Below are 55,695 nucleotides of genomic sequence, written 5' to 3' on the forward strand. Positions count from 1 at the left end.
TCGGCAACCTGGTAAACGGACTTGGCCAAATCAACTGCTATGCGTTTCATCGCACCTCTCCCAGCGAACAGTCACCACGGTGTTATAGAAGAAACGTGGTGCGGGGAGAGTCCATTACAGCCTTCAAGCCGTTCGCTTCGCTCACTCGGGACCGGCTAAAGCCGGCCCCTTAACCAAACGTTAGCCACCAACAAGGAAGTAGTCATGAGTACAGAAACAGGAAAGGAAGAGTCTAAAGAGTTCACCAGAGAAGCAATGATTCGCTGGCAAGGATACGCAAGAGAAAGTAGAACCGCTGTTAACTCACACTTCTTAGCATATTCGGCTGCTATTCTCGCCCTGCAGGTAACTATCCTTCTCGACAACAAAGCAAAGACAATCGATTGGCCGTGTCTATTTTCGGCCGGCGGCTTTCTGGCTATGTCCTCATTACTTCTTGGTAGCATCACAGTGCTGGCGCGCCTTCGTGATGCTCGACTCACCGCACGTATAGCTCGCTACAAATACCAAGAAAGAGCACAACAAGAGATTGATAGCCTGCGCTCAAAGGCGAATTTTTACGGCGCATGGATTCATCGACTATTACCTTTGCAGGTAATATCCTTTACCATTTCTGCCATATCTTTCTGCACTTGGGCTGTGGTCACAAATTGGGAAAGAATCTGAAACCAGTAAACGGCTAGCAATGCGCTCAAATCGTTCGCTTCGCTCACTGGGACCGGCTAAAGCCGGCCCCTTAACTTAATCGTTAGGCAAAACATGAAACCGATCCCGTTACACAACCCGACGACTGATCGTCGCAACAAAGCAATTATGGCTGTATTGCTAACGCTTTCTTCGCTTCTAGTTACGGAGCCCAAAACGACAATCGGGGTAGCAATTACACTAACCACTGTTCCATTTATTCTTATCGGATTACTCAATTTTCGATGGTGGTGGCGTGTGCGTTTTGGTGGCAGCAAATTTCTTTCACTGGTTTTTATTACGATTATTCTGTGTATTGCATTATCCCTATCCTACGCAGCAGCACTACTAAAGCCATATATAGGTGAGCACTTCGCCTAACAAAATAATTCTAATCGCTAGCTGCGCTCGCTGGGACGGGCTAAAGGGGAAAAGGGGACGGAAAAAGAGGGCAGATTTATTTTCCCAACTTCGAAACGGCCAAACCATCAATCGATTGGCCCGCCGCCAGCCGGCGCGTCGCACTCTGCCAGTGACCACTCAACCTCCGTTAGCTGCAGCATACGCCCCCGGTCCAAACCCTCGGCCTTGCCCACCTACGACTGAACTTATCCCCCTGCGACACGATCCTCTTTTAGGCACATTCAGCGCGAGCCTGGCGGCCACGCATCTGCAACGGCATCAGGCCAGACCGCCCAGCGACGAGGAACTGCCGTGACCGCAACTACCCACCGCACCTACCGAAGCCGGCCGGGGCCGCTGCATGCGACCCTGCTTGCCGGGACCGTTCCCCTGTTTCTCGGCGCCTTGCTGAGCGATATCGCCTACTTTCGCAGTTACCAGATCCAGTGGAACAATTTCTCCTCCTGGCTGATTGCCGGAGGCCTGGTTTTCTGTGGCTTGGCGCTGCTGTTCGCCTTGGTCAATCTGATCCGGGCCAAGCAGAAGACGGGGCGCCCCCTGATTTACGTCCTGCTGCTGCTGGCAGCCTGGGTGCTGGGTTTCATCAATGCCCTCGAGCACGCCAAGGATGCCTGGGCCACCATGCCGGCAGGCCTGGTTCTGTCGGTGATCGTCACCGTGCTGGCCTGCGCGGCGACGTGGATCGGTCTCACTTACCGGCGTGCAGGAGGTGCGGCATGAAGCATTCGAGCGCAGTAACCGTCCTGACGATGGCCGTATTTCTCGCGGCCTGCGGTGGCGAGGGGCAGGATATCGCCCAGCAGTACGGCCCCGATCCCAAGCTCGGTGAGCCCGAGCGGGGGCTGCTGCCCAGCATGACGATTGCCGAGCCGACGCCCTGGGGCGACGAGACGCCGACGGTACCGCAGGGCTTCACCGTTACGGCGATCGCGACCGACCTGAAGATCCCGCGCCAGACGCTTGTCCTGCCCAATGGGGACATTCTGGTGGCGGAAGGCCGGGGCGGTAGTGCACCGAATCTCAAGCCGAAGGATGTGATCGCCGGTGTCATCAAGGCGCGGGGCAACACGTCGGTGGAAAGCGGCAATCGCCTGACCTTGCTGCGGGATGCCGATGGCGACGGCACCTACGAGGTGCAAACGGTGTTCGCCGATGACCTCAACGCGCCATATGGGCTGGCGCTGCATGAGGGCAACCTCTACGTGGCCAATCAGGATGCGCTGGTACGCTTCGATTATCAGGAGGGGCAGACCGAGGCCAGCGGCCCGCCGACCAAGGTCACGGACCTTCCCTCGGAGATCAACCATCACTGGACCAAGGCGCTGACCATCAGCCCGGACGGGCGCTTCCTGTACGTCGGCATCGGTTCCAACAGCAATATCACCGAGCGCGGGATGGAGGCCGAGGTGGATCGCGCCCTGGTCTGGCAGATCGACGCCGAGACCGGCTTGTACAAACCCTATGCGACCGGCCTGCGCAATCCCACCGCGTTGACGATTCAGCCGGGAACCGGGCAGTTGTGGGCGGTGGTGAACGAGCGGGACGAGATTGGCGAGGACCTGGTCCCGGACTATCTCACCGCGGTTCGCGAAGGCGGTTTCTACGGCTGGCCCTACGCTTACTGGGGTCAGCACGTCGACCCGCGCGTACGGCCGCAGGATCCGGAAAAGGTCGCGGCCTCGATCACGCCGGACTATGCGCTGGGGTCCCACGTCGCCGCCCTGGGCCTGGACTTCTCCGAGCCGTCCATGGGCGAGCAGTTCGCCGACGGTGTGTTCGTCGGTGAGCACGGCAGCTGGAACCGCAAGGAGCCGGTTGGCTACCGGGTAATCTTCGTGCCGTTCAGCAACGGACGCCCCTCGGGCCAGCCGATCGACTTCGTGACGGGCTTCCGCACGGAGGACGGCAAGACGCGCGGCCGCCCGGTCGGCGTGACGGTCGACCCACGCGGTGCCCTGATCGTTGCCGACGATCTGGCGAACACCGTGTGGCGAGTGACGCGCGACCAGTAGGCGATTCATTCCCCACCGGCAAAGCCGACGACCGCCATGGTCGTCGGTGGACTTCCGCACGACACCCCGGTCCGTACGGCAATGGTGGCGGCCTGGACGAGCGGCAATGCTCCAGGCAGGTGGTGGTGGAAAACGCTTCGCGGTTTTCCACCCTACGTTCGGCGGAAGGCGGGGCCGAGCGGCGGATCTGCCAACGCCCCGCCGACCAACCCGCGATCAGCTGTCGCGGGCGCTCTTGACCCGGTGATCCCAGCGACGCTTGGCGAAGCGGCGCATGTTCGGGATGTCGTCGGTTTCGTCCATGATCGGCTTGCCGATGATGGTCTCCATGATGTCTTCGAGCGTGACCAGCCCTCGCCAGCTACCGAACTCGTCATAGACCAGGCACATGTGCTGGCGCTCATGCAGCAGCTGGGTCATGAGGCTTTCGACGCTGGTCGTCTCCGGTGCGACCTTCAATGGCTTCATGATCGACGACACCGGCGCGCCGTCATCGGCCGCCGCCAGCGCGTCATAGCGGAAGACCACGCCGAGCGGGCTCTCGTCCTCGCCGATCACTGGATAGCGCGAGAACTGGCTGTCGGCGACCTTCTCCTTGAAGGCGCCGATGGTGGCGTCAGGCAAGGTGTAATGGCACACCGTGCGCGGCGTCATGACGTCGCGAACCTTGACCTCGTGCAGGTCCAAAATGTTGCTGATGACGCGTTGCTCATCCTCGTCGAGGCTTTTCGTTTCGCGGCCAAGCACGGTCAGCGCCTTGATCTCCTGGCGAATGTCATGCTCGGGCTCCTTCCCGCCGAACAGGCGCATGATCATGTCGGACAGCAGGATGAAGGGCTTCAACATCCAGATCATGCCGTTCAGAACGGGCGGCAAGTAGGGCGCAAGGGAGCGCCAATAGCGGGCGCCGATGGTCTTGGGAAGGATTTCGGACAACACCAGGATCAGGACGGTCATCACGGCGGACGCGATACCGACGTAGCCGTTGCCAAACACGACGGTGACCTGCGCGCCTACGCCCGTCGCGCCGACCGTGTGGGCAACGGTATTGAGCGTCAGGATGGCGGCAAGCGGTTGATCGACCTTGTCTTTGAGCACCTTTAGCCGCTCGTAAAGCTTGGGCCTGGTGGCTTTCTGGTGCGCGATGAAGCTGGGCGTGAGCGAGAGCAGTGCGGCTTCCAGGATCGAACAGATGAAGGAAACCAGGATGGATAAGACAGCGAACGCTATCAGGAGGGTCATGAGCCAAAAGGATCGTTGCTAAGGGCCGTCCAATCTACAGCAACGCCGCCTCGCGGTAACTGAACGCCGTGATTGGCCTGCAACATTTCATTTCCTCCGGCTTGCTATACCTGACGGACACCTTTTCGACAGTAAAGTTAAAGAAATTCCTTTCCAACAGCCGCTCCATCCGTCGATCTCGCTGCCGCGGGCCGGTTTCGCCAGCGACACGTGGGGAGCCGCCCGACCCGATGAGGCCGAACGGCTCCCGTCGTTGCCACTCAGGCAGGCTGGTAGCTGCCGGGCACCGGCGCAAAGGACACACCGAAGCGATTCCAGGCGTTGATGGCCGCCACCGCCAGGGTGAGGTTGGCCAGCTGCGGCTCGGAGAAGTGCCGGCGCGCCTCGTCGAACAGCGTCTGCTCGACGCCTTGCGGCAGCAGCGTGTTGGCCTCCGCCCAGGCCAACGCGACACGCTCGCGGTCGGTGAAGAACGGTGTCTCGCGCCAGGCGCTCAGGGCATAGATGCGCTGCTCGGTCTCGCCCAGAGCGCGGGCGTCCTTGGTGTGCATGTCGATGCAGAAGGCGCAGTGATTGATCTGCGAGACGCGGATCTTCACCAGCTCCATCAACGGCTTGTCGACGCCTTCTTCGCTGCGGCTCTGGCGGGCCAGGTAGGTTTCCAGTCCCATCATCGCCTTGATCGCCTCGGGTGCGGCAGCCTGGTAGTTCATACGCATGGTGGACTCTCCTCTTGGTTTGGATGTGGAGCCCAGCCTACGCAGCCACTGGCGTGCGCTATTGTAGAATTTCGACATCTTCCAACGCGGGGGGCAGCATGTCCGCACTGCATGAGCGTCTACCGCGTATTCCGGGCGTCCTCGCCCGCCCACCGAGCCCAGCGCTGGCCGCCTACGTGCAACGCTTCTGGTGGATCGAGGGCGATGCGAGCTACGCCTACGACATGCAGATGCTGCATCCCGATGGCGGCAGCGGCGTCATCTTCAACTTCGCCGATCCCCTGAGCCTGGACGGCATCCTCCACCGGCCCTCGGCGCTGGTCGCCGGCCCGCAGCTGTCCAGCGCACGGCTGCAGCTCGCCGGCCGGGTGAAGCTGATGGGCGTGCGTTTTCGCCCCGGCATGGGCGCCCCCTTCTTCGGCATGGGCCTGGACGAACTCTCGGGATTTCACTGGGATGGAAGACATGGGGACGGCGGGCCCGGCCTGCGGCTGACGAGCCTGATCGATGCGCTGGCCGAACTGGACCGGGGCATGCAGCAGCGGCTGGTCGAGCAGGAACTGCTGGCACGCCTGACGGCTGCACGCGAGCAGCGCTCGCCGGTGCAGCAACTGCTGAACCAGATCGCCGCGAGTGGCGGCAACGCACGCCTGGCAGACCTGATGCAAACAGTACCGCTCGGCCAGCGACAGCTCGAGCGTCTGTTCCGCCACCAGGTAGGGCTGTCGCCCAAGCAGTTCAGCCGCATTCAGCGCGTGGCCCTGAGCCGCCGCGAACTGCAGATGGGCACGCCGCTGCTGGATACCGCCCTGGCCTGCGGCTACAGCGACCAGGCGCACTTCATCCACGACTTCAAGACCGTGGTCGGCATGACGCCCGGGCAGTACCGGTTGCGGACGCAGGCCAGCAGCTGAACGTTTAAACCCCGGTAACAAATCCAGGCGCAAGGTTCATCGCCCCACGCAGTAACGTGTCCCCTTATTTTCGAGGAGGATGGTTATGACGCGTATCCCCATGCAAATCGCCAGCACGCTCGCTCTGGGTTTCGTCTCGCTCGCCGCAACGGCAGCAACCGAGGCGATCAAGCAGGACCAGTGGCCCTTCAGCGCGACGCCCCGCGCTACCTTCGCCGAACCCTGGGCTATGTCATTCCTTCCGGACGGCACCGCGCTGATCACCGAAAAAGGCGGCGCGCTCAAGCACGTCGACGTGCAGACGGGCGACGCTCATGACATCGATGGCGTTCCCGAAGTGGCCTATGGCGGCCAGGGCGGACTTGGGGATGTCATCCTTCACCCGAACTACGCGCAGAATCGCGTCATTTACCTCAGCTACGCCGAACAGGGCGAAGGTGGCAACCGTGGCGCCGCCGTCGCGCGAGCATCCCTGAAGCTCGGGGACGAAGGCGGTTCGCTTTCCGATGTGGAAGTGATCTGGCGGCAGACGCCCAAGGTGTCGGGCCAGGGGCACTACGCCCACCGCCTCGCCTTCGGCCCGGACGGCAAGCTGTGGATCTCCTCGGGGGACCGGCAGAAGTTCACGCCGGCCCAGGACATGAACAGCACCCTGGGCAAAATTCTGCGCCTTAACGACGACGGCAGCGTGCCGTCCGACAACCCGTTCGCCGACAAGGGTGGCGTGACGGCGCAGATATGGTCGCTGGGGCAACGCAACCCGCTGGGGATCGCGTTCGACGCGGAAGGCCGCCTGTGGGAACACGAGATGGGGCCCGAAGGCGGCGACGAGTTCAACCTGATCCAGAGGGGCGGCAACTACGGCTATCCAGAAGTTTCGGAGGGCGAACATTACGATGGGCGCCCGATCCCCAATCACGACACGCGTCCTGAATTCATCGCTCCCAAGATTTCCTGGACGCCGGTGATCTCCCCGGCCGGCCTGATGATTTACGGCGGCGATCGGTTCGCCGACTGGAAAGGCGATGCCTTCATCGGTGGCCTTTCATCGAAGGGCCTGGTGCGCGTCACCCTCGACGGTGAAGACGCCACCGAGGCGGCGCGCTACGACCTGGGCGAGCGCATCCGCGAAGTCGAAGAAGGCCCGGACGGCAGTATCTGGGTGCTCGAGGATGGAAAGAGCGGCCGCCTGCTCCAGCTGGAACCCAAGTAGTCCCCCGCACAGGGCCGCCACATGCGGCCTTTGTGTTTGCTGTTTGGACGAGACCGGCACGGACTAACGCTTGCGCGTAGAGAAAGCGCAACGTTAGGTCATTGCTGCAGCCAGCAAACCTGAGACTCTACTCGTACACGTTTTACGCGATTGGGTTTGAAAGGCGAATCGAGAGAAGCCAACGTTAATGAAACCCAGTCGGGATATTCCTCGCTGCCTACCCATTCGATATTCGAGCCGCAGAGGCCGCAGAACTTCCTCACGATACTTGCTGACGAATTGTATGAGACAAGCAGATTTTCACCGGACAGGTACGTCAGGTCCGATTTCGGAATGCTTGCATAGGTAGCGAAGGCAGCGCCGTGTTGCTTCTGGCACATCCTGCAGTGGCAATGCGTGACAGCCTTAGGCTCTGACTTCAGCTCGTAGGTAATCGCTCCGCATAAGCAGCTGCCTTTGTGCATCGTCATCCTGATTTTTCTGCGGTCAAGCGGGGTGGATGATAGTGCATCCATGCCCCCTCCCTCCTCAAACAATATCTACTGCGAACAGGCACCCAGCCGCCCAATCACATCCTCCGTCGTGGTGACCTCGCCGAACTCGTAGGCGAAGGTTGTCATTGCGACGCGCTGGACGTCGGCGGCGCTCACCGCACCCCAGCCGAGGTCGGGGTAGTCCATCGCGGCGTTGGCGTCGCTCAGGGCGATGACCTTGTATTCGCGGTGCACGGCGTCGCGGATGGTGGTGTCGCAGCAGACGTTGGTGACGGTGCCGCAGACGATCAGGGTGTCGATATCCCGGGTGCGCAGCACGGTGTCCAGATCGGTGTTGTGAAAGCCGCTGTAGAACAGCTTGTCGACCACAACGTCGCCGGGTCTGGGGCTCAGGGCGTCGATTACCTGAATACCTGGATCGTCCCGGGCGAGGATCTGGTCGACATTCGGGTACAGGTCGCGCATGCGCCCGGTGTCGCTGCCATCGCCGCGCACCACGTGGCGCAGGTAGATGATCGGCACCGCCACAGCGCGGGCGCATTCGAGCAGTGCGGCGATCGGCTGGATGATGACGGCAGTGGCCGGCACGTACAGCGCACCGTCCGGTTCGCAGAACACCTTCTGCATATCCACGACGATGATGGCGGTGCGGCGGCGATCGAGCGGCCAGGTGATCAGGGGTTTGCCCATGGTTCGGACTCCTTGGAGGGGAGCCCGATGCGCCGTCAGCGCGGTCGAACCCCGTTGAGTATCAGCGACTGCAGGCTGTGCAGCGCCTCTTCGAAAAACACCGGGTCATCCAGCGTCCTGCCGGCAACCGCTTCGACCTGGATGCGGAAATCGGCGTAGTGCTGGGTCGTGGCCCAGAGCGAGAAGATCAGGTGATGGGGCTCGACCGGGGCCAGTTTGCCGGCATCGATCCAGGCCTGGATCACCGCGACCTTGTTCTCGACGAGTTCACGCAAAGGCTGTTCCAACTCGCCCAGCAGCAGCGGCGCGCCCTGCATGATTTCCATGCAGAACAGCCGGGACTCTTCGGGATGGTCGCGGGAAAGTTCGAGCTTCACCCGCAGATAGTCGCCGATCGCCTCGACCGGATCCTGCTCGACGGAAAACGCCTTGAGCGGCCGCAGCCAGACCTCCAGCAGCTGGCGCAGCACGCTGACGTAGAGCTCCTCCTTGCTGCCGAAGTAGTACAGCAGGTTGGTCTTGGAGACGTCGGCCTGGCTCGCGACCTGATCGAGGCTGGTGCCATGCAGGCCGAAGCGGGAAAACAGCCCCAGCGCCGCCTCTATGATCTGGGCGCGCTTGGCCTCCATCTGCTCGGCACGACGGCGCAGGGACGCGGCGCTGGGCGTACGGGTCTTCTTCGGCGCGGGCGCCTTGCTCTTGGCGGGCGGGCGTTTGGCGGGGTTTTTGTCGGACACGGGTCGTCGGGATCGGCAACAAGGAGGCGGTACTGTAGCGGAAAGGCGCGCGCGGGTGACGAGTCGCAAGAACGCATCGACAGGCACGCGCATGCAAGCCCCCGCCAAGTGCCGTGGCGCCCCATGAGTGCGCACCGGCGCACAAAACGGGTGCTCTAAAGTAGACCAATTGGTCCGCGCCAAGCGCCGACCAATTTGCAAGCACCTGAAAGCAAAGCACTTTCAAAACATGGCCCGCATCCTGCTCTGGGTCTGTCAACGCTCGCCCCGAGAGGCGGCCCCACAGGTACCTGGCAGAGAGGATCACCCATGGACGTTGGCGTCTTTATCCCGATCGGCAACAACGGCTGGCTCATTTCCGAAAACGCGCCGCAGTACATGCCGACTTTCGAGCTCAACAAGGCCATCGTGCAGAAGGCCGAGCACTACGGCTTCGACTTCGCGCTCTCGATGATCAAGCTGCGCGGCTTCGGCGGGAAGACCGAGTTCTGGGAGCACAACCTGGAGTCCTTCACGCTGATGGCTGCCCTTGCCGCGGTCACCAGCAAGATCCAGCTGTTCGCCACTGCCGCCACCCTGACCCTGCCGCCAGCCATCGTCGCGCGCATGGCCTCGACCATCGACTCGATCTCGAACGGCCGCTTCGGCGTCAACCTGGTCACCGGCTGGCAGAAGCCCGAATACAGCCAGATGGGCCTGTGGCCGGGCGATGAATTCTTCGGCACCCGCTACCAGTACCTCGGCGAATACGCCCAGGTGCTGCGCGACCTCTGGGCGACCGGCCGCAGCGACTTCAAGGGCGAGCACTTCCAAATGGAAGACTGCCGCGTCAGCCCGATCCCGCAGGCCGAGATGAAGATTATCTGCGCCGGCTCGTCGGACGCCGGCATGGCCTTCTCGGCGCAGTACGCCGACTACAACTTCTGCTTCGGCAAGGGCGTGAACACGCCCACCGCCTTCGCCCCGGCCACCGAGCGCCTGCTCAAGGCCACCGAGAAGACCGGGCGCACGGTGACCTCCTGCGTGCTCTTCATGGTCATCGCCGACGAGACCGACGAAGCCGCCCGTGCCCGCTGGGAACACTACAAGGCGGGCGCCGACCAGGCAGCCATCGCCTGGCTCGGCGAACAGGGCGCGGCGGACAAGACCTCCGGCAGCGACACCAACGTGCGGCAGATGGCCGATCCAACCTCGGCGGTGAACATCAACATGGGCACCCTCGTCGGCTCCTATGCCAACGTGGCCAAGATGCTCGACGAGATCGCCACGGTGCCTGGCATGCAGGGCGTGATGCTGACCTTCGACGACTTCCTCGAAGGCGTCGAGGCCTTCGGCCAGAAGATCCAGCCGCTGATGCAGAGCCGGCGCCACATCGAACCGCTGAAGGAGTCCGCCTGATGAATGCCGCCGAACACTTTTCCGGCTACGGCCTGGACCCGACCGGCGCGACGCTGAAGCTGCCGGCGCGCCCCGAGCCGCTGGCGATGAAGGCCAGCGAGACGGCTTTGGTCGTGGTGGACATGCAGAACGCCTATGCGACCCGTGGCGGCTACCTGGACCTGGCCGGCTTCGACGTGTCGAGCACGGGGCCGGTGATCGAGAAGATCGCCCAGGCATTGGCCACCGCCCGCGCGGCAGGCATCCAGGTGATCTTCCTGCAGAACGGCTGGGACGACCGCTACGTCGAGGCCGGCGGCCCGGGTTCGCCCAACTGGCACAAGTCCAACGCGCTGAAAACCATGCGCAAGCGTCCTGAGCTGGCCGGCACGCTGCTGGCCAAGGGCGGCTGGGACTACCAGCTGGTGGACGAGCTCAAGCCGCATCCGGGCGACATCGTGGTGCCCAAGCCGCGCTACAGCGGCTTCTTCAACTCGCACCTGGACAGCACCCTGCGCGCCCGCGGCATCCGCAACCTGGTGTTCACCGGGATCGCCACCAACGTCTGCGTGGAGTCGACCCTGCGTGACGGCTTCCACCTGGAATATTTCGGCGTGGTGCTGGCCGATGCCACACACCAGGCCGGGCCGGAATTCGCCCAGCAGGCGGCGCTGTACAACATCGAAACGTTCTTCGGCTGGGTATCCAGCGTCGAGGACTTCTGCGCCACCTTCGCCGCCGACGAGGCCACCGCCCGCGCGCTGTAACCACAACGACAACGCGCCGCCTCGCCGGCGCGCCATGCCTTGCAAGGAATCACCGACATGCCCAAGCAATCGATCATCCCCGCCGGCTCCGGCAAACCGCTCGCCCCTTACGTGCCCGGTTCCATGGCCGACGGCATCCTCTACGTCGCCGGCACCCTGCCCTTCGACAAGGACAACAACGTGGTCCACGTCGGCGATGCCGCCGCCCAGACCCGCCACGTGCTGGAAACCATCAAGGGCGTCGTCGAGGCCGCCGGCGGCACCATGGATGACGTGACCTTCAACATGATCATGCTCACCGACTGGGCCAACTACGGGAAGGTCAACGAGGTGTATGCCGAATACTTTCCCGGCGAGAAGCCGGCGCGCTATTGCATCCAGTGCGGCCTGGTGAAACCCGATGCACTGATCGAGATCGCCAGCATCGCCCACGTCGGCCAGTGATCGGCTCGGTGCCTTGTAGAGCGGATTACAACCGCTGATTCTCGCGCCAGCCCAACGGCGGAGGTTTTCTCCCTCCTCCAACCGATCGCCAGCATCGCCCACATGGCAAGTGACCGGGTCGGCGCACTGTAGGGCGGGTTGCAACCCGCCGATTGTCGCGTCAGCTCAACGGCGGCGGGTTTCACCCGCCCTACGAGGCTTCAACGGCGGGCAGATGTCACTCGCCCAGCGGAGGGATCAACATGCATTACGAACTACATGGGCGCCTGGAGCCGGACGTACCGACCCTGGTGCTCTGCTCGGGCCTCGGTGGCGCCGGCGCGTTCTGGACGCCGCAGCTGTCGGCGCTGACCGACGACTACCGGGTGCTGGTCTACGATCAGCTCGGCACCGGCAAGAGCCCGGCGCAGATCCCCGAGGGGTATTCGATCGAGGCGATGGCCCGCGAGTTGATCGAGCTGCTCGATTTGCTGGGCATCGCGCGCTGCCATTTCGTCGGCCATGCCCTCGGCGGACTGGTCGGCCTGCAGATCGCCCTGATGCGACCGCAGCTGTTGCAGAGCCAGGTACTGGTCAACGCCTGGAGCAGCCCCAACCCGCACAGTGCGCGCTGCTTCGCGGTACGTACCCACCTGCTGCGCGACAGCGGGCCGGCGGCCTTCGTCCAGGCCCAGGCGCTGTTCCTCTATCCGCCGACCTGGATCGCCGAAAACAGCGATCGCCTGGCCCGCGACGATGCCCAGGCGCTGGCGCACTTCCCCGGACAGGACAACGTCCTGCGGCGCATCGGCGCGCTGCTGGCCTTCGATATCGAAGACCGGCTCGCCAGCATCACCACGCCGACCTTGCTGATCGCCAACCGCGACGACATGCTGGTGCCCTGGAACCGCTCGCAGCACCTGGCCGACCACTTGCCCGATGCGCGTCTGGAACTGCTCGACTATGGCGGCCATGCCTCCAGCGTCAGCGACACGCCCACCTTCAACCGAATTCTGCTCGAGCACCTGGCGCGACAGCGCGACACGGCGACGGCAGTCTAAAAGGAACCCTCCATGCCCACTCCGCTCGACTCCATCGCCCTGTCCGCCCTGCTCGGCGAGGCCCGCACCCACAGCTACTGGCTGCCCGGCGAGATACCCGACAGCCTGCTGCGCCAGCTCTACGAGCTGGTCCGCCAGGGACCGACCGCGGTCAACAGCTGCCCGGGCCGCTTCGTCTTCGTGCGCACGCCTCAGGGCAAGGAAAAGCTCGCGCCCTGCCTGTCCAAGGGCAACCTTGAAAAGACCATGAGCGCGCCGGTGACGGTCATCGTCGCCTATGACGAAGACTTTCCCGAAACCCTGCCCGAACTTTTCCCCCACGCCGATGCGCGCAGCTGGTACGCCGGCCAGTCGGCGCTGATCACCGAGAACGCCCTGCGCAACAGCTCGCTGCAGGCCGGCTACCTGATCCTCGCCGCTCGGGCGCTGGGGCTCGATTGCGGGCCAATGTCGGGCTTCGACGCCAAGGCGCTGGACGAGGCCTTCTTCGCCGGCACCACCTGGAAATCCAACCTGTTGATCAACCTCGGCTACGGCGATGTCAGCAAGCTGCGCGACCGCCTGCCGCGATTGCCATTCGAAAAGGCCTGCGTACTGGCCTGATGGAGAAACGTCCATGCAACTGGCTACCCTCGAGATGATCCGCGACCTGCCGGCGCCGGTGTCCCGGCTCGACTACCGCGACGCCATGGCCCACATGGCCGCGGCGGTCAACATCGTCACCACCGACGGTCCGGCCGGACGCGCCGGCTTCACCGCGACCGCGGTGTGCAGCGTCAGCGACGAGCCGCCGACCCTGCTGGTCTGCCTCAACCGCTCGGCCTCGGTTCACCCGGTGTTCACCGCGCACCAGTCGCTGTGCGTGAACACCCTGTGCGACGACCAGCGCGCGCTGTCCAACCTGTTCGGCGGCAAGACCGAAATGGCCGAGCGTTTCGCCGCTGCCAACTGGACCACCGCCGTGACCGGGGCGCCGCTGCTCGAGGGGGCGGCGGTGTCGTTCGACTGCCGCATCAGCCACAGCACCAGCGTCGGCACCCACGACATCCTCTACTGCGAAGTGCTCGCCGTGCGCCAGCGCGACGCCGCCGACGCGCTGGTCTACTTCGGCCGCAACTACCACGGGCTGCCCGGCGCGGCCTGCTGATACGGTCGTTTTTTGTGCAGCGGTCGGGGACGCCTAGTCTCGACCGCGATTGCTCCGACACCCCTTTTTCGCGGTCAAGACCGGTTCCGTAGACGCCCCGCCATCTTGGCCGCAGGGCACGATGCTCTGGTGCCCGCCCCGCCTCTCCCCACCGCGCGCTTTGGCTTTGTGGGAGCGGTCGGGGACCGCCCAGTCTTGACCCCGACGGGGCTCAACCTCCCCCGGATAACAAATAGCATTCGCCACCGAGCCGCAGAATGTTATGTTATAACAATTAACTCATCGTCGACCGAGCGCCATGACAGAAGCCGAACTAATCGCCCAGCCCGCCGGGCACTACATGAACGACGAGCAACAGGCGTTCTTTCGCGACCTGTTGCTCGCCCAGCGCAGCGACCTGCAGCAGCGCATCTCAAGCGAATTCGCGGACCTGCGCGAGCAGGAGCCCAGCAGCGATCCGGCCGACGTGGGCAGCGCCGAAGAGCAGCGCCAATGGCAGCTGCGCGTGCTCGAGCGCAACAAGAAGCTACTCGACAAGATCGACGAGGCCCTGCAGCGCCTGGCCCGTGGCGAATATGGCTGGTGCCGCGAGACCGGCGAGCCGATCGGCCTCAAGCGCCTGTTGCTAAGGCCCACCGCCGAGCTGGGCATCGAAGCCAAAGAGCGCCAGGAAGCGCTTGAAAAACATCACCGCAACGCCTGAGGACCCCATGGATAACCGTCTCCCCGTCACCGTGCTGTCCGGCTTCCTCGGCGCCGGCAAGAGCACCCTGCTCAACCACATTCTGAAAAACCGCGAAGGCCGCAAGGTCGCGGTGATCGTCAACGACATGAGCGAGATCAACATCGACGGCAGCGAAGTTCAGCGCGACGTCAGCCTCAACCGCGCCGAGGAAAAACTCGTCGAGATGAGCAACGGCTGCATCTGTTGCACCCTGCGCGAGGACCTGCTCGAAGAGGTCGCCACGCTTGCCCGGGACGGCCGCTTCGACTACCTGCTGATCGAATCCACCGGTATTTCCGAACCCCTTCCGGTCGCCGAGACCTTCACCTTTCGCGACGAACAGGGCCAGAGCCTGGCGGACCTGGCGCGCCTCGACACCCTGGTCACGGTGGTCGACGGGGTGAACTTCCTGCGCGACTTCCATGAGGCAGAGAGCCTCGAAAGCCGCGGTGAGACCCTGGGCGAGGACGACGAGCGGTCGATCACCGACCTGCTGATCGAACAGGTGGAGTTCGCCGACGTCATCCTCATCAGCAAGATCGATCTGATCTCCGGCGCCGAACGCGACGAGCTGACCGCCATCCTGCGGCGCCTGAACACCCAGGCCGAGATCCTGCCGATGAGCATGGGCGCGGTGCCGCTGGCGAAGATCCTCGACACCGGGCGTTTCGACTTCGACCGTGCGGCCGAGGCGCCGGGCTGGCTCAAGGAGCTGCGCGGCGAGCACGTCCCGGAAACCGAGGAATACGGCATCGCCTCCAGTGCCTATCGCGCCCGTCGTCCGTTCCATCCGCAGCGCTTCTTCGATTTCCTCAACCGCGAGTGGAGCAACGGCCGCCTGCTGCGCTCCAAGGGCTTCTTCTGGCTGGCCAGCAAGCCGCAGGAAGCCGGCAGCTGGTCCCAGGCCGGCGGCCTGATGCGCCATGGTTACGCCGGCCGCTGGTGGCGCTTCGTTCCGCGCAGCCAGTGGCCGGACGACGATGACGGAGTGCAGGCGATCATGCGCAACTGGCACGAGGACATTGGCGATTGCCGCCAGGAACTCGTGTTCATCGGACAGAACATCGACTTCGCCCGCCTGACCGCCGAGCTGGACGCGTGCCTGCTCGATGAGACGGAGCTGGCCGCCGGTAGCGAGGCCTGGCTGGGCCTGCCCGATCCGTTCGGCCCCTGGCACGAGGAGGCGGCTTGATGCTGGCGCTGCAACGATCATTCGAGCCGCAACAGCGATTCGGTGACGAGCCGTCGGTGCTCGGCGAAGCCCTGCACGAGGGAGTCAACCTGGCGGTCTGGCAACGCTCGCTCTCACCGGAACTGCGCGCCTTCTGCCAGGCCGTCGCGGGCAATGCCGCGCCGCTGGCCGAGTCGTTGGTCCTTGATGTAGCGGGTGAAACTTCCAGCACACTCGCATCTTTCGCAACGGCCTATCGCAGCCTGGATGGCTACTCGGCGTTTGTCGATGACGTGACCTGGCTGACCGACGCCTTTGCCTGCCTGGTCGATGCCAGGCGGGTCGGTATCAGGCTGCGCCTGCTGGACAAGGCGATGTGTCCGCGCTTCCACGTGGACCACGTGCCGTTAAGGCTGATCACCACCTATGCCGGGACGGGCAGCCACTGGCTGCGCGAAGAGGCGATGCCGCGCCAGCGCCTGGGCGATCCGGCCGCCGAACCGATTGAGCCGAGGATGATCGAGCAGCTCCGGACCGGTGCCGTCGCACTGTTCAAGGGCGAGAAATGGCAAGGCAACGAGGGCGCCGGGATCGTCCATCGGTCGCCACCGAGCGATGGCAGGCGACGGTTGATCCTGACCCTGGACTGGTTGGCCTGAGTTCGCAGCTGCTCGGCATCGCTCATCGGACACGCTCATTCCAGGCCGTCCTCGCCTGGCGATTTGCCCTGACGCGGCAGCGCGGACGCCAGCTAACCGCAGGACCGTTAAACTACAGGCCCATCCTTGCCACGTTACCGCCATGCCTTTCAGCCTGACCGCCCCCTGCGACTACCAGGAAATCATCCGCAAGAGCCGCTTTCTCGCACACGCGGCGCCGGTCGCCAGTGCCGCCGAGGCCCAGGCATTCATTGAGCAGGTGAACGATGCCAGCGCGACGCACAACTGCTGGGCCTGGAAAGTCGGTGCGCAGTACCGCTTCAGCGACGACGGCGAGCCGGGCGGTACTGCCGGCAGGCCCATGCTCAGCGCCATCGAGGGGCAGGACTGCGACCAGGTGGTGGTCGTCGTCACCCGCTGGTACGGCGGCATCCAGCTCGGCACCGGTGGTCTGGCCCGCGCCTATGGCGGTACGACGGCCAAATGCCTGCAGGCCGGCGAGCGTGTCGAGTTGGTCGCGCTCAGCCGCTGGCGCTGCCACTGCCCCTTTGCCGAACTCGCGCTGTTGAAGGCGCGCCTGATCGATCTCGGCGCGCAGCTCGAACAGGAGCACTTCAATGGCACAGGCGCGGAGCTGGTCATCGCCTTGCCGCAAGCCGGCGTCGATGAGCTACGCCAGCTACTGGCGGACATCAGCCGCGGGCAAATCAGCCTTCACGCGTTCGACTCCGTTTAGAGCACCTTGCCCACAAATACTGTGGAGCCAATTGTGGATAACCTTTGGATGAGTGGCTGAGATACTGGCACGGCGGGGCCTGCGCAAAACTGCTCACTTAATGAACAAAGCTTGCGCGGCGGACGAAATTTGTCGCTCAACTTACTGAAATGTAGAAATTTTTTTGAAACAAGACCGAACTATCAAGGTGATATCAGCCCGACCGGCCGTCGCGCCAGTTATGCCAGAAAACCGGGGAAAACTCTGTGGATAACCTGCTGGATAACCTCGCGAGGCCTGATCGGTAGCGGGTTTCACGCGGCTGATCATTTCTTCGACACTTCACCGTCGCGTCATCAAACTGCCACGGGACGCAGGTAAACCCACGCGCCGCTGGCATATGACTTGCTCCGGCCCCTCGTTAGAATGAGCTTCTTTGCCGAACGCTCGGGGATTCGATCATGTACGACTGGCTCAATGCCCTGCCCAAAGCCGAGCTGCATCTGCACCTGGAAGGCTCGCTGGAACCGGAGCTGCTATTTGCCCTCGCCGAGCGTAACAAGGTGACGCTGCCCTGGGCCGACGTAGAGACGTTGCGCAGCGCCTACGCCTTTAACAACCTGCAGGAATTCCTCGATCTCTATTACCGCGGCGCCGATGTACTGCGCACCGAACAGGATTTCTACGACCTCACCTGGGCCTACCTGCAACGCTGCAAGGCGCAGAACGTCATCCACACCGAGCCGTTCTACGACCCGCAGACCCACACCGAGCGCGGCATTCCCTTCGAGGCCGCGCTGGAAGGTATCCGCGCCGCGCTCAGGGATGGCCGCGAGCAACTGGGCATTACCAGCGGCCTGATCCTGAGCTTCCTGCGTCACCTGCCCGAAGAGGAGGCGTTCAAGACCTTCGAGCAGGCGCTGCCCTACCGCGACGCCTTCTTCGCCGTCGGCCTGGACAGTTCGGAGCTGGGCCATCCGCCGAGCAAGTTCGAGCGCGTGTTCCAGCGCGCCCGGGAAGAAGGCTTTCTGGCTGTCGCCCACGCCGGAGAGGAAGGCCCGCCCGAGTACATCTGGGAAGCGCTGGACCTGCTCAAGGTGAGCCGCATCGACCATGGCGTACGCGCCGCGGAAGACCCGCGACTGATCGAGCGACTGGTCGACGAGCAGATCCCGCTGACCGTCTGCCCGCTGTCCAACACCAAGCTCTGCGTGTTCGACGATATGAGCCAGCACAACATCCTGCAGCTGCTCGAACAGGGCGTGAAGGTCACGGTCAACTCGGACGATCCGGCCTATTTCGGCGGCTACGTGACGGAGAATTTCATGGCCTTGCACGAGGCTCTGCAGATGACCCGCGAGCAGGCCGAGCAGCTGGCACGCAACAGCCTGGAGGCTCGTCTGGCGGGCTAGACCAAAGTCGATTGATCGGAGTCAAGGCAGGACTTGGATCAACGTCTAGACTCAGGGTCCATTTCCTGGAGGTGGACCATGGACATACTCGTTTGCCCCAACCGATCAGCCCGCAACGGCGCCTGGCAGGTCCGCCTGAACACCCATCAGGTGTCCTTTCGCAGCGAAGCCGAAGCCAGAGCCTTCGTCGACCTGCTGCAGAGCCGTCTTGCCGCGCCTCATCCGTTGCCCCGACAACCGCTGGCCCAGGGCGCCTGAACGCCGCCTCACCTAGGCGAGGCGGTGGCCGCGAGCGGTCCAGTAGACCACGGCAACGGCCAGCAGCCCGCACAGGCTGAACGTCGCCGCCAGCGGCATGGCCGTGCCGTTGTGCAGCAACCCGACCAGCGTTGCGAAGCCGGCAGCAGCGCTGAACTGCAAGCAGCCGAGCAGGGCCGACGCGCTGCCGGCATTGGCGCCCTGCCCGGCCATTGCGCAGGCAGTCGAATTGGGCAGGATGCAGCCAAGGCTGGAAATGCAGACGAACAGCGGTATCAGGAGCGGCCAGAGCATCGGCGGGCGCAACGCCGCGACCACCAGCAGCGCCAGCGCGCTGACGAAATACACCAGGATCCAGCGCTGCAACCAGAACTCCGGTCCGCGCAGACGCATCAGCCGTGCGTTGATCTGCGCCATCACGATGAAACCCGCCGCATTGATGCCGAACAGCCAGCCGTAATGCTCCGGCGCAACGCCATAGAGCTCGATGAACACGAAGGGCGAACCGGCGATGTAGGCAAACATCCCGGCCATGGCAAAACCACCGGTCAGCGCATTGCCCAGGAACTGTCGGTCACCGAACATCCGCCGATACTGGCCCAGCGCGCCGGATATCGGGGCCGGCGCCAGGCCCTTGGGGTAGGTTTCCGGTAGCCAGAGCGTGACTGCGATCAGGCAGACGCCACTGAACAGGGTCAGCGCGACGAAGATCGATGACCAACCCAGGTGTGCCAAGAGCAGCCCGCCCGCCACTGGTGCCAGGATAGGCGCCAGCCCCATCACCAACATCAGCTGCGAGAACACCTTGGCGCTGGCCATGGGGTCGCATAGATCGCGCACCACGGCGCGGGCGACCACCATACCGGCGCAGCCGCCCAGGGCCTGAACGAAGCGTGCACCGATCAGCCAATCCATCGACGGCGCGAACGAGCAGGCCAGCGAAGCCAGCGTGAACAACGTGACACCGACCAGCAGCGGCCGCCGACGCCCATAGCGGTCGGCCAGCGGGCCATAGAGCAATTGCCCGATGGCCAGCCCGATGAAGTAGGCGGCCAATGACTGCTGGACATGCTCCACGTTGGTATCGAAGGCCCGGGCGATTGTTGGAAATGCAGGTAGGTAGAAATCGATGGCCAATGGGCCGAAGGCGCTCAGGGCGCCGAGAATCAAGAGAATCCGCAGAGGCATTGCCTACTCCAAAACATGGAAAACCCCTCGCGATGGCGGTGGGGAACCGACGCGATGCCTGAGCTTGGACATTTACAGGGGCGCAAGATGCTGTTACATACACTGTCGATTGTAAACCTATGATCGCTTCTTGTGGACCGCTACCCTGAGCGCGCACTACCAAAGCACGCGCCCCGCCAGTGCGGTTGCGTCACCACGACGCTGATGAGCAGCGGAAAAGTTTGCGACCCGGAAATCCCCTAGGGGCAGGAGCGAGCCGTCTGGCTCGCAGTATTCGCCACCTGACCCGGCACCACGCCGGGCGACACCTTTTGAACGACCGTCCATGCGCCGAACCAAAGAAGACGCCGAAAAAACCCGCATCGCCATCCTGGCTTCAGCCGAACGGCTGTTTCTCGAGCGCGGCGTGGCCCATACCAGCCTCGATCAGATCGCCCGCGAGGCGGGGGTCACACGTGGCGCCATCTACTGGCATTTCGAGAACAAGGCGCACCTGTTCCACGAGATGCTCAACCAGGTCCGCCTGCCGCCCGAGCAACTCGCAGAACGACTGAGCCGATGTGACCAACAACAACCCCTGCGGGTGTTGCGCGATCTCTGCGTGGAAGGGATCGAAACCCTCGGTCACGACGAGCAAAAGCAGCGCATCCTCACCATTCTGCTGCACCGCTGCGAATTCACCGACGAGCTGCGCGAGGCCGAGGAGCGCCACAACGCCTTCATCGATCAGTTCATCGATACCTGCGAGCAACTGATGATCTGCGCTGAAAAGCACCTGCGTCCTGGCGTGACGCCGCGCCTGGCGGCTCTGTCGGTACACGCGCTGATGATCGGCCTGTTTACCGACTGGACCCGCGACCCGACGCTCTATGACGCCAAGACAGATCCGGCCGCGCTGATCGACCCGCTGTTCCGGGGCTTGCTCGCCGATGGCCTGAGCCTGGACTGAACCTCAGCCGGACACGACCCGGTAACCCTCTTCCTCTATCGCCTTGCGGACTTCGGCAGCGTCCAGCCTGCCGTCCGCCTCGACGAGGCCACTGCCCAGGTCGACGCGTACCTGCGCGTCGGGATCAAGTCGCTTGATCGCCTCGCTCACGGCGCGCTTGCAATGAGCGCAGGTCATCCCCTCTACAGTAAAACGCTGCATGTTCTTCTCCTCCGGTGTGAGCCTTGGATTCTCGACCTTGCCGCCTGGGCAAGGTCAAGCTGAATCTGGAGTGCGTATCTGCTTGACCTTCCCATAAGGTCAAGGTTGATCATGTGGGACACGAGGAGGTTCCCATGACCCAAGCCCACGCTACGACGTTCGACCTGCCCGTTTCCGGAATGACCTGCGCCAGCTGCGCCGGACGCGTCGAGCGCGCCCTGCAGAAAGTGCCGGGGGTCGAAAGCGCGCAGGTCAATCTGGCCACCGAGCAGGTCCGCATCGAGGCAGGCGAAGCCACACTGCCGCCGCTCATCGAGGCGATCGAAAAAGCCGGCTACGGCGTGCCGCTGCAATCCCTCGAACTGTCGATCGATGGCATGACCTGCGCCAGTTGCGCCGGCCGGGTCGAGCGCGCGCTGCTCAAGGTGCCTGGGGTAAGCGGTGCTGCGGTCAATCTGGCCAGCGAACGAGCCCGTGTCAGTGTCGCCGGCGTACCAGACGCCGACACGCTGATCAAAGCCGTGGAAGCCGCCGGTTACGAGGCGCATCTGACCGACACACAATCGCAAGACAGCAATGACCCTGGCGCGCGCCTGCAGCGCGAGCGCTGGACCGTCATCGCGGCGTTGCTGCTGGCTGCGCCACTGGTGCTGCCCATGCTCGGCTTGCCGTTCGGACAGCACTGGATGCTGCCGGCCTGGGTGCAGTTCCTCCTGGCGACACCGGTGCAATTCCTGCTCGGCGCACGCTTCTACGTTGCCGGCTGGAAAGCCGTGCGAGCCGGTACCGGCAACATGGATCTGCTGGTCGCGCTCGGTACCAGCGCCGGTTACGGGCTGAGCCTTTACCTGTGGTGGGCAACCCCGCCCGGGCAGATGCCGCACCTGTACTTCGAGGCCTCCGCGGCCGTCATCGCCCTGGTGCTGCTGGGCAAGTACCTGGAGAGCCGCGCCAAACGCCAGACCAGCGCCGCCATCCGCGCCCTTGAAGCGTTGCGTCCGGACCGGGCGGTGCGGGTCATCGACGGCAAGGAGCAGGACGTGCCGCTCGCCGAGTTGCGTCTGGGCGATCTGGTGCGAATCGTTCCCGGCGGACGTTTTCCGGTGGACGGTGAAGTGGTCGAGGGCGAAAGCCAGGCCGACGAGGCGCTGATCAGTGGTGAAAGCCTGCCGGTGGCAAAGGGCCCTGGCGACCGCGTCACGGGCGGTGCGATCAACGGCGACGGACGCCTGCTGGTGCGCACCACCGCGCTGGGGAGTGAGACCGTGCTGGCGCGGATCATCCGTCTGGTCGAGGATGCCCAGGCCGCCAAGGCGCCGATCCAGAAGCTGGTCGACCGGGTCAGTCAGGTGTTCGTGCCGGCGGTGCTGGCCGTGGCGCTGCTGACGCTGGCCGGCTGGCTGCTGGCGGGCGCATCGGCCGAGGTCGCGCTGATCAACGCGGTGGCCGTGCTGGTGATCGCCTGCCCCTGCGCCCTGGGCCTCGCTACGCCGGCGGCGATCATGGCCGGCACCGGCGTGGCGGCACGCCACGGCATCCTGATCAAGGACGCCGAAGCGCTGGAGATCGCCCACCGCGTCAGCGCCGTGGCCTTCGACAAGACCGGCACCCTGACCTCCGGCGAACCGCGCATTGTCCATCTGCATGCCGTCGGGGGCGACGAAGCGGCGCTGCTGCGCCAGGCGGGCGCCCTGCAGCGCGGCAGCGAACACCCGCTGGCCCGCGCGGTGCTCGGGCGCTGCGAAGAAATGAACCTGACGCTCGATGAGGTCGCCGACAGCCGCTCGCTGACCGGCCGCGGTATCGAGGGTCGCCTGGATGGTCGCGCGCTGGCCCTGGGCAACCGTCGCCTGCTCGAGGACAACGGCCTGCAGCCAGGCGAGCTCGCTGAACGGGCGCAGGCCTGGGAAGCCGAAGGCCGCACGCTCTCCTGGCTGATCGAGACGGCTCCACAGCGGCGCGTTCTCGGCCTGTTCGCGTTCGGCGATGGCATCAAGGAAGGCGCCGCCGGCGCGCTGGTGGCGTTGCGTGAACGTGGCATCGACAGCCACCTGATCACCGGCGACAACCAGGGCAGCGCCCGAGCGGTCGCCCGGGCGCTGGGTATCGACGACGTGCATGCCGAGGTATTGCCGGCGGACAAGGCCGCCACGGTCGCCGAGTTGAAAAACGGCGGTGCGGTGGTCGCAATGGTCGGCGACGGCATTAACGACGCGCCGGCACTGGCCGCGGCGGATGTCGGCATCGCCATGGGCGGCGGCACCGACGTGGCCATGCACGCGGCCGGTATCACCCTGATGCGCGGCGACCCGCGGCTGGTCCCCGCGGCGCTGGAGATCAGCCGGCGCACCTACCGCAAGATCCGGCAGAACCTGTTCTGGGCGTTCATCTACAACCTGGTGGGCATTCCGCTGGCCGCCTTCGGCTTTCTCAACCCGGTCGTGGCGGGCGCCGCCATGGCGCTCTCGAGCGTCAGCGTGGTGAGCAACGCGCTACTGCTCAAACGTTGGAAGCCGGCAATGGCAAGCGCCGCGTCAGATGCGCCGGCACAGGAGGCACGCGTATGAACATCGGTCAGGCAGCCAGCCGCAGCGGCCTCTCGGCCAAGATGATCCGCTACTACGAGTCCATCGGACTGATCTCGCCCGCCGGGCGAAACGCCAACGGCTACCGGCGCTACAGCGACGATGACCTGCACCGTCTGGCCTTCATCAAGCGCTCGCGTGATCTGGGATTTTCACTGGAAGAAGTGAGCCGGCTGCTGACCCTCTGGCAGGACCGCCAGCGCGCCAGTGCCGACGTCAAGGCGCTGGCCGGTGCACACATCGACGACTTGAACCGGCGCATCGCCGAGCTGGCAGGGCTGCGCGACACCTTGCAGGAGCTGGTCGATCACTGCCACGGCGACGGCCGGCCGGACTGCCCGATCCTGAAGGATCTGGAGTCAGGGGGATGTTGTCGAGCCTGAAGCTTCCGGCTTCCGGCTGCTTTTCCTACACCTGCGCCTGCAGATAGTTCTGCAACCCGATGCGGTCGATCAGCCCCAGCTGCTGTTCGAGCCAGTAGGCATGATCTTCTTCGGTGTCGTGCAATTGCACGGCCAGCAGGTCACGGGTCGGGTAGTCGCCATGCGCCTCGGCCAACGCGATGCCCTTGGCCAGCGCCTCGCGCACCTTGTATTCCAGCGCCAGGTCGCTGCGCAGCATCTCCGGTACCGTCTGCCCAGGATGGATGGCTTCGGGCGTCATGTCCGGCGTGCCTTCGAGAAAGAGGATGCGCTGCAGCAGCACATCGGCGTGCTGGGTCTCCTCCTCCATTTCGTGATTGATCCGCTCGTAGAGTTTGGTGTAGCCCCAGTCGGCATACATCCGCGAATGCAGAAAATACTGGTCGCGCGCGGCCAGCTCGCCTCGCAGCAGCTCTTTGAGGTACTCGATGACCGGGGTTTGACCTTGCATTGCGCGCTTCCTCGTTAAATGGCGACTCCAGGCTGGCAAGGATCCCATAGAACTAAACCGGGTCAAGCGCTTCACACCTTGGGTACTGCTGCCAACTGCCGCACGTATGCCTTCTGGTTACGAACCAAAACCAGACGCAGGCGTCTACTTTGCTACCCTCAAAGCGCCGATACGCCGCCACGTCGATACCCGAGCAGGAGCCCGGATGCTGCCCTTCTCCACGCGCCGATCCATGCGAAACCTTCGCCCCGTCACTCTGCTGATGACCCTGACTCTGCTGGTGCTGTCCGGCTGCGCGGAAGAAGAACCGCAACCACCGCCGCCGCGGGTCGCCTTCGTCGAGACGCTCAAGCCGGCCGAGCCGGAGCCCGAGGCGCTGCGTTTCGCCGGGGAGGTCGAAAGCGTCACCACCACCGAGTTGTCGTTCCAGGTGTCCGGACGGATCGAACGCATCCTGGTCGACGAAGGCGCGCGGGTAACACGGGGCCAGCCGCTGGCCCAACTGGATCGCACCGACTACGAACTCCAACTGCGTGAAGCCAGTGCCCGCCATCGCCAGCTCCAGGCGGACCTGGCACGCAGGCGCCTGCTGTTGGCTGAGGGCATCCTTGCGCCGGCGGCCATCGAGCCGCTGGAAGCCGAGCTGGTGGCCGCGGCCGTGGCGCGTGACGCCGCCCAGCGCAACATCGGCTACACCACCCTGACGGCGCCTTTCGACGGCGTGGTCGCGCAGCGCATGGCCGAACCGGACATGGTGGTCGGCAGCGGCACGCCTGTCCTGCGCATGCAGGACAACCAGCACGTGGAAGTCGGCGTCGACCTCTCCGAGAACGCAGCCCTGAGCATTCCGCTGGGTCCACAACTGCAGGCCGAAGGCCAGCTGGTGATCGCCGAGGACGTGACCCTGCCGCTGCGCTACAAGGAGCACAGCACCCAGCCACGCGAAGGCTCGCGTACCTATCGTCTGATCCTTCAGGGCGAACCGCCCGCCGACTACAACCTGCTGCCCGGCATGGCCTTGCGTGTCAGCCTGCAGCGCCCCGCAGCGCCCAGCCAGCAGGGCCAGGGCCACTATCGAATGCCGGTCTCGGCATTGCAGACCGCGTCGGACGGCAGCCATTTCGTCTGGCTCGCCGTCGACGGCCAGGCGCAGCGCGGCGCCGTCGAGGTGCTTGGCGTCGAACGTGAGCAGGTCGTGATCCGTACCGATCTCGGCGCCGATGCGCAGATCGTCGTTGCCGGCGGCAGCAAGCTGTCCGAAGGCCAGCCCATCCAAGCCAAACAGCGGAACTGAGCCGATGGATTTCGCACGCTATGCCATCGGCAAGCCGGTCAATACCTGGGTGCTGGTGCTGATCTGCCTGTTCGGCGGGATTGTCGCCTTCTTCGAGATCGGCCGCCTCGAAGACCCTGAGTTCACCATCAAGGAAGCGATCATCAACGTGCAATACCCCGGCGCGACGGCGCTGGAGGTGGAACAGGAAGTGACCGAACCGCTGGAGAGCGCCATCCAGCAGATGTCGCAGATCAAGGAGATCCGCTCGCGTTCGATGGTCGGTCAGGCGGAAATCCGTGTCGAGATCCTCGACAGCATCGCCGGCGACGCGTTGCCCCAGGTATGGGACGAACTGCGCAACAAGATCAGCGACGCCCAGGGCGACCTTCCACCGGATGCGCAGGTGCCGGTGGTCAATGACGACTTCGGTGACGTCTACGGCATCTACTATGCGCTGACCGGCGACGGCCTCACCCTCAAGGAGTTGCACGAGACGGCCAAGGAGCTGCGCCGCGGCCTGCTGGCCGCCGAGGGCGTGGCCAAGGTCGACATCGCCGGGGTTCAGGAGGAGCGGATCCTGGTCGAGGTGGATCAGGCGCGCCTGGCCGCCTTGCGCCTGTCGCCGGATGAAATCAGCGCGGCGCTGGCAGACGCCGACGCGGTGGTCGAGGCCGGCGGCGTGCATGCCGGCGAGCTGTTCGTGCGCATCCGCCCGACCGGCTCCTTCGACTCGCTCGAAACCCTGCGCGCGCTACCGGTCGGCCAGGGCGCGCAGAGCGTGGACCTGGGCGACATCGCCCAGATCCGCCGCGACTATGCCGAACGCCCGGTGCAGATCATTCGCCACAACGGCCAACCCGCGCTGACCCTCGGCGTCAGTGGCATCTCCGGCAGCAACATCGTCGACGTCGGCCGTACCGTGGAGGCCACCCTCGCCTCGCTGGAACACCGCATGCCGCTGGGCGCCGAGCTCCATCCGCTGTACCAGCAGCACCAGATCGTCGACGAGTCGGTGAACAGCTTCGCGCTCAACGTGTTCCTCTCCGTCGCCATCGTGGTGGGCGTGCTCTGCCTGGCCATGGGGGTGCGCGCCGGTGTGATCATCGGCTCGGTGCTGTTCCTTACCGTGCTCGGCACGCTCATGGTGATGTGGCTGAGCGGCATCGAACTCGAACGCATCTCCCTCGGCGCGCTGATCATTGCCATGGGCATGCTGGTGGACAATGCGGTGGTGGTCTGCGATGGCATGCTGATCCAGCAGCGCCGCGGCATGTCCATCCTCAAGGCCTCGCAGAAAGTGCTGAGCCAGACCCAGTGGCCGCTGCTCGGATCGACCGTGATCGGCATCCTTGCCTTTGCCGGCATCGGCCTGTCGCAGGACACCACGGGCGAATTCCTCTTCTCGCTGTTCTTCGTCATTGCCGTGTCGCTGCTGCTGAGCTGGATTCTCGCCCTGCTGATCGTGCCGCTGTTCGGCTACTACCTGCTCGAACGCAAGCGCAAGGAGCCCGAGCAGGACATGGGCGACGACCAGTCCCTCTATAGCGGCCCGATCTACGACCGCTTCCGCGCCACGGCACGCGGCGTGCTGCGCCATCCAGGCCTGACCATCAGCGCCCTGGTGATCCTCACCGTCGCCTGCATGTTCGGCTTCACCCGAGTCCCACAGAGCTTCTTCCCGCCGTCGAGCACGCCGCTGTTCTACGTCAACCTGTTCCTGCCACAGGGCACCCACATCCACGACACCAGCCGCACCGCGCAGGACCTGGAGAATTACCTGTCCGGACTCGACGGGGTAACCGACGTTTCAACCTACATCGGCTCCGGCGCTTCGCGCTTCATGCTCACCTATGCGCCGGAACAGCCGAACCCGTCGCTGATGCATTTTCTGGTACGCACCGATGACGCCGAGGTGATCGACGGCCTGGTACGCGAGATCAACCAGACGCTGCCCGGGCGCTATCCGGGCAGCGATGTGGCCGCGGCACGCTTCATGTTCGGCCCCAACGCCGAGTCCAAGCTCGAGGCCCGCATCAGCGGCCCGGACATCGAGGTGCTGCGCGAACTGTCGGCCAAGGGCCAGCGGCGCCTACAGGACGAAGGTCAGGTGTTGAACATCCGCGACGATTGGCGCCCGCCGGTGCTGACCCTGCAACCACGACTGGCGCTGGAGCGGCTGGCCGACGCCGGACTCACCCGGCAAGCGGTGGCGCGCTCGCTGGCCGTCGCGACCGAGGGTAGCCAGGTCAGCCTCTTTCGCGAGAAGGACGAACTGATTCCAATCCTGCTGCGCGCCACCGAACAGGACCGCGCCGGCCCCGATGACTTGCTGCAGCGGCTGATCTGGAGCCCGGCGATCACCGACTACGTGCCGCTGGCGCAAGTCGCCGACGGGGTAGACGTGGTCAGCGAAGACACCATGATCCGCCGCTACGACCGGGTGAGAACCATCGCCATCCGTGCCGAACCGCTGGACGGGGAGAACACCAACGATGCCCTGGCCCGCATCCGTCCGTTGATCGAAGGCATCGAACTACCCACCAACTACAGCTTGAAATGGGGTGGCGATTACGAGCAGTCGGCCGATGCTCAGGAAGCGTTGGCCAGCACCCTGGCGCTGCCTTTCCTGGCGATGGTGCTGGTCACCGTGCTGCTGTTTGCCAAGGTCCGCCAGCCGCTGATGATCTGGATGGTGGTGCCGATGGCCATCTGCGGGGTGACTGTCGCGCTCCTGGCGACCGGGCAGGCGTTCGGCTTCATGGCCCTGCTCGGCCTGCTCAGCCTGACCGGCATGCTGATCAAGAACGCCGTGGTGCTGGTCGATGAGATCGATCGTCAGATCGAGGAACAGGTGCCGCGCCTGACGGCAATCATCGAAGCCTCGGCGTCGCGCCTGCGGCCGGTGGCCATGGCGGCCGGCACCACCGTGCTGGGCATGGTGCCGCTGCTGTTCGACCCCTTCTTCGCCAACATGGCCGTGACCATCATGGGCGGCCTGAGCTTCGCGACCCTGCTCACGCTGCTCGCCGTGCCCTGCTTTTATCTGCTGCTGATGGGCGTCAAGCAGGAGGAGGTGCAATGATCCGGCTATCGCCCTTCAAGCCCGCAATGCTGGCGCTGACGCTTGGCCTGGCCGCCTGCTCCAGCGTGCCCGAGCAGCCGCCGACCGTGCTGCCCGAAAGCTGGTTCGGCGCCGCCTCGACGCAACCGGCCGACGAGCAGGCCCTGGCCGACTGGTGGCGGCATTTCGGCGACCCGGAGCTGACCCGTCTGGTCCAGACGGCCATGGAGCGCAACCGCGATGTGCAGCTGGCGATGTTGCGCGTCAACAGCGCCAGGGCGCAGTTGCGCCAGTCGCGCGCCGGGCTTTTTCCGAGCCTGGATCTACCCGGCTCAGCCAGCCGCCAGTGGATAGAAAACGATCAGGACATCCCCCCGGATAGCCCGCTGGCCGGTCTGGGGCTCGATGACAACCTGCGCCTGGACAGCTGGGAACTGGCACTGCAGGCGACCTGGGAGCTGGACCTGTTCGGCGCCACCCGCGCACGCGCCGACAGCGCCCGGCATCAGGTTCGCTCGGCCCAGGCCCAGGCCATCGCCGCCCGCCTGGCGGTGGCCTCCAACGCAGCGCAGGGTTACATCCAGCTGCGTGCATTGGAGGCGCAACGTGCTCTGCTCGAAGAAGGCATTGACGTGGCCCGGGACCTGGAGCGCATTTCTGCCCTGCTGTTCGAGGCGGGTGACGTCACGCGCCTGGACGTGGAGGCGACTTCGGCCGAGCGGGCCTCGCTGGAAGCGGACCTGGGCGAACTGGACATCAACCTCGCCGAAGCCCGGCTGGCCCTCGACACACTGCTGGCGCTGCCGCCGGGTAGCATGGCGCGGGACTACGCAGCCCATTCGCCCGTGCCGCTGGCAAACCTGTCCATCGCGCCGGGCCAGCCCATCGACCTGTTGCGTCGCCGTCCGGACCTGATCGCCGAGGCCGCGCGCCTGGAAAGTTCCGATCTGCAGGCCCTGGCGTCCCGCCGCGACCTTTTTCCGCGCATCGCCCTGCAGGCCGCGGTGGGACGCTCAGGCACGTACCTGAACAACGAGATCGGCAGCGCGTCGAACTTCGCCCGCCTCGGCGCGACCTTTGGCCTGCCATTTCTCGATTTCGCCAATCGCGGCGCCGCCATCGACCTGGCCGATGCCGAACGCGACACGGCGTACATGACCTTCGAACAGACGGTCGCCAATGCCCTGGAGGAAGTCGAGCGCGGCCTGGTCCGCATCGATGGCCAGCAACGCCGGTATCGCGCGCTGGACACCACCTTGCGCCACCGTGAGCGCGCCTATGATCTGGCGCAGCGCAGCTACCGCCTCGGCGAAGCCAACCTCAGCGAAGTGCTCGACGCTCAGCGTGGCGCCCTGCAGGCCAGGCAGCGCGCCCTCGAAGGCCGCACCGCCCTGGCTACCGCGCAGGTCGCCCTGTTCGTCGCCCTCGGCGGCGGCTGGCAGGTCCAGTCGGAGCCGTAAGACGCTGGAAGCTGGAAGCTGGAAGCTGGAGGCTGGAGGCTGGAGGCTGGAATTGGGGTGGGATGGACCGGCGGGTTCGCGCGTCCTGACAGAGGAAGAGGCGGACACCGCAACCTGCACGGCGAACCCTCTGTTGCGCCAGTGACAGGGCGGCAATGCCGCGCCCGTCGACCTAAAGGGCGCAGCGCCTTGCCTGGTTCAGTTACGCATCCACGGTGGGGTGGGCGGTTCGTCGTTCGGCGCGTCTTCGGCGTTGCGCAAGGCCTCGCGGCGGGCCTGCTCGGCCAGCGTCGCCTTGATCTCGCGCATCACCGCGTCAAGGTCGGCGGCGTCCTCGGGCTCGGCGAACTCACCGGTCAGCTCGGTTTCTGGCGTCAGCTTGCCCTCCTCGTACAAGGCCCACATTTCCTTGGCGTAGCGGGTGTAGCGCAGCTCCGGCGCGAACTGGCCGAAGTAGGCGGACATGTTGCCAACGTCACGCTCGAGCATCTCGAACGCATGGTTGTTGCCGGCGGCATCCACGGCTTGCGGTAGGTCGATGATCACCGGCCCTTCGGCATCGAGCAGCACATTGAATTCGGACAGGTCACCATGCACCAGGCCGGCGCAGAGCATCTTCACCACCTCGCCGATCATGAAGGCATGGAACTCACGGGCATCGTCCGGATGCAGATCCACATCGTTCAGGCGCGGGGCTGCATCGCCGTCTTCGCCCGCGATCATCTCCATCAGCAGCACGCCGTCGAGAAAATCGTAGGGTTTGGGGACCCGCACACCAACATCGGCCAGGCGGAACAGCGCCGCCACTTCGGCATTCTGCCAGTTCTCCTCGCGCTCCTTGCGGCCGTGCTTGGTACCCTTGGCCATCGCGCGGGCGTCGCGACTGCCCCTTACCTTGCGGCCTTCCTGGTACTTCACGGCCTGTCGGAAGCTGCGGTTGTTGGCTTCCTTGTACACCTTGGCGCAGCGCAGTTCGTCACCGCAGCGCACCACATACACCGCTGCCTCCTTGCCACTCATCAGCGGACGCAGCACTTCATCGATCAGTCCATCCTCGAGCAATGGTTCGAGTCGTTTGGGCGTTTTCATCAGCGGCTTGCGGGTCCTTTCGTTCGAGGCGTGGCTCTCAGGTTACGGCAATCGCCGACAGGCTTCCACGCCGGGCAACGAGTTTGAAAGCGCATCTGACGGTGGCAGTCGCGAGCGACCGGGCCGACAATGGTCCCATCACCCGACGGAGCCGCCCATGCTCGACCTCGACCGCTGCTGGCAAGCCCTGTGCGAACGCGACGAACGCTTCGACGATCGCTTCGTCTTCGCCGTGCATTCGACCGGTATCTTCTGCCGCCCCAGCTGCCCGGCGCGCCGGCCCAGACGCGAGGGCGTGACCTTCTATGCCAGCCCCGACGAAGCCGTCGCGGCGGGCTATCGCCCCTGCCTGCGCTGCTCGCCGACCGGCCTCAGCCCCTCGGCGCAGCTCGACGAGCTGGTGGCGGCCGCCTGCCGGCTGCTCGAAGCGGACGAGCACATGACGCTCAAATTGCTGGCCGCTCGCATCGGCCTGTCCACCTCCCACCTGAGCCGCGCCTTCAAGGACCGGACCGGACTATCCCCTGGCGCCTGGGCGGCTGCCCGGCGGCGTCAGCGCCTCGAGGCCCAGCTGCCGGGAGCCGAAACCGTCCTGGCCGCCGCCCTGGACTGTGGCTACGCCGACAGCCGCGCCCTTTACCGTGCCCCGGCCAGCCTGACCCCGCGCCAGCGCCGCGCCCGTGGCGCTGGCGAAACCCTGAGCTACGCGGTAGCGCCCTGCCCCCTCGGGCTTTTGCTGGTGGCCGCGAGTACGCAAGGCATCTGCGCGCTGCTGTTCGGCGACGATCAGGCAGCACTCGAAGCCGAACTGCGCGAACGCTTCGCCGCGGCGCAGCTGGAGCCGGATCAGGCGGGCCTGGGCGACTGGCTACAACGCATCGTCGAGCAGCTGGACGAACCCGCCCGCGCGGCCCGCCTGCCGCTGGATCTGCGCGGCAGCGCCTTTCAGCAGCGCGTCTGGCAGGCGCTGCAGGAGATCCCGGCAGGCCAGACGCGCCGTTACGGCGAGCTGGCCACCGAACTGGGCAGCCACGCGCGCGCCGTGGCCCGCGCCTGCGCCAGCAATCCGGTGGGGCTGCTGGTGCCCTGCCACCGCGTGGTCGGAGCCAACGGCGCCTTGACCGGTTATCGCTGGGGGGTGGAGCGCAAGGCGCGATTGCTCGACGAAGAACAGCGGGCATCGAAGGGAGACTGAACGGCTTTTAGTGGTCCGATAGTGCAGAACCGCCCGACCGAGAATCGCGATGACCGACTTCAAGCGCTACCGCATCCACTACCTGATCAATGGCAACCCCGCCTCGCTGAGCATGAGCTCGTTCGAGGAGCCGAGCATCGAGCAAGCTGAACTGGAGATTCTCCTGCACCATGTCCGCGAACCTCGGGCTGCGGTGGACGCCCCCTGGGAAAGCCCGGAGCAGCGGAGCGAACGCAGCCGGATGGACGAACTGGGCGTCAGCAATATCCAAATCGAGCCCGAATGAACGACCGGGCGTAAGCTCCAGCCGTCCACCGGAGACCCGCGTGCCCCTGATCGACACCCATACCCACATCGACTTCGAGCATTTCGACGACGACCGCCACGAGGTCATCGCCCGCTGCCAGGCGGCCGGCGTCGAGCGGTTGATCGTACTCGGTGTGCACCAGGCCAACTGGCAGCGGGTCTGGCAACTGGCACTCGATGAGCCGGGGGTGCACGCAGCGCTCGGCCTGCACCCGGTGTTTCTTGCCGACCATCGCCCCGAGCACCTGGACGAGCTGAGGCACTGGCTGGGACGCCTGTGTGGCGAAGACAAGCTATGCGCCATCGGCGAGATCGGACTGGACTATTACATCGAGGATCCGGACAAGGAGCGTCAGCAACAGCTGCTCGAAGCGCAACTGAACCTGGCCGATGAGTTCGAGCTGCCGGTGCTGCTGCATGTGCGCCGCGCCCACGCGCCGATGATCGCCGCGCTCAAGCAGCGCAAGCTCAAGCGCGCCGGCATCGCCCACGCCTTCAGCGGCAGTTGGGAAGAAGCGCGCGAATACATCCGCCTGGGCTACAAGCTGGGACTCGGCGGTGCCGGCACCTGGCCTCAGGCTCACCGCATGCATCGGGTACTCAAGCAACTGCCGCTCGAAAGCATCGTGCTGGAAACCGACGCCCCGGACATCACGCCCTTCAGCCATGCGGGCCAGCGCAACAGCCCGGAGTTCCTCCCAGACATCTGCCGCGAACTGGCCGAGCTACGTGGCATCGGCTCCGAAGAACTGGCCGAGGCCAGCTACCGGAACACCTGCGAGCTGTTCGGCTGGGGGTGAGTGCGAGCGGCCCGAGAGTCGCCCGGGCGCTGCCGGCCAGCCCCGATGAGGCCACAACCCCGCCTATCCCAATCGCCCACTCCTTCCCTACACTTGCGCTTCGCCCGTCACCGCCCCGCTCGAGCCAAGGACCCATCGCTATGGATCGCATGACTGCCATGGAAACCTTCGTCAGCGTGATGGAGGCCGGCTCCTTCTCGGCCGCGGCGCGACGGCTCAAGCTCGGCCAGCCGGCCGTGTCCAAAGCCATCGCACAACTGGAGACACGGCTCGGCACGCCGCTGCTGATGCGCTCCACGCGCGGGCTGACAGCAACGGACGCGGGCCAACGATTTTACGAGCATGCGCGCCGTGCGATCGAAGCCGCCGACGAAGCCGAGCAAGCAGCGCGCATTTCCGCCAGCGGTTTGTCCGGCGTGCTGCGGGTCAGTGCGGCGACTACCTTCGCCCGGCTGCACATCCTGCCGGCGCTCAAGGGGTTCATGGACCGCTACCCGGAGCTGGAGGTCGACGTGACCCTGGACGACCGCGTCATCGACCTGCTTGGCGAAGGCATGGACGTGGCGTTGCGTATGGGTACGCTGGACGACTCCGCGATGACCGCTCGGCGGCTCGCGCAGTGTCAACGCCGAGTCGTCGGCACCCCCGCCTACTTCGCCGCGGAGGGCATCCCGCGCACCCCGGCAGACCTCAGCGGTCATCGGGCAATCGTCTATTCCCAGCGTGGCGGCGGCGAGGCCTGGGCGTTCAGCCAGCAGGGCCGCGAGGTTGCGGTGAGCGTCTCCGGCCGGCTGCGGGTGAGCGCCGCCGAGGGGATACGCACTGCGGTGCTGAGCGACATCGGGCTGGCGGTGGCCTCGCACTGGATGTTCTCCCCCGAACTGGCGGACGGCACCGTCCAGGCCGTGCTGAACGACTGGGCGCTGCCGCCGGTGGACCTGTGGGCGGTGTTCCCGGCCGGCCGGCGCGTCACCTCTCGGGCGCAGGCGTTCATCGAATTCGTCGAAGAAACCATGGCAGCGCAGACCGGCACGTCCCTGCCCGCCTGATCCTCGCCGCGTCAGAACGCCGCCTTGCCGATCGACGCCCCGCCGTCGACATACAGCGTCTGACCGGTCATGAAGCCGGCCTCCTCCGACAACAGGAAGGCGATGGTCGCTGCGATCTCCTCCGGCTTGCCGAAACGTCCCAGGGGCACTGCCGCGAGGTACCGCTTCTCCCCGTCACTGCCTTTTGGGTTGCCTGCACGGAACAGCTCGGTCTCGGTCGGGCCGGGCGCCACCGCGTTGACCGTGATGCCGGTGCCGGCCAGCTCCAGCGCCCAACTGCGGGCAAAGCTCACAAGCGCGGCCTTGGCCGCCGCGTAGGCGGTGCGCTGGGTCATGCCGAGAATGGTCAAGCTGGAAAGATTAACCACCCGCCCCCAGCGGCGTTCACGCATGCCCGGCAACAGCGCCTGGACGGTCTGCAGAGCCGGGTGCAGGTTGAGCGCCAGGACGCTGTCGAGCGCGTCGAGATCGACCTCGCCGAGCGGTTGCGGCCTGACCAGACCGACGTTGTTCACCACGCCGTCGAACGCATGCCGCGCCGTCAGTTCGCGTAGCGCGGCATCGGTGGCGGCTCGGTCGGCCAGGTCCAGGCAGACCAGTTCGCCGGGGAAAGCCGCGTGCTCTCGGGCAATACCGACCACTCGATGACCGGCGCGGGATAACCGTTCCGACAGGGCAAGGCCGATGCCCTTGGTGGCACCGGTGATGAGAAAGGTACGTGTCGTCATGACGAACTCCAGACAAAGGGGATGGCCGCGCCAAGCGGGCGCGGCGCGACAGGTCAGCCGCGGCGGGCCTTTTCCAGCACGGGGAACAGCTCCGACGGATCGGGGCGGTGGGTGTAATCCGGGTTCACTTCGGAATACAGCACGGTGCCATCCTGAGCGACCACGTAGCGCGCCGGCATCGGCAACGTCCAGCTCGGGTCATCGTTGAAGGTCGGCAAGTCGTTCTTCAGCGCCTTGTACAGCTCGACCAGGTAATCGGGCAGCGCGAAGCTCAGGCCGAACGAGGCGCCCACCGCTCCGCTCAGGTCGCTGAGCACGGGAAAGCCCAACTCGTGGGTGCGCACCGATTTGCGGCTGTTCACTGGTGTCTGCGGTGAGATCGCCACCATGTTTGCGCCCAGCTCGCGCAAGCGCGGAAGTATCTCGTTGAGCGCCTGCAGCTCGAGGTTGCAATATGGGCACCAAACGCCCCGGTAGAAGCTGATTACCAGAGGCCCCTGGGCGAGCAGCTCGGCGGAGGACACCGGTTGACCATTCTGGTCGACCAGTTCGAAGGTTGGCGCGCGCTCCCCTGCCTTCACGGCACGGGCGGCCTGGCCGCTGGCGATCAGCTCCGCGGTGGCGCGCTCCATGATGGGATGGATATGCGCAGGGGCGTTAAACGGTGGCTTGCCAGCCTTGAATTCGGCCTTGAAGGCATCGAGTTTGTCTTGCAGCGACACGGCGGATACTCCGAAGTGGGTCGACGAACGCGGTGTTCATCGTGGTCGCCATCTTTCGGTATCCGCCGGTGATCAGGTAGGCGGCTGGCGGGAATAACGGTTATTCCCGGAGCAATGAACAGGGCTTGTTTGCTACACGTCAGTCCAGCGGGACACATCGCCAAATCAACCACGCATACGCCTGCGATTGTCACGCAGTTCGTCCTTGCCGACGCTCAAACCCTGAACGCACCGATCAACTGCTGCAGCTGAGCCACCTGAGCGGTGAGCTCGCGGCTCGCCTGCTCGGCCTGCCCCGCTCCTTGCGCGGTGCGCTGTCCGGCCTGGCTGATGGCGACGATGTTCTGATCGATGTCATGGGCCACGGCGGTCTGTTCTTCGGCAGCGGCGGCGATCTGCTGGTTCTGGTCGACGATCATGCCCACCGCCGTGAGGATGTTCTGCAGGGCCTGCTGAACCTGTGCCGACTGGCTGACCGTGTCATCGGCCATGCGATGGCTGGCGTGCATGGTCTTGACCGCCGCGCCGACGCCCGACTGGAGCCGGGCGATCATCTGCTCGATCTCGGCGGTAGACTGCTGGGTGCGTCGCGCCAGGTTACGTACCTCGTCGGCGACCACCGCGAAGCCTCGACCCTGCTCGCCGGCGCGTGCTGCCTCGATCGCCGCGTTGAGTGCCAGCAGGTTGGTCTGTTCGGCGATGGCCTTGATCACATCCAGCACCTGGCTGATCGCCGTGCTATCGGTGACCAGCTGGTTGATCACGCTCACCGATTGTTCGATTTCCCCGGCCAGACGCTGGATGCTGTCGACCTGCGCGTCCACCAGGCCTCGCCCGCTCTGGGTTTCTCGGTTCACCGCCTGGGCACCGTCGACCGCCGCGGATGCGCTACTCGCCACTTCCTGGGCGGTAGCCGACATCTGGTTCATCGCGGTGGCGACCTGGTCGATCTGGCCGCGCTGCTCGGTCACCGCATGGCTGCTGTCGGCGGCGATGCCCTCGACCGCGCCGGCCTGCCGGTTGACCTCGCCCACCGTCTGCCCGACCCGTTCGATCAGTTCGCGAATGCGGGTGATCGAGGCGTTGAATACTTGCCCCAGCTCGCCCATCTCGTCGCGGCTCTGCACCTTGAAACGAGCCGTCATGTCGCCTGCGGCCACCTGATCGAGCACACGCCCGAGCGCCGACAGAGACGCACGGGTGGACACGTAGAAGGCGCTGTAGAGGTAGACCACCAGCACGAACACCAGCGCCAGCGCCGCCAACAGCAGGGTCATCTCCAACTGCTTGCCCTGCAGCCGCTCGCCCAGACGCTGATGGAGAAACGCCAGCGAGGTATCGTTGAACGCGTAGGTCTTGGCCATCTCGGCGGTGAGCCGGTCGTAGAACTGCTCCCACGGCTGGTCCAATGCGTCGGCCATGATCACTTCGTCCTGGATCAGCTCGCTGCCGACCCGCAGCGAATCGCGGCTGGCCTCGGCCTGGGCCTGCAACCGTTCGCGGTCGGTGCCGACGCGCGCCAGCGCGTCCTGCAATTGGGCGCCATATTGAGCCTGGGTCTTTTCCAGCTCCAGCACCAGGTTGTCCAGCGCGTTGCTCGCGTCGGAATTGAGGAACCCCTGGCCGAACGTGTAGGCACCGACTGCCCGGGCCTCGGCCAGCAGCCCTGTGACGGCAGGGGTTGCAGTGGTGAGCAGTTCGCTGATCTGGCGCACGTCGCTCTGGGTGTCGACACTCAGGCCCGACTGATTGGCGATCAGCCTGATCAGCACCTGGGCATGACCGAGTACCTGCTCAGCCATCGCTACCTTGGACTGCAGCGATGCTTCGTTGCGCGCCGCCTCGAACGCTGCGGCCAGCGCGTCGCGGCGCAAGGTGAACTCGGCAATCTGGTCGGCCTCCTCGCCAACCGGTACCAGTGCGCCGAGCCGCTGCGTCACCGCCTCCTGCGCTCGCCCCATGCGCGTGCTCAGGGCCTGGGAGTTGCCGGCCTGACCAATGATCACCTCGATCCGCGCCAGGTCCCTCCAGTCTTCCAGGTCGCGGCGCAGCGACAAACCCGCAGCGAGCGGCTCTAGGCTCTGCAGCTCGACCTGCGTCGCGACGAACTCGCGGTAGGATTCCTTCACCAGGAAGTAATTGGTGAGCAGCATGGGAACGAAGAACAGCGCGCTAATCAGGCTGAACTTCATGCCGAAACTCAGGCGATTCATCATCGCCACTGCAGGATTGAGCAGGCGCTTCAAAAGACGTCTCCCGTATTGTTATTGGGGCGCAGCCGGCTGGCTGCGGAGCTCGTCAGAGTTGAGATCGTTATACGGGATATCGGCGGGGCAGTAGCCAACTTAAGCAATGGCGATGTGCCGCCATAAGCGGGAAGGATGGGCGCTGCTGAGAATGAGCAGGGCCCACGGGGAATGGCAGCGGAACGCGGCGCTGCTCAGGCGAGCAGCGTGACTACGGCGAAGACCGCATACCAGAGCGCCCCAGCACGGATCAGCAGGGCCCAGAGCGCATCCAGGCGAGCCACGCCAGGCTCGCCGATGAAGCGCTCGTCGAGATCTGCCGCCGCCGGCCCTGCCTGGCCGAGCAGGCGACCGGCAGGCAAGTCCCAGTGCAGTAATTCGGGCAGCAAGACCCGGTTGACCGCCACGAAGTTGCCCACCAGCGCGAAGCTCGCCGTCAACGCCCGCACCGGCAGCCAGTCCAGCGCGTGGCGCACCTGTGAGGCCCGCTCGCGCAGCCCCTGGTTCGCGCCGTGCTCGGCGACCAAGGCCAGCAGCCGGTAGCCGAGCGCCACCAGCGGGCCGAGCAGCATGTACCAGAAGATCACCGCGAAGAAGCTCTGGAAGCCTTGCCAGAGCAGGTGCCGCTCGACCCTTTCGAACAACCCGCGCTCGCTGTCGTCGGTCAGCCCGAGGTCCCGCTCGGCAGCCAGAAAGGCGCCCTCTCGGTCTTCGCGCCGCCACATGTCGCGAAACGGCCCGAGCTGCCGCTTCACATCGCCTCGTCCCAGGCTGTAGAGCACCACCAGCAGGTGCACCGGCAGGACCAGCAAGCCATAAGCCAGCGGCTCGAGCACCGCCAGCAGGAGGGCCAGCGCAATCACCGGCAACAGCACGAGCAGCGCCAGGAGCAACCAGGGCGAGTCGCCCAGCGACTGCTGGAGGCGCGCCTGCAGGGACAGCCACCAGCCGTCGCGCTGTACAGCCAGGCGCAGCGACGAGAACTTTTCAACCAAGAGCACCAGTAGCAGAACCAGAAAACTCACATCACGCTCCTTGTTTCGGTACAGATCGAGGCGGCAACCAGACGGCGCCAGTCGAAGAACGGGCCAGGATCGGTCTTGCGCTGCGGCGCGATATCGCTGTGGCCGCAGACACGCTCGGGGGTGATCGCCGGATAGTGCCGCTGCAGCAGCTGGCACAACGCGATCAGCGCCTCGTACTGGGCCTCGGTGAACGGCTGATCATCGGTGCCTTCGAGCTCGATGCCAATGGAGAAATCGTTGCAATTCTCCCGCTCGCAGAAGCACGAGACGCCGGCATGCCAGGCGCGATCGAGCGTCGAGACGAACTGGGTGACCGCACCGTCGCGCTCGATGAGAAAGTGTGCCGAAACCCTGAGGCCGGCGATTTCCTGAAAGAAAGGATGCTCGGCGGGGTCCAGGCAGTTCTGGAAAAGCCGCTGCGCGTTGCCGGTGCCGAAGCACCCGGGCGGCAGGCTGATGTTGTGCAGCACCAGCAGGGACACCTCACCTGCGGGGCGCGCATTGAAATTGGGCGAAGGGCAGTGACTGATGCCCTGGCACCAGCCGGTCGCGGGATCCAGCTGCATGGAGGCTCCTTGGTCGAAGGGTCCCCCAGCTTAAAGCGTCGAGCCGCTCAACACACGGTTTTCGCCGGAGCTAGAACAGCTGCGGCTGGTCCGCTGCCTGACGATCACGCCGGGATGCCAGGCGATCGGCGAGGCGGGTCGGCTCCGGCAGCCGGTAGCGCGTCACGTAGTCCATCACCAGCCGCGGCGCGCTGGCGAGGCTGACCCGGTTGCCCGGCGAGACGATCAGCGGGCGCACCTTGTCCTTGCTGCGCAGCACCGTGCCGATGACGTCGCCACTCTTGTCGAGCAGGTCGACCTGAGCGCCCCGGTTGAGCGCCAGCTCTTCATGGCGGCCGGTGAGGATCTTCTTCGCCACGCCGATGGTCGGCAGCCCGGTCACCACGCCCAGATGAGCGGCGATGCCAAGCCGGCGCGGATGAGCGATGCCCTGGCCGTCGCTGAAGATCATGTCAGGCACCTGCGGTAGCGCCTCGAGCGCCTGCAGCACCGCAGGCAGCTCGCGAAACGACAGCAGGCCAGGGACGTAAGGCATCGAGGTGGGAATACGCGCCAGGCTCTGGGCGACCGGCTCGAGGGTGCTGGCATCGAGCAGCACGACCGCGGCGCGGGTGATGGCCCCGCCCTCTTCGAAGCCAACGTCGACGCCGGCGATCAGTTTCAGCAGCCCGAAATCGTCTTCCAGGCGCACCTGCGCCGCGAGGGTCTTCTGCAGTTCACGGGCGGCGGCGGTGCTGCCATCCCAGTCGCCAAAGGGCGAGGCGTAGCGAGGTTCGGGAACGCTCATGAACTCCTCCAAGGTGATGGGAGATTGGATGCAGAAGCGGCCGACCGGTTCATCGCAGGCGACTTATGGCTAACTGGACAGTGCCGGGAAAAAGCAAGACGATCATGCCGTAACTAGGCCGATACGCCTTGGCATCTCACAACAATTAGAAAACACCCTCAATGCCTGACCCGATCTGCATCAAACGCATCAGCGTGCTCGCCACCGATGGCGTGTTCGCCTCTACCCTGACCCAGGCCCAGGATTTCTTCCACATGGCCGCCCTGCGCCACGCCCTCCAGCTCGGCCTCGAGACGCCGACGCTCAAGAGCCGCCTGGTAAGCCCGAACGGTGGGTCGGTGACCACCTTCAGCGGCACGCAGATCGGCGTGGACAGTGCGCTGGACGAGGCCGACGTGATTATCCTGCCAGCCTTCTGGGGTGACTTCGACGCGCTCTGCCGACGCTATCCCGGCGTGACGCCCTGGTTAAGCGAGCGCCACCAGGCGGGTGCCGTCATCTGCGGCGAAGCCACCGGGGTGTTCTGGATGGCCCAGGCGGGTCTGCTCGATGGCAAGCAGGGCGCCACCCACTGGCGTTTCGCCGAGGAGTTCGCCCGCCGGTTTCCCCAGGTCCAGCTCAACCCGGACAAGCATCTGAGCGACAGCGACAACCTCTACTGCGCTGGAGGTACCACGTCGGCGAGCGATCTGTACCTGTTCCTGGTGGAGCGGTTCTGCGGGCCGAACGTGGCCCAGGGCATGGCGCGCGACGTGCTTTTCGAGGTGCAGCGCCGCTACAGCCCCGGCCGTATCGGTTTCGGTGGCCAGAAGCTGCACCTGGACACCAGCGTGTTGCAGATCCAGGAATGGCTCGAAGCGCACTTCGCCGAAAAATTCCGCTTCGAGGACGTGGCCCGCCAGCATGGCATGAGCATCCGCAATTTCATGCGCCGTTTCCAGGCCGCCACCGGCGATAAGCCGCTGCATTACCTACAGCGGCTGCGCGTGGAGACGGCCAAGGGATTGCTGTCATCGACGCGCAAGAGCATCAAGACCGTTAGCTATGAAGTAGGCTACGACGACGCGAGCTTCTTCGCCCGGCTGTTCCGCCAGCACACCGAGCTGACGCCCAACCAGTACCGCCAGCAGTATCGGCACAAGAGCAGCTAAAAGCTGGAAGCTGGAAGCTGGAAGCTGGAAGCTGGAAGCTGGAAGCTGGAAGCTGGAAGCTGGAAGCTGGAAGCTGGAAGCGTTCGGGGCAGCGTTAAAACTGCAAGCGCCTTTACTTCAAGCTTCCAGCTGCTTTCTTAGGGCTTATGCGGGCGCGAAAGGAACTCGTGGGACTGCATCTCCAGCAGACGGCTCAGCGTGCGCTGGAATTCGAACTCCAGCCGCCCGCCGGTATAGAGGTCTTTCAGCTCGACTTCGGCCGACAGGATCAGCTTGACGTTGCGGTCGTAGAACTCGTCGACCAGGTTGATGAAGCGCCGCGCCATATCGTCCTTGGCGACGCCCATCTGCTCGACGTTCGAAACCAGCACCGCCTCGAAGATCTTGCCCAGCTCGATGTAGTCGTTCTGGCTGCGGGGCCCGTCGCATAGCTCGCGAAACTCGAACCAGGCGACGTCGTTGGCGACCTTGCGCGCCTTGATCGCCCGGTTTTCGATCATCAGGGCTTCGTTTTCCTGCGCCTCGCAGTTTTCGGTGAGTAGGCTGCGGAAGCTCTTCTCTAGGCTCTCTTCGGCTTCGGTGCCGAGCGGCCAATGATAGAGCTCGGCCTGCTCGAGCGCCCGCAGCCGGTAATCGATGCCGCTGTCGACGTTGACGATGACCGTATGCTGCTTGAGCAGGGCGATGGCCGGCAGGAAGCGCGCCCGCTGCAGACCGTCCTTGTAGAGGCCGTCCGGCACGATGTTGGAGGTCGCGACCAGGCTGACGCCGTTCTTGAATAGCTCATCGAGCAGCGTGGCGAGGATCATCGCGTCGGTGATATCGGAGACGAAGAACTCGTCGAAGCAGATCACCCGTGCCTCGTCGGCGAAACGCCTGCCAATGATGGTCAGCGGGTTCTTCTCGCCCTTGAGGGTCTTCATTTCTTCGTGCACGCGCTTCATGAAGCGGTGGAAGTGGGTGCGCATCTTCTGCTTGAACGGCAGCGCATCGTAGAAAGTATCGACCAGGTAAGTCTTGCCGCGGCCAACGCCGCCCCAGAAATACAACCCTTTGATCGGTTCCTGCTGCTTCTTGCCGAACAGCTTGCCGATCAGCCCCGCCTTGCTGCGATCGGCGGCGATCAGATCGTCATACAGACGCTGCAAGTGCCGCACCGCAGTTTCCTGGGCCGCGTCGTGGAAAAAATCGGGACGCTTCAGGTCAGCCTGGTAACGCTCAAGAGGTGTCATGGCGGGATCGGGGTAGTGAAACGGGGTCGCCACTTTAGCGGCGCCCTCGGTGCTTGGCAATTTGCTGAAATCGTTCAACCTGAGCCCTCGGCCTGGCTAGCGGATTGGGATGCCGATAGTGCGACGACGAGCCCACGCCAGCCGGGCTCATCGCGACGGGATTAAGCGCTGGCCAGGGTCGCCACCGCCGTGTGCAGCCTCAGCATGGCAGCGTCGCGGTCGGCGACGTCGTCATAGGCAGGGCTGTCAGCGATGCATTCACCGTCCAGCCACAGGGTGAATTGATTGACCTCGTCGGCACGAAGTTCCAGTGCGTCGGCACCCTGGCCTACCAACTGCTGGGTCACGACGCCCACCGCCTTGGGATCGGCGAAAGGGCGTGAGAGCAGCAACTGCTCGCCATCGGCGGCCAGAAAGCGGAAGCGGAAGCTGCCGTCCTGCTCGCGAAAGCTGACGAAGCGCGCGCTCTTGCCGCCCTTTTTCTTGGCCTTCGTGGTGCTCTGCACCTCGCTGCGGAACGAGCGCAGGCCAACCGCCTCGCGGAGCTCCTGAAGGAACGGCGTGGCGATACGGCGCGCGTTGGCCGCACCGGCATGCAGGATGTCTTCGAGCTCGGACGGCTTTTCGATCAGTTGCCGGTAGCGCTCGCGGGCCTCGCCAAGCTCGCCCTCGAGCAGTTCGAACAGACGCTGCTTGGCCTCGCCCCAGGCGAGCCCTTCGAGCAATTGCTGGCGGAACTCGGCCTGCTGAGCGGGTGTGGAGAAGGCCTGATAGAGCGTGAACAGGTGGGAGTTGTCCGGGTCCTTCGGCTCGCCGGGCGCACGGGAATCGGTGACGATGCGGGCGATAGCGTCCTTGAGCTGCTTGGCGCTGCCGAACAGCGGGATGGTGTTGTCGTAGCTCTTGGACATCTTGCGCCCGTCGAGTCCAGGCAGGGTCGCCACGCTCTCCTCGATGACCGCCTCGGGCAAGGTGAAGAATTCGCGCCCCTGACCGAACAGGTGGTTGAAGCGCTGGGCGATGTCGCGCGCCATTTCCACGTGCTGAATCTGATCGCGACCGACCGGCACCTTGTGTGCGTTGAACATCAGAATGTCTGCCGCCATCAGCACCGGATAGCTGAACAGGCCCATGGTCACGCCGGCGTCAGGGTCTTCGCCGTTCTCGCTGTTCTTGTCGACCGCGGCCTTGTAGGCATGGGCGCGGTTGAGCAGCCCTTTGCCGGCTACACAGGTCAGCAGCCAGGTCAGCTCGGGAATCTCGGGGATGTCCGACTGCCGATAGAAGGTGACACGATCGGTATCCAGGCCGAAGGCGAGCCAGGTCGCGGCGATTTCCAGACGCGAGCGCTGGATGCGCTGAGGGTCGTCGCACTTGATCAGGGCGTGGTAGTCGGCGAGGAAGTAGAACGAGTCGGCATCGCTCTGGCGGCTGGCAACGATCGCCGGGCGGATCGCTCCGGCGTAGTTGCCCAGGTGAGGAGTACCGGTAGTGGTGATACCGGTCAGGATGCGGGTGGTCATGGCTGTCGTCTCGGCTCAAGCGGGGCAAGCAACGGCAAGACCGCAGGGCCTCGCCGTCATCGGGAGCGGTGGATCACAGGCGCGGTAGCACCAGATCCTTCAATTCCACCAGCTTGCCATGAAAAAAGTGCCCGCATTCTGCCACTTTCAGCAGCTCATGGGGCCGCTCGAGCGCCGCGCTGAAGGCATACACCGAATCGGGAGCGACCACCTCGTCATTCTCAGGCTGGATGATCGTCAGGGCACCACCCTGCGGCATCGGCTTGCCCGCCAGCCGCGAGACCGCCGGTGCGGCCATGAACAGGCGCTCGGGGCCCTGGCCCTGCTGTTCGAGGCGGGCCGCCAGGCTGGCGGCGACGAAACCGCCGAAGGAAAAGCCGAACAGCGTGACCGGCAGGCCCGGATGTTGGTCCTTGAGCCAACGCAGCGCGGCCTCGGCATCGTCGACTTCGCCGCTACCCATGTCGTGCTCACCGGCACTGCCTCCGACGCCACGGTAGTTGAAGCGCAGGGTCGCGAAACCAGCGTCGCGCGCGGTGCGCTGCAGGGTCGAGACCACCTTGTTCAGCATGGTGCCACCCTGAACCGGGTTGGGATGGCAGACGAGCGCTACGCGGGTGGGCGTCGGCTGATCGAAATAAAGGCCTTCCAGCGCACCGCAGGGGCCTTCGAGAGAGACTGGATTTTCACGTATCAACAAAGGGGGAACTCCGTGACCTCGGGTCGAGTCGACTCGTCTTGCTCAGACGCTGTCCGATGTCCACCGCGTCGCATCGCGGTATACAGGGCAGGTACGAGACGTTAACGTAAGCTCAGCCGTTTACCTAGAGGAAGGACTCGTGGAACAAAGCCTCACGATCTGGTTACTCCCGCTTGTCGGTGTCGCCATTGGCATCGCCATCGGTTACCTGGTGGCCCGCAATAGCTCGCCAAATCGCACCCAGCGCCAGGTCGACGACCTGCAGGAGCGCTTCGATACCTACCAGAGCGAAGTGGTGACCCACTTCAATACGACGGCCAGCCTGCTGCGTAAGCTCACCAACAGCTACCAGGACATCCAGGACCATCTTTCCGAAGGTGCCGACCGCCTGGCTCTCGACGAGCCTACCCGCCAACGCCTCCTGGCGGCGCTGCACGCCGACGAAAACACCCACGCCTCCAGCCGGGAGCGGCTGACCTCGCCTACCTTCACCGAACCTCCGAAGGACTATGCGCCGAAGGGCGAAGGCGCCCCGGGTACCTTGCACGAAAACTTCGGCCTGAAGAGCAAGCACTGAGCCGGCGTAACCCCGTGGCGGCACCTCTGCCGCCACTCCCGCCTCACTGACACAAGCGCATCGACAGGTCCACCGCCTGCACATGCTTGGTCAGCCCGCCGATGGAAATGTAATCGACGCCGGTCTCGGCGATGATCCTCAGCGTCGCCTCGCTGATCCCACCAGAGGCTTCCAGCTTCGCCCTTCCCGCCGTCAACCGCACCGCCTCGCGCATATCGTCCAGGCTGAGCTCGTCGAGCATGACGATATCGGCAGCGGCTTCGAGCGCCTGCTCCAGCTCCGCCAGATTTTCGACCTCCACCTCGACAGGCTTGCCCGGTGCGATACGACGCGCCGCCTCCACCGCAGCCGCGATCCCGCCACTGGCCGCAATGTGGTTCTCCTTGATCAGAAAGGCATCGTACAGACCGATCCGATGGTTGTGGCAGCCGCCGCAGGTGACCGCGTATTTCTGCGCAAGCCGCAAGCCGGGCAACGTCTTGCGGGTATCCAGCAAACGCACCCCGGTACCCTCCACCAGGTCGGCATAGTGACGCGCGCGGGTGGCCACGCCGGACAAGGTCTGCAGAAAATTGAGCGCGGTACGCTCCCCGCTCAGCAGCGCGCGGGCCGGGCCCTCCAGGTGGAACAGCGGCTGGTCCGGACGCACCCGGTCGCCATCGACCACCTGCCAGTGAACCGCGACCCGCGGATCGAGCTGACGAAACACCGCGTCGACCCAGGCGCCACCAGCGATAACGGCGCTTTCCCGGGTGATAACAGTCGCATGGGCAAGGCGTTCGGCGGGGATCAGCTGCGCGGTAATATCGCCCGATCCAAGGTCCTCACTGAGGGCGCGGCGGACATTGATCTCGATTTCGGTAGAGAGATCGGCGAGCGTCATATTTGGCATGGCATACTCCATTGCAAGGTGGCCGGATTATAGAGACAGGCTGACGCCCACGCAGCGAAGTTGGCAAGCGCTACGCGTTCTGCTAGATAGGAGCGGTGCTGTGATCTTTTTTGGATGCGCTCCCAAAAACCGGGAGTATCTGTGACCTGGATCATGTCCAAGCAAAGTCCGGGCTTGGCTTAACTGTGCCAGACCTATAATTAATCCCAGGACGGGTCTCAGCCGCGGAAACGCATAACCCCAGTTCACGTTGCAATCCCATGGCCGGTGATTGCGGGAGAGTTTCGATGCGAACCGATGCGAAAGTGGTGCACCTCAACAAGGGGACCCCTGAGCAAAAGCCAACTTCGCCGGTAGGAAGACTGCCCGTGGCGCTTATCAATGTGCGCGACAAGGCTGCACAGCAGCTCAAGCAGGCATTGCAGACTCTGTTCGACAATGCGGACGACACCCTGTTCGAGATGGCCGATCGCGCCACCAGCAACGTCGAGCAGAACGCTTTTTTTGAAGCCATGCGCGATCTGCGCATGAAGCGCCGCAACATCGAACGCGGCTTTTTGCAGAACATCTTCGAGTCCTTTTCCACTCTCAATCAGTACGAGATCGGCCGGCCGCAGCTTCAGGAAACCTCCTTCGACAGCCTGGCCTTGGTCCAGAACGACGAGCTGGAAGAAACCGTCGCCATCGACACGATGGTGACCAAAGTGGTCAACCGCGACGCCATGGCGCTCAGCCACCTGACCACCCGCCTCAACGCCTTGATCAGCAAAAAACTCGACGACAAGAGCAACCCGATCGGGCCACAGGCCCTTTGCGAGTATTTCCTTCAGGCCTGCCAGGGACTCGGCGTCGACATCAAGGTCAAGCTGATCATTCTCAAGCTGTTCGAGAAGTATGTTCTGAGCAACCTCGACCAGCTCTATGCCGAGGCGAACCAGACCCTGGTCGCTGCAGGCGTGCTACCCGAACTGCAATCTGCACCGCCCCGTCGCCAGGCACAACTCCGCACGAGCAGCTATGGGCAGGCCGGTGCTTCGGGTTCAGATCAGGGCGGCTTTGCCGACGACGGCATGCAGGAAGTTTTCGGTGCGCTGCAAAGCCTGCTCTCGGAAGTCCGCGGATCGGCACTGCCGGCACGCCACCACCCGAGCGATGCAGTCCCCATCTCCAGCCACGACCTGCTGCGCCTGCTATCCCACATGCAGAGCCGAACGCCCCAGTCGGTCCAGGATTTCGATCTTCAGGACCAGCTCGAACAGCTGCTACGCCGCGCCAGTGCCAAGAGCGGCAAATCGCGCATTGTCGGCGAAGTCGATGAGGACGTGATCAATCTGGTTTCGATGCTGTTCGAGTTCATTCTCGACGACCGTACGCTGCCCGACTCGCTCAAGGCGCTGATCGGCCGTCTGCAGATTCCCCTGCTGAAAGTTGCGGTGCTGGACAAGACTTTCTTCAGTCGTGGCAGCCACCCCGCCCGCCGTCTGCTCAACGAAATCGCTTCAGCCGCCATGGGCTGGGGCGACCAGGACGAAGCCCAGCGTGACAGCCTCTATCAGAAGATCGAACAGGTGGTGGTTCGACTGCTCAACGACTTCGTCGACGAACCCGCGATCTTCTCTGAACTGCTGGCCGACTTCCTTGCCTTTACCGGCGACGAGCGCCGCCGCAGCGAGCTGCTCGAGCAGCGCACCCGCGATGCCGAAGAAGGCCGTGCGCGCGCCGAAATGGCCCGCCAGGAAGTGGAACAGGCACTCAACGCCCGGATGCTCGGCAAGACCCTACCGGAAGTGGTGGTGCGTCTGCTGCAGGAAGCCTGGAGCAAGGTGCTGCTGCTGACCTGCCTGAAGCACGGCACCCAATCGGCAGAATGGGACGCCGCGATCGCGACCATGGACGACCTGATCTGGAGCGTCAGCCCCCACGAATCACCTGAGGAGCGGGCACGCCTGCTGGATCTGGTGCCAAACCTTCTCAAGGCGCTGCGTGATGGCCTGTCCAGCGCAGCGTTCGACCCGTTCTCCACCAGCGACTTCTTCAACCAGCTCGAAGCGCTGCACGTCCAGGCACTGCAGCCGCCGAAGCAACCGTCGCCGCCTGCCGCTCCGGAGTCCCGCGGCGACAATGTCTTCGACCTGCTAGAACTGCCGCCGTCCGAGCCCGAATTGATCGGACCTCCCGCACCGGCGATGGTCGAGGTGATTGAAGAGATCGTTCTCGTCGCCCCCGGCGAAAGTCGTGAACAGGAAACCGAGATCAACCTGCCCGATGACGACGAGGCGCTGATCAAGGTCGACAATCTGCGCGTCGGCAGCTGGGTCGAGTTCCAGGAAGACGAAGAGCATAAGCTTCGCTGCAAGCTCGCCGCGATCATCAAGCCCACCGGCAAATACATCTTCGTCAATCGCACCGGCATGAAGGTGCTGGAAAAGACCCGCATGGGTCTGGCAATCGAGTTCAGGCGTGGCGCCATCCGTCTGCTCGACGATGCGCTGCTGTTCGATCGCGCCCTGGAATCGGTCATCGGCAACCTGCGCCGCCTGAAGAACGCCTGAGCCCGCTCAGGCGCCCTCCCACCTCGCAAGCCAAACCAAGGCCAAGCCTTTGTCCTTGGCTTTTGGCCATGCACCGCTAGAATGCTCTCATCCCCCGAGAGGTGCGTATGCCAAGCCGCCTGACTCCCGAAGACCAACAGCGCGTCGACGACTATCTGCGCGCCCCTCAGCACCAGGTCACCCGCAAGCCTTTCCGTCCCTGGATCTTGCTGCTGGTCGTAATCGGCGTAACCCTCGGCCTTGGCCTATTGAGCCGCCTCCTCAGCCGCCTGGTGCTGTGAGCCCCTCTACACGCCGACCTCGACAGAATTCCCTTCACGTTTATGAGAACCCACATGTCACATCGCATCGTGATCATCGGCGGCGGCGCCGGAGGGCTGGAGCTTGCGTCTCGCCTTGGCAGGACCCTAGGCAAACGGGGCAAGGCCAAGGTCACTCTGGTCGACGCCAACCTCACCCACATCTGGAAACCGCTGCTGCACGAAGTCGCCGCCGGCTCGCTGAACTCCTCGACCGACGAGCTCAACTATGTCGCCCAGGCGAAATGGAACCACTTCGAGTTTCAGCTGGGCCGCATGTGCGGCCTGGACCGTGCGACCAAATGCGTCCAGCTGCAGGCCACGCTCGACGAACAGGGCAACGAGCTGATCCCGCCACGCACGATCGGTTACGACACACTCGTCCTGGCAGTAGGCAGCACCACGAACGATTTCGGCACCCCCGGCGCAGCACAACACTGCATCTTCCTTGACACTCGCCTGCAGGCCGAGCGCTTCCACCACCAACTGCTCAGCCACTACATGCGCGCCCATGCCGAGGAAGGCCCCGCCGTGGCCATCAGTGTGGCGATCGTCGGCGCCGGCGCCACTGGCGTGGAGCTCGCTGCGGAACTGCTCAATGCGGCGCGGGAGCTGGCTGCCTACGGACTCGACCGTATCAAGCCCGAGGACGTCCACGTGACGTTGATCGAGGCAGGCCCGCGCGTGCTGCCCGCCCTACCGGAGCGGATCAGCCAGCCGGTCCATCAGACACTGACCAAGCTCGGGGTAAAGGTGCTCACCAACGCGGCCGTCAGCGATGTCACGGCAGACGGTCTGCACACCAAGCAAGGCGATTTCGTCCCCGCCACGCTCAAGGTCTGGGCCGCGGGCATTCGCGCGCCGAACTTTCTCAAGGACCTGGACGGACTGGAAAGCAACCGGATCAACCAACTGGTGGTTCGCCCAACGCTTCAGACCACTGCAGACGATGACATTTACGCGCTCGGTGATTGCGCGGCCTGCCCGCAGCCAGGCACCGAGGGTCGCAACGTGCCACCCCGGGCCCAGGCAGCCCACCAGCAGGCGTCGCTGCTGGCCAAATCGATCAGGCTGCGACTCGAAGGCAAGCCACTGCCGGAATACCGCTACCGTGACTATGGCTCGCTGATTTCGCTTTCGAGCTTCTCGGCCGTCGGCAACCTGATGGGCAACCTTACCGGCAACGTGATGCTCGAAGGCTGGCTGGCACGCATGTTCTACATTTCGCTGTACCGCATGCACCAGTTCACCCTCTACGGAGTGACGCGCACGCTGCTGCTGATGTTCGCGGACCGCATCAGCAAAGGCACCGAACCGCGATTGAAGCTCCACTGACGGTACCGGGCCGGCGTAGCAGCCGGCCCCTACCGCAGCGAAAGACAAACGCGGAAAAACCCACGTGCAGCGGCCTGCATGTGAGCTTGGAACGAACGATGGATTAGATAAGCGCGAGGAAGAAATGGTGGGTCGTGTAGGATTCGAACCTACGACCAATTGGTTAAAAGCCAACTGCTCTACCAACTGAGCTAACGACCCAAAAATGGTCGGGGTAGGGGGATTCGAACTCCCGACATCCTGCTCCCAAAGCAGGCGCGCTACCGGACTGCGCTATACCCCGATTTGAAGTTGGCTCCGCGACCTGGACTCGAACCAGGGACCCAATGATTAACAGTCATTTGCTCTACCGACTGAGCTATCGCGGAACGTATCACTTCAAGCTCCTCAGCAGGATTCCCGCTTCAGAGGCGCGCCATTTTACGGTTCCCGCCGACGCTGTCAAGCCTAAAAATTCGCGGTTCGACAATACTTTGCAGCACTGCTGTCGAATTGATATATCTGTGCAACGGACGTCATTCTCACCGGTGGCGCAGCAGGAAGCGCAGGCCGCCTAGGCCAGGAACTGCCTAATGAGCATCAAGGACACCCCACCCTCCCCCGCGATTTCGACGCTTGCCAGTCGCGGCATACAGCCCCGCTTCGGCGCGCTGGGGCAAAGCCTGCGCCGCCTGGCCATGAACAGGCTCGCCGAGCATCTGGGCATCGTCTTCGCCCAGGCGGACGACACGCTGTTCGAATGCGCCCAGAGCGCGGAGAACAACCAGGTCCAGGCGCTGTTCTTCGACAGCATGCAGGACATCCGCAAGCAGCGGCCACTGATCGAACGCTCTTACCATCAGTTCGTCGGCAATCGGTTCGATGCCTTTCTAGGCGGTATCGTCGCGGAAGAGGCGGCGGCTCAACCCAGCCCTGAGGAGCTATCGCTCGTAGGCAACGAAGATTACGAGGAAACGCTGCAGATCAACGCGATGGCCGGACGCGTCAAGGAGCGCTGCGCATCCTCCCTGTACGGACTGGACCGCCGGCTGGCATGGCTTACCGAGCGCCCGGAATTGCACGAGGACAGCAGCCCCTTCGCACCGGCAGTGATCGCCCAGGGCTTTCGCGAAGCGATGACCTCTTCGCCCTTCCCTCTGCGCATCAAGACCATCCTCTATACGCTGTTCGAACAGCATGTAATGTTCGGCCTCGACAGCCTCTATGACGCGCTGAACCAGCGCCTCGTCGAGGACGGCATCCTACCGGAGCTAAAATATACGCCACAACGCGCTGCGCAGCCGGCTCGCCCCGCTACGCCCGGGAGCACACCAGCAAAAGCCGATACGTCGCAAGCGTTACCACAGCCCGTCGATCTCGATGGCGCGCCGCCACAGGATCCGGCCCTGCTGCTGCGCGGATTGACAGTCCTGCTCAGCGAGCAGCGCCGCCTGAGCGCCCCCGCCATGAACGACGGTCAGGACGAAGCGCCCGAAACCCTGCCAGGGAAACGCAGCTTCAGCGCCGACGAGCTGATCGAAGTACTCAATCGTCTGCAAGCCGAAATGGCCGAGGAGCTTGGCCAGCGGATCACTCAACCCCAGGACGTGGAAACCTTTCGCGACGGCCTGCGCCAGCAGCTCGACGCCGGTAGCACCCAGCCAGGCGCGCAAAAACTCACCGAAGAGCAATTGGATATCATCGATCTGGTCGGCATGCTCTTCGAGTTCATCCGAGACGACGAGAACCTGCCGGACAGCAGCAAGACCGTCCTTTCACACTTGCATACCCCATACCTGAAGGTGGCCTTGCAGGACAAAGCCCTGTTCACCGATCACCATCACCCCGCCCGGCGACTGCTCAATGCCATGGCCCAGGCGGGCGCGCTCTATGGCGGCGACGGTGATGGCGACGATCAGGCGTTATTGGCCAAACAGCGGTGGGTCGTCGAACAGGTTGCACGACATTACCGCGGCGACATGCAGCTGTTCGAGCGCCTTCTGGACGAGTTCAATGATTTCATCGCCGCCTTGCGCAACAGAGTGGAGCTACGTGAGCGCCGCGCCGTCGAAGCGATCAAGGGAAGGGAGCGGCTTCTGGCGGCCCGTCAGCAGGCGGTCGAGGCGATAGCCCGAGCGCTCGACGGCAAGGTAGTGCCCTCTATCATCAGCGACTTTTTGCAGCAGACCTGGACCGATGTGCTGGTTTTCGTCAGCCTGCGTCACGGCGACCAGAGCCCGCAATGGCAGCGCGCATGCGAAGTCGCGCAGGAGCTGGCCTGGAGCGGAACCCCGCTGGACGAGGAAGGCGCCGAGCACTTGCAAAGTATTCGCCTGACGATGCTCGACGACCTGAAAAAAGGCCTCGAATTGCTCGGCGGCCACCACGAGGCCGGTATCCGCCGCCTGCTGCAGGATCTGGTCGCCTGCCAGCACGCAGTCCAGGCCAACCAACCGCAAATAGCCGCCACGCTCAACCCAGCACTGCCGGAAAGCCCGCTGGGCATGATGCTGGGGGCCGACGCTACGCTGCCCGGCGACAGATCCAGCACTCCGCTATCCCAAGGCCTCGCGGCACGCGTGCAGGACCTGGAACGGCTCGAGTTCGGTACCTGGTTCGAATTTCTCGGCGCGGGTCAGCCGCGCCTTCTAAAAGTGTCCTGGTTCAGCCCGACGACACGCAATTACATGTTCGTCGACCACAGCGGCCAACGCGTCGCCGTTAAACCAATCGTTGAGCTCGCCCAAGAAATGGAGCGAGGCGAGGCCCGCATCGTCATGCCCGAACGTGGCGCACCCTTGATAGATCGCGCCATGAGCGCCATTTTCAGATTCCTGCAACGCCTAACAGGGCGCAGCGTGAAGGATCACCAGGGGAGCGAACGATGACCGACGAGCGCCGCCAGCAGCAACGCTTGCAGATCCCCGTCACTCTCGAGGTGTTCGATGTCCGCAGCGGGCAACGCCTAGGCCGAGTGGTAGACCTGTCCGTCGGCGGCTTCATGCTATTCAGCGAACAACCACAGGCCGAAACCTCATATCAGTGCAGGATCGCTCCAACCCCACCCTCCGTCGGCCTTGACCAACTGATACTGGGAGCCGAATGCCTGTGGAGCCGTGCCGGTGCCGACGGGCAGCACCACTGGTCCGGCTTCCACTTCGAATCCCTCAACGAGGGGCAGCACCTGCATTTGCAGGCGCTGCTGGAGTGCTTCAGCCATACGCCCTGAGCCCAGATGGAAGCACTCAGGGGTCCAGCCCGACCTCAGGCAAAGACGATCTGATCGTCGCTCACCTCGCCCCTGACCGTTGCGCCAGGCCCGAACGTGCCAGCCAGAATCTTCTGCGCCAGCGGGTTCTCAATCCAGCGCTGGATGGCGCGCTTGAGCGGCCGCGCGCCATAGACCGGGTCATAGCCGACAGCGATCAGCTTGTCCATCGCCTCCTGGGTCAACTCCAGGCTCAGCTCGCGCTCGGCCAGGCGCTTGCGCAGACGCCCCAGCTGAATCTCGGCGATACCGGCGATCTGGTCGTGACCCAGCGGATCGAACACCACCACCTCGTCGATACGGTTGATGAACTCCGGCCGGAAGTGATGGGACACCGCGTCCATCACCGCCGCCCGCTGGGCCTCCGGATCGCCGACCAGTTCCTGGATCTGCACCGAGCCGAGGTTCGAAGTCATCACCACCACGGTATTGCGGAAGTCCACCGTACGCCCATGGCTGTCGGTCAGACGCCCATCCTCGAGTACTTGCAGAAGGATGTTGAACACATCCGGGTGCGCCTTCTCCACCTCGTCCAGCAGCACTACCGAGTAGGGCTTGCGACGCACCGCCTCGGTCAGGTAGCCGCCCGCCTCGTAGCCGACGTAGCCCGGCGGGGCACCGATCAGGCGCGCGACCGAATGCTTCTCCATGAACTCGGACATGTCGATGCGGATCATCGCTTCTTCGGTATCGAAGAGGAATTCGGCCAACGCCTTGCACAGCTCGGTCTTGCCCACACCGGTCGGGCCAAGGAAGAGGAATGAACCGCTCGGGCGGTTGGGATCGGAGAGGCCCGCACGCGAACGACGCACCGCATTGGCCACCGCAACCACGGCCTCGTGCTGACCGATCACCCGCTGGTGCAGCATGTCCTCCATACGCAGCAGTTTCTCGCGCTCGCCTTCGAGCATCTTCGACACCGGAATGCCGGTCCACTTGGACACCACCTCGGCGATTTCCTCGTCGGTCACCTTGTTGCGCAGCAGCTGGTTCTCGGCCTTGCCGTGCTGATCGACCATCTGCAGGCTGCGCTCCAGGTCAGGGATGATGCCGTACTGCAGCTCGGCCATGCGCGCGAGATCGCCCTTGCGCCGCGCCGCCTCCAGATCGGCCTTGGCCTGCTCGATCTTCTGCTGGATCTGCGCCGAGCCCTGTACCTCGGCCTTCTCCGACTTCCAGATTTCGTCGAGGTCGGCGTATTCCTTCTCCAGCTTGGCGATGTCGTCTTCCAGCTTGGCC

Annotated in this window: 54 protein-coding genes and 3 tRNA genes (1 of these 57 only partly in view); 34 read left to right on the forward strand and 23 right to left on the reverse strand. The window is 64.4% G+C overall.

Annotated elements, in window-relative coordinates; translation table 11 throughout:
• The first annotated feature begins 204 nt into the window (after window positions 1-204).
• The 3 genes from G7026_RS19035 to G7026_RS19045 all read left to right on the forward strand — a co-directional run bounded on the left by G7026_RS19035 (window position 205) and on the right by G7026_RS19045 (window position 3,119).
• Window positions 205-666 carry a hypothetical protein gene (locus G7026_RS19035; RefSeq protein WP_181072498.1) on the forward strand — a complete coding sequence of 154 codons (462 nt, stop codon included), beginning with the start codon at window positions 205-207 and terminating at the stop codon, window positions 664-666.
• Window positions 667-1,398: 732 nt separating this feature from the next.
• Window positions 1,399-1,827, forward strand: coding sequence for a DUF2231 domain-containing protein (locus G7026_RS19040; protein WP_181072500.1), 429 nt, complete (start codon window positions 1,399-1,401; stop codon window positions 1,825-1,827).
• Window positions 1,824-3,119 (forward strand): PQQ-dependent sugar dehydrogenase, encoded by a 1,296-nt coding sequence (locus G7026_RS19045; RefSeq protein ID WP_181072502.1) that lies wholly within the window; start codon window positions 1,824-1,826, stop codon window positions 3,117-3,119. Before G7026_RS19040 ends, G7026_RS19045 begins: the two co-directional genes overlap by 4 nt.
• Window positions 3,120-3,335: 216 nt before the next feature.
• Here the strand turns inward: G7026_RS19045 and G7026_RS19050 are convergent, their stop codons facing one another.
• The gene (locus tag G7026_RS19050) at window positions 3,336-4,361 is read right to left on the reverse strand and encodes a CNNM domain-containing protein (protein WP_181072504.1); all 1,026 of its coding nucleotides are present in this window, start codon (window positions 4,359-4,361) and stop codon (window positions 3,336-3,338) included.
• A gap of 260 nt (window positions 4,362-4,621) precedes the next feature.
• The gene (locus tag G7026_RS19055) at window positions 4,622-5,080 is read right to left on the reverse strand and encodes a carboxymuconolactone decarboxylase family protein (RefSeq protein ID WP_181072506.1); all 459 of its coding nucleotides are present in this window, start codon (window positions 5,078-5,080) and stop codon (window positions 4,622-4,624) included.
• 98 nt (window positions 5,081-5,178) lie between these two features.
• Between G7026_RS19055 and G7026_RS19060 the strand changes: the two genes are divergently transcribed.
• Complete coding sequence (locus G7026_RS19060) at window positions 5,179-5,994, forward strand: helix-turn-helix transcriptional regulator (protein ID WP_181072508.1); 816 nt, start codon at window positions 5,179-5,181, stop codon at window positions 5,992-5,994.
• An 85-nt stretch (window positions 5,995-6,079) separates the two neighbouring features.
• The gene (locus tag G7026_RS19065) at window positions 6,080-7,207 is read left to right on the forward strand and encodes a PQQ-dependent sugar dehydrogenase (protein ID WP_181072510.1); all 1,128 of its coding nucleotides are present in this window, start codon (window positions 6,080-6,082) and stop codon (window positions 7,205-7,207) included.
• Between the two features lie 98 nt (window positions 7,208-7,305).
• Here the strand turns inward: G7026_RS19065 and G7026_RS19070 are convergent, their stop codons facing one another.
• The 3 genes from G7026_RS19070 to rutR are packed head-to-tail and all read right to left on the reverse strand — an operon-like array spanning window position 7,306 to window position 9,128.
• Window positions 7,306-7,722: a GFA family protein gene (locus G7026_RS19070; protein WP_258190357.1), complete on the reverse strand. Its 417-nt coding sequence runs from the start codon at window positions 7,720-7,722 to the stop codon at window positions 7,306-7,308.
• Between the two features lie 24 nt (window positions 7,723-7,746).
• Entirely contained in the window at window positions 7,747-8,391 is a 645-nt protein-coding gene (locus G7026_RS19075) for an isochorismatase family cysteine hydrolase (RefSeq protein ID WP_181072512.1), read from the reverse strand.
• Between the two features lie 35 nt (window positions 8,392-8,426).
• On the reverse strand, window positions 8,427-9,128 hold the full coding sequence (rutR, locus tag G7026_RS19080) for an HTH-type transcriptional regulator RutR (RefSeq protein WP_308811817.1): 702 nt from the start codon (window positions 9,126-9,128) through the stop codon (window positions 8,427-8,429).
• 309 nt (window positions 9,129-9,437) lie between these two features.
• Here rutR and rutA point away from each other — a divergent pair, with 309 nt between their 5' ends.
• The 12 genes from rutA to G7026_RS19140 all read left to right on the forward strand — a co-directional run bounded on the left by rutA (window position 9,438) and on the right by G7026_RS19140 (window position 18,842).
• Entirely contained in the window at window positions 9,438-10,526 is a 1,089-nt protein-coding gene (rutA, locus tag G7026_RS19085; protein ID WP_181072516.1) for a pyrimidine utilization protein A, read from the forward strand.
• Window positions 10,526-11,272, forward strand: coding sequence for a pyrimidine utilization protein B (gene rutB, locus G7026_RS19090; RefSeq protein WP_181072518.1), 747 nt, complete (start codon window positions 10,526-10,528; stop codon window positions 11,270-11,272). Before rutA ends, rutB begins: the two co-directional genes overlap by 1 nt.
• Window positions 11,273-11,329: 57 nt before the next feature.
• On the forward strand, window positions 11,330-11,716 hold the full coding sequence (gene rutC / locus G7026_RS19095; protein WP_181072520.1) for a pyrimidine utilization protein C: 387 nt from the start codon (window positions 11,330-11,332) through the stop codon (window positions 11,714-11,716).
• Between the two features lie 242 nt (window positions 11,717-11,958).
• Window positions 11,959-12,756, forward strand: a complete 798-nt coding sequence (gene rutD, locus G7026_RS19100; protein WP_181072522.1) for a pyrimidine utilization protein D — start codon at window positions 11,959-11,961, stop codon at window positions 12,754-12,756.
• 12 nt (window positions 12,757-12,768) lie between these two features.
• Window positions 12,769-13,359 (forward strand): malonic semialdehyde reductase, encoded by a 591-nt coding sequence (locus tag G7026_RS19105; protein ID WP_181072524.1) that lies wholly within the window; start codon window positions 12,769-12,771, stop codon window positions 13,357-13,359.
• Window positions 13,360-13,372: 13 nt separating this feature from the next.
• Window positions 13,373-13,903 (forward strand): NADH-dependent FMN reductase RutF, encoded by a 531-nt coding sequence (gene rutF / locus G7026_RS19110; RefSeq protein ID WP_181072525.1) that lies wholly within the window; start codon window positions 13,373-13,375, stop codon window positions 13,901-13,903.
• A gap of 298 nt (window positions 13,904-14,201) precedes the next feature.
• The gene (dksA, locus tag G7026_RS19115) at window positions 14,202-14,606 is read left to right on the forward strand and encodes an RNA polymerase-binding protein DksA (protein ID WP_181072527.1); all 405 of its coding nucleotides are present in this window, start codon (window positions 14,202-14,204) and stop codon (window positions 14,604-14,606) included.
• A 7-nt stretch (window positions 14,607-14,613) separates the two neighbouring features.
• Window positions 14,614-15,819 (forward strand): zinc metallochaperone GTPase ZigA, encoded by a 1,206-nt coding sequence (gene zigA, locus G7026_RS19120; RefSeq protein ID WP_181072529.1) that lies wholly within the window; start codon window positions 14,614-14,616, stop codon window positions 15,817-15,819.
• On the forward strand, window positions 15,819-16,457 hold the full coding sequence (locus tag G7026_RS19125) for a DUF1826 domain-containing protein (RefSeq protein ID WP_181072531.1): 639 nt from the start codon (window positions 15,819-15,821) through the stop codon (window positions 16,455-16,457). The genes zigA and G7026_RS19125 overlap by 1 nt, the downstream gene beginning before the upstream one ends.
• A 142-nt stretch (window positions 16,458-16,599) precedes the next feature.
• Window positions 16,600-17,193 carry an IMPACT family protein gene (locus tag G7026_RS19130; protein ID WP_181072533.1) on the forward strand — a complete coding sequence of 198 codons (594 nt, stop codon included), beginning with the start codon at window positions 16,600-16,602 and terminating at the stop codon, window positions 17,191-17,193.
• 440 nt (window positions 17,194-17,633) lie between these two features.
• The gene (locus tag G7026_RS19135; protein ID WP_181072535.1) at window positions 17,634-18,584 is read left to right on the forward strand and encodes an adenosine deaminase; all 951 of its coding nucleotides are present in this window, start codon (window positions 17,634-17,636) and stop codon (window positions 18,582-18,584) included.
• Between the two features lie 78 nt (window positions 18,585-18,662).
• Entirely contained in the window at window positions 18,663-18,842 is a 180-nt protein-coding gene (locus G7026_RS19140) for a hypothetical protein (protein WP_181072537.1), read from the forward strand.
• Between the two features lie 12 nt (window positions 18,843-18,854).
• Here the strand turns inward: G7026_RS19140 and G7026_RS19145 are convergent, their stop codons facing one another.
• The gene (locus tag G7026_RS19145) at window positions 18,855-20,030 is read right to left on the reverse strand and encodes a multidrug effflux MFS transporter (RefSeq protein WP_181072538.1); all 1,176 of its coding nucleotides are present in this window, start codon (window positions 20,028-20,030) and stop codon (window positions 18,855-18,857) included.
• A gap of 325 nt (window positions 20,031-20,355) precedes the next feature.
• Between G7026_RS19145 and G7026_RS19150 the strand changes: the two genes are divergently transcribed.
• A complete protein-coding gene (locus G7026_RS19150) occupies window positions 20,356-20,979 on the forward strand; it encodes a TetR family transcriptional regulator (RefSeq protein WP_181072539.1) in 624 nt (207 codons plus the stop codon).
• A 3-nt stretch (window positions 20,980-20,982) separates the two neighbouring features.
• Here G7026_RS19150 and G7026_RS19155 read toward each other — a convergent pair whose 3' ends face one another.
• Window positions 20,983-21,180, reverse strand: a complete 198-nt coding sequence (locus G7026_RS19155) for a heavy-metal-associated domain-containing protein (RefSeq protein ID WP_181072541.1) — start codon at window positions 21,178-21,180, stop codon at window positions 20,983-20,985.
• Window positions 21,181-21,314: 134 nt separating this feature from the next.
• Between G7026_RS19155 and G7026_RS19160 the strand changes: the two genes are divergently transcribed.
• A complete protein-coding gene (locus tag G7026_RS19160; RefSeq protein WP_181072543.1) occupies window positions 21,315-23,747 on the forward strand; it encodes a heavy metal translocating P-type ATPase in 2,433 nt (810 codons plus the stop codon).
• Window positions 23,744-24,148: a Cu(I)-responsive transcriptional regulator gene (gene cueR, locus G7026_RS19165; RefSeq protein ID WP_181072545.1), complete on the forward strand. Its 405-nt coding sequence runs from the start codon at window positions 23,744-23,746 to the stop codon at window positions 24,146-24,148. The genes G7026_RS19160 and cueR overlap by 4 nt, the downstream gene beginning before the upstream one ends.
• A 25-nt stretch (window positions 24,149-24,173) precedes the next feature.
• Here cueR and bfr read toward each other — a convergent pair whose 3' ends face one another.
• The gene (gene bfr / locus G7026_RS19170) at window positions 24,174-24,638 is read right to left on the reverse strand and encodes a bacterioferritin (protein WP_138408517.1); all 465 of its coding nucleotides are present in this window, start codon (window positions 24,636-24,638) and stop codon (window positions 24,174-24,176) included.
• A gap of 232 nt (window positions 24,639-24,870) precedes the next feature.
• Here bfr and G7026_RS19175 point away from each other — a divergent pair, with 232 nt between their 5' ends.
• From G7026_RS19175 to G7026_RS19185, 3 genes are read left to right on the forward strand one after another with little or no spacing between them, the layout of a single operon-like run.
• Complete coding sequence (locus G7026_RS19175; RefSeq protein ID WP_181072547.1) at window positions 24,871-25,932, forward strand: efflux RND transporter periplasmic adaptor subunit; 1,062 nt, start codon at window positions 24,871-24,873, stop codon at window positions 25,930-25,932.
• 4 nt (window positions 25,933-25,936) lie between these two features.
• A complete protein-coding gene (locus G7026_RS19180; RefSeq protein WP_181072549.1) occupies window positions 25,937-28,996 on the forward strand; it encodes an efflux RND transporter permease subunit in 3,060 nt (1,019 codons plus the stop codon).
• On the forward strand, window positions 28,993-30,435 hold the full coding sequence (locus tag G7026_RS19185; protein WP_181072551.1) for an efflux transporter outer membrane subunit: 1,443 nt from the start codon (window positions 28,993-28,995) through the stop codon (window positions 30,433-30,435). Before G7026_RS19180 ends, G7026_RS19185 begins: the two co-directional genes overlap by 4 nt.
• A gap of 198 nt (window positions 30,436-30,633) precedes the next feature.
• Here G7026_RS19185 and G7026_RS19190 read toward each other — a convergent pair whose 3' ends face one another.
• Complete coding sequence (locus G7026_RS19190) at window positions 30,634-31,524, reverse strand: PA4780 family RIO1-like protein kinase (protein ID WP_181072553.1); 891 nt, start codon at window positions 31,522-31,524, stop codon at window positions 30,634-30,636.
• A 157-nt stretch (window positions 31,525-31,681) separates the two neighbouring features.
• On the opposite strand from G7026_RS19190, the gene ada reads away from it, so the two are divergent.
• The 4 genes from ada (at window position 31,682) to G7026_RS19210 (ending at window position 34,874) form a co-directional block, all read left to right on the forward strand.
• Window positions 31,682-32,719, forward strand: coding sequence for a bifunctional DNA-binding transcriptional regulator/O6-methylguanine-DNA methyltransferase Ada (gene ada, locus G7026_RS19195; protein ID WP_181072555.1), 1,038 nt, complete (start codon window positions 31,682-31,684; stop codon window positions 32,717-32,719).
• Between the two features lie 49 nt (window positions 32,720-32,768).
• Entirely contained in the window at window positions 32,769-33,005 is a 237-nt protein-coding gene (locus G7026_RS19200; RefSeq protein ID WP_181072557.1) for a hypothetical protein, read from the forward strand.
• A gap of 40 nt (window positions 33,006-33,045) precedes the next feature.
• The gene (locus G7026_RS19205) at window positions 33,046-33,825 is read left to right on the forward strand and encodes a TatD family hydrolase (RefSeq protein WP_181072559.1); all 780 of its coding nucleotides are present in this window, start codon (window positions 33,046-33,048) and stop codon (window positions 33,823-33,825) included.
• 140 nt (window positions 33,826-33,965) lie between these two features.
• Window positions 33,966-34,874 carry a LysR family transcriptional regulator gene (locus G7026_RS19210; RefSeq protein WP_181072560.1) on the forward strand — a complete coding sequence of 303 codons (909 nt, stop codon included), beginning with the start codon at window positions 33,966-33,968 and terminating at the stop codon, window positions 34,872-34,874.
• Window positions 34,875-34,885: 11 nt separating this feature from the next.
• On the opposite strand, the gene G7026_RS19215 is transcribed toward G7026_RS19210, so the two are convergent.
• From G7026_RS19215 to nfi, 6 genes are all read right to left on the reverse strand, one after another.
• Window positions 34,886-35,602 (reverse strand): SDR family oxidoreductase, encoded by a 717-nt coding sequence (locus G7026_RS19215; protein ID WP_181072563.1) that lies wholly within the window; start codon window positions 35,600-35,602, stop codon window positions 34,886-34,888.
• Window positions 35,603-35,655: 53 nt separating this feature from the next.
• The gene (locus G7026_RS19220; RefSeq protein WP_181072565.1) at window positions 35,656-36,324 is read right to left on the reverse strand and encodes a peroxiredoxin-like family protein; all 669 of its coding nucleotides are present in this window, start codon (window positions 36,322-36,324) and stop codon (window positions 35,656-35,658) included.
• A gap of 215 nt (window positions 36,325-36,539) precedes the next feature.
• On the reverse strand, window positions 36,540-38,570 hold the full coding sequence (locus G7026_RS19225) for a methyl-accepting chemotaxis protein (protein ID WP_181072566.1): 2,031 nt from the start codon (window positions 38,568-38,570) through the stop codon (window positions 36,540-36,542).
• Window positions 38,571-38,764: 194 nt separating this feature from the next.
• Complete coding sequence (ampE, locus tag G7026_RS19230; RefSeq protein ID WP_181072568.1) at window positions 38,765-39,595, reverse strand: regulatory signaling modulator protein AmpE; 831 nt, start codon at window positions 39,593-39,595, stop codon at window positions 38,765-38,767.
• The gene (ampD, locus tag G7026_RS19235) at window positions 39,592-40,161 is read right to left on the reverse strand and encodes a 1,6-anhydro-N-acetylmuramyl-L-alanine amidase AmpD (RefSeq protein ID WP_181072570.1); all 570 of its coding nucleotides are present in this window, start codon (window positions 40,159-40,161) and stop codon (window positions 39,592-39,594) included. Before ampD ends, ampE begins: the two co-directional genes overlap by 4 nt.
• A 70-nt stretch (window positions 40,162-40,231) precedes the next feature.
• Entirely contained in the window at window positions 40,232-40,948 is a 717-nt protein-coding gene (nfi, locus tag G7026_RS19240) for a deoxyribonuclease V (protein ID WP_181072572.1), read from the reverse strand.
• 161 nt (window positions 40,949-41,109) lie between these two features.
• Here nfi and G7026_RS19245 point away from each other — a divergent pair, with 161 nt between their 5' ends.
• A complete protein-coding gene (locus tag G7026_RS19245; protein ID WP_181072573.1) occupies window positions 41,110-42,099 on the forward strand; it encodes a GlxA family transcriptional regulator in 990 nt (329 codons plus the stop codon).
• Between the two features lie 137 nt (window positions 42,100-42,236).
• Here the strand turns inward: G7026_RS19245 and zapE are convergent, their stop codons facing one another.
• From zapE to G7026_RS19260, 3 genes are all read right to left on the reverse strand, one after another.
• Entirely contained in the window at window positions 42,237-43,331 is a 1,095-nt protein-coding gene (gene zapE / locus G7026_RS19250; RefSeq protein ID WP_181072575.1) for a cell division protein ZapE, read from the reverse strand.
• Between the two features lie 161 nt (window positions 43,332-43,492).
• Window positions 43,493-44,854, reverse strand: coding sequence for a tryptophan--tRNA ligase (locus tag G7026_RS19255; protein WP_181072577.1), 1,362 nt, complete (start codon window positions 44,852-44,854; stop codon window positions 43,493-43,495).
• A gap of 73 nt (window positions 44,855-44,927) precedes the next feature.
• Window positions 44,928-45,554, reverse strand: a complete 627-nt coding sequence (locus G7026_RS19260; RefSeq protein ID WP_181072579.1) for an alpha/beta hydrolase — start codon at window positions 45,552-45,554, stop codon at window positions 44,928-44,930.
• A 139-nt stretch (window positions 45,555-45,693) separates the two neighbouring features.
• On the opposite strand from G7026_RS19260, the gene G7026_RS19265 reads away from it, so the two are divergent.
• The gene (locus tag G7026_RS19265; RefSeq protein ID WP_181072581.1) at window positions 45,694-46,131 is read left to right on the forward strand and encodes a YhcB family protein; all 438 of its coding nucleotides are present in this window, start codon (window positions 45,694-45,696) and stop codon (window positions 46,129-46,131) included.
• Between the two features lie 43 nt (window positions 46,132-46,174).
• Here G7026_RS19265 and nadC read toward each other — a convergent pair whose 3' ends face one another.
• Window positions 46,175-47,023 carry a carboxylating nicotinate-nucleotide diphosphorylase gene (gene nadC / locus G7026_RS19270; RefSeq protein ID WP_181072583.1) on the reverse strand — a complete coding sequence of 283 codons (849 nt, stop codon included), beginning with the start codon at window positions 47,021-47,023 and terminating at the stop codon, window positions 46,175-46,177.
• Between the two features lie 287 nt (window positions 47,024-47,310).
• Here nadC and G7026_RS19275 point away from each other — a divergent pair, with 287 nt between their 5' ends.
• From G7026_RS19275 to G7026_RS19285, 3 genes are all read left to right on the forward strand, one after another.
• Window positions 47,311-49,575, forward strand: a complete 2,265-nt coding sequence (locus tag G7026_RS19275; protein ID WP_181072585.1) for a DUF1631 domain-containing protein — start codon at window positions 47,311-47,313, stop codon at window positions 49,573-49,575.
• 107 nt (window positions 49,576-49,682) lie between these two features.
• Window positions 49,683-49,856 carry a DUF3094 family protein gene (locus G7026_RS19280; protein WP_181072587.1) on the forward strand — a complete coding sequence of 58 codons (174 nt, stop codon included), beginning with the start codon at window positions 49,683-49,685 and terminating at the stop codon, window positions 49,854-49,856.
• A 54-nt stretch (window positions 49,857-49,910) separates the two neighbouring features.
• A complete protein-coding gene (locus tag G7026_RS19285) occupies window positions 49,911-51,209 on the forward strand; it encodes an NAD(P)/FAD-dependent oxidoreductase (RefSeq protein ID WP_181072588.1) in 1,299 nt (432 codons plus the stop codon).
• Between the two features lie 125 nt (window positions 51,210-51,334).
• Here G7026_RS19285 and G7026_RS19290 read toward each other — a convergent pair.
• The 3 genes from G7026_RS19290 to G7026_RS19300 form a co-directional block, all read right to left on the reverse strand.
• Window positions 51,335-51,410, reverse strand: a tRNA-Lys gene (locus G7026_RS19290).
• A 5-nt stretch (window positions 51,411-51,415) separates the two neighbouring features.
• A tRNA-Pro gene (locus G7026_RS19295) sits at window positions 51,416-51,492 on the reverse strand.
• A 9-nt stretch (window positions 51,493-51,501) separates the two neighbouring features.
• A tRNA-Asn gene (locus G7026_RS19300) sits at window positions 51,502-51,577 on the reverse strand.
• Between the two features lie 204 nt (window positions 51,578-51,781).
• Here G7026_RS19300 and G7026_RS19305 point away from each other — a divergent pair.
• Window positions 51,782-54,076, forward strand: a complete 2,295-nt coding sequence (locus G7026_RS19305; protein WP_181072590.1) for a DUF1631 domain-containing protein — start codon at window positions 51,782-51,784, stop codon at window positions 54,074-54,076.
• Window positions 54,073-54,417, forward strand: coding sequence for a PilZ domain-containing protein (locus tag G7026_RS19310; RefSeq protein WP_181072592.1), 345 nt, complete (start codon window positions 54,073-54,075; stop codon window positions 54,415-54,417). Before G7026_RS19305 ends, G7026_RS19310 begins: the two co-directional genes overlap by 4 nt.
• Window positions 54,418-54,452: 35 nt before the next feature.
• Here the strand turns inward: G7026_RS19310 and clpB are convergent, their stop codons facing one another.
• Window positions 54,453-55,695: the 3' portion of an ATP-dependent chaperone ClpB gene (gene clpB, locus G7026_RS19315; RefSeq protein WP_181072594.1), read on the reverse strand. Its footprint extends 1,322 nt past the window's final position; the window shows 1,243 of its 2,565 coding nt (coding positions 1,323-2,565); its start codon lies beyond the right edge, outside the window; it ends in the stop codon at window positions 54,453-54,455.

The organism is Stutzerimonas azotifigens (assembly GCF_013522725.1).
Lineage (GTDB): Bacteria > Pseudomonadota > Gammaproteobacteria > Pseudomonadales > Pseudomonadaceae > Stutzerimonas > Stutzerimonas azotifigens_A.

Excerpts from the sequence above, each read along its gene's own strand:
- G7026_RS19035 (WP_181072498.1), top strand. The coding sequence starts at position 205 with ATGAGTACAGAAACAGGAAAGGAAGAGTCTAAAGAGTTCACCAGAGAA.
- G7026_RS19045 (WP_181072502.1), top strand. The coding sequence starts at position 1,824 with ATGAAGCATTCGAGCGCAGTAACCGTCCTGACGATGGCCGTATTTCTC.
- G7026_RS19050 (WP_181072504.1), bottom strand. The coding sequence starts at position 4,361 with ATGACCCTCCTGATAGCGTTCGCTGTCTTATCCATCCTGGTTTCCTTC.
- G7026_RS19055 (WP_181072506.1), bottom strand. The coding sequence starts at position 5,080 with ATGCGTATGAACTACCAGGCTGCCGCACCCGAGGCGATCAAGGCGATG.
- G7026_RS19060 (WP_181072508.1), top strand. The coding sequence starts at position 5,179 with ATGTCCGCACTGCATGAGCGTCTACCGCGTATTCCGGGCGTCCTCGCC.
- G7026_RS19065 (WP_181072510.1), top strand. The coding sequence starts at position 6,080 with ATGACGCGTATCCCCATGCAAATCGCCAGCACGCTCGCTCTGGGTTTC.
- G7026_RS19070 (WP_258190357.1), bottom strand. The coding sequence starts at position 7,722 with ATGGATGCACTATCATCCACCCCGCTTGACCGCAGAAAAATCAGGATG.
- G7026_RS19075 (WP_181072512.1), bottom strand. The coding sequence starts at position 8,391 with ATGGGCAAACCCCTGATCACCTGGCCGCTCGATCGCCGCCGCACCGCC.
- rutA (WP_181072516.1), top strand. The coding sequence starts at position 9,438 with ATGGACGTTGGCGTCTTTATCCCGATCGGCAACAACGGCTGGCTCATT.
- rutB (WP_181072518.1), top strand. The coding sequence starts at position 10,526 with ATGAATGCCGCCGAACACTTTTCCGGCTACGGCCTGGACCCGACCGGC.
- rutC (WP_181072520.1), top strand. The coding sequence starts at position 11,330 with ATGCCCAAGCAATCGATCATCCCCGCCGGCTCCGGCAAACCGCTCGCC.
- rutD (WP_181072522.1), top strand. The coding sequence starts at position 11,959 with ATGCATTACGAACTACATGGGCGCCTGGAGCCGGACGTACCGACCCTG.
- G7026_RS19105 (WP_181072524.1), top strand. The coding sequence starts at position 12,769 with ATGCCCACTCCGCTCGACTCCATCGCCCTGTCCGCCCTGCTCGGCGAG.
- rutF (WP_181072525.1), top strand. The coding sequence starts at position 13,373 with ATGCAACTGGCTACCCTCGAGATGATCCGCGACCTGCCGGCGCCGGTG.
- dksA (WP_181072527.1), top strand. The coding sequence starts at position 14,202 with ATGACAGAAGCCGAACTAATCGCCCAGCCCGCCGGGCACTACATGAAC.
- zigA (WP_181072529.1), top strand. The coding sequence starts at position 14,614 with ATGGATAACCGTCTCCCCGTCACCGTGCTGTCCGGCTTCCTCGGCGCC.
- G7026_RS19125 (WP_181072531.1), top strand. The coding sequence starts at position 15,819 with ATGCTGGCGCTGCAACGATCATTCGAGCCGCAACAGCGATTCGGTGAC.
- G7026_RS19130 (WP_181072533.1), top strand. The coding sequence starts at position 16,600 with ATGCCTTTCAGCCTGACCGCCCCCTGCGACTACCAGGAAATCATCCGC.
- G7026_RS19135 (WP_181072535.1), top strand. The coding sequence starts at position 17,634 with ATGTACGACTGGCTCAATGCCCTGCCCAAAGCCGAGCTGCATCTGCAC.
- G7026_RS19140 (WP_181072537.1), top strand. The coding sequence starts at position 18,663 with ATGGACATACTCGTTTGCCCCAACCGATCAGCCCGCAACGGCGCCTGG.
- G7026_RS19145 (WP_181072538.1), bottom strand. The coding sequence starts at position 20,030 with ATGCCTCTGCGGATTCTCTTGATTCTCGGCGCCCTGAGCGCCTTCGGC.
- G7026_RS19150 (WP_181072539.1), top strand. The coding sequence starts at position 20,356 with ATGCGCCGAACCAAAGAAGACGCCGAAAAAACCCGCATCGCCATCCTG.
- G7026_RS19155 (WP_181072541.1), bottom strand. The coding sequence starts at position 21,180 with ATGCAGCGTTTTACTGTAGAGGGGATGACCTGCGCTCATTGCAAGCGC.
- G7026_RS19160 (WP_181072543.1), top strand. The coding sequence starts at position 21,315 with ATGACCCAAGCCCACGCTACGACGTTCGACCTGCCCGTTTCCGGAATG.
- cueR (WP_181072545.1), top strand. The coding sequence starts at position 23,744 with ATGAACATCGGTCAGGCAGCCAGCCGCAGCGGCCTCTCGGCCAAGATG.
- bfr (WP_138408517.1), bottom strand. The coding sequence starts at position 24,638 with ATGCAAGGTCAAACCCCGGTCATCGAGTACCTCAAAGAGCTGCTGCGA.
- G7026_RS19175 (WP_181072547.1), top strand. The coding sequence starts at position 24,871 with ATGCGAAACCTTCGCCCCGTCACTCTGCTGATGACCCTGACTCTGCTG.
- G7026_RS19180 (WP_181072549.1), top strand. The coding sequence starts at position 25,937 with ATGGATTTCGCACGCTATGCCATCGGCAAGCCGGTCAATACCTGGGTG.
- G7026_RS19185 (WP_181072551.1), top strand. The coding sequence starts at position 28,993 with ATGATCCGGCTATCGCCCTTCAAGCCCGCAATGCTGGCGCTGACGCTT.
- G7026_RS19190 (WP_181072553.1), bottom strand. The coding sequence starts at position 31,524 with ATGAAAACGCCCAAACGACTCGAACCATTGCTCGAGGATGGACTGATC.
- ada (WP_181072555.1), top strand. The coding sequence starts at position 31,682 with ATGCTCGACCTCGACCGCTGCTGGCAAGCCCTGTGCGAACGCGACGAA.
- G7026_RS19200 (WP_181072557.1), top strand. The coding sequence starts at position 32,769 with ATGACCGACTTCAAGCGCTACCGCATCCACTACCTGATCAATGGCAAC.
- G7026_RS19210 (WP_181072560.1), top strand. The coding sequence starts at position 33,966 with ATGGATCGCATGACTGCCATGGAAACCTTCGTCAGCGTGATGGAGGCC.
- G7026_RS19215 (WP_181072563.1), bottom strand. The coding sequence starts at position 35,602 with ATGACGACACGTACCTTTCTCATCACCGGTGCCACCAAGGGCATCGGC.
- ampD (WP_181072570.1), bottom strand. The coding sequence starts at position 40,161 with ATGCAGCTGGATCCCGCGACCGGCTGGTGCCAGGGCATCAGTCACTGC.
- nfi (WP_181072572.1), bottom strand. The coding sequence starts at position 40,948 with ATGAGCGTTCCCGAACCTCGCTACGCCTCGCCCTTTGGCGACTGGGAT.
- G7026_RS19245 (WP_181072573.1), top strand. The coding sequence starts at position 41,110 with ATGCCTGACCCGATCTGCATCAAACGCATCAGCGTGCTCGCCACCGAT.
- zapE (WP_181072575.1), bottom strand. The coding sequence starts at position 43,331 with ATGACACCTCTTGAGCGTTACCAGGCTGACCTGAAGCGTCCCGATTTT.
- G7026_RS19255 (WP_181072577.1), bottom strand. The coding sequence starts at position 44,854 with ATGACCACCCGCATCCTGACCGGTATCACCACTACCGGTACTCCTCAC.
- nadC (WP_181072583.1), bottom strand. The coding sequence starts at position 47,023 with ATGCCAAATATGACGCTCGCCGATCTCTCTACCGAAATCGAGATCAAT.
- G7026_RS19275 (WP_181072585.1), top strand. The coding sequence starts at position 47,311 with ATGCGAACCGATGCGAAAGTGGTGCACCTCAACAAGGGGACCCCTGAG.
- G7026_RS19280 (WP_181072587.1), top strand. The coding sequence starts at position 49,683 with ATGCCAAGCCGCCTGACTCCCGAAGACCAACAGCGCGTCGACGACTAT.
- G7026_RS19285 (WP_181072588.1), top strand. The coding sequence starts at position 49,911 with ATGTCACATCGCATCGTGATCATCGGCGGCGGCGCCGGAGGGCTGGAG.
- G7026_RS19305 (WP_181072590.1), top strand. The coding sequence starts at position 51,782 with ATGAGCATCAAGGACACCCCACCCTCCCCCGCGATTTCGACGCTTGCC.
- G7026_RS19310 (WP_181072592.1), top strand. The coding sequence starts at position 54,073 with ATGACCGACGAGCGCCGCCAGCAGCAACGCTTGCAGATCCCCGTCACT.